Annotated in this window: 50 protein-coding genes (2 of these 50 only partly in view); 33 read left to right on the top strand and 17 right to left on the bottom strand. The window is 47.6% G+C overall.

Features of this window, described 5'->3' with window-relative positions; genetic code table 11:
• The 7 genes from B4V02_RS15860 to B4V02_RS15830 form a co-directional block, all read left to right on the top strand.
• Positions 1–433 carry the final stretch of an ABC transporter permease gene (locus B4V02_RS15860; RefSeq protein WP_094155530.1) on the top strand. It extends 470 nt beyond the left edge of the window, so only the last 433 of its 903 coding nucleotides appear in the window; the start codon falls outside the window, past its left edge; it ends in the stop codon at positions 431–433.
• 18 nt (positions 434–451) lie between these two features.
• Positions 452–1324, top strand: a complete 873-nt coding sequence (locus B4V02_RS15855) for a carbohydrate ABC transporter permease (RefSeq protein ID WP_094155529.1) — start codon at positions 452–454, stop codon at positions 1322–1324.
• A complete protein-coding gene (locus tag B4V02_RS15850; RefSeq protein WP_094155528.1) occupies positions 1321–2283 on the top strand; it encodes a sugar phosphate isomerase/epimerase family protein in 963 nt (320 codons plus the stop codon). Before B4V02_RS15855 ends, B4V02_RS15850 begins: the two co-directional genes overlap by 4 nt.
• Before the next feature lie 34 nt (positions 2284–2317).
• Positions 2318–4069 (top strand): hypothetical protein, encoded by a 1752-nt coding sequence (locus B4V02_RS15845; protein ID WP_094155527.1) that lies wholly within the window; start codon positions 2318–2320, stop codon positions 4067–4069.
• A 193-nt stretch (positions 4070–4262) separates the two neighbouring features.
• Positions 4263–5003, top strand: coding sequence for a DUF1361 domain-containing protein (locus B4V02_RS15840; RefSeq protein ID WP_094155526.1), 741 nt, complete (start codon positions 4263–4265; stop codon positions 5001–5003).
• 63 nt (positions 5004–5066) lie between these two features.
• Positions 5067–5270: a YwbE family protein gene (locus B4V02_RS15835; RefSeq protein WP_094155525.1), complete on the top strand. Its 204-nt coding sequence runs from the start codon at positions 5067–5069 to the stop codon at positions 5268–5270.
• Positions 5271–5296: 26 nt separating this feature from the next.
• Positions 5297–5929 (top strand): DUF2238 domain-containing protein, encoded by a 633-nt coding sequence (locus B4V02_RS15830; protein WP_094155524.1) that lies wholly within the window; start codon positions 5297–5299, stop codon positions 5927–5929.
• Between the two features lie 12 nt (positions 5930–5941).
• Here B4V02_RS15830 and B4V02_RS15825 read toward each other — a convergent pair whose 3' ends face one another.
• A complete protein-coding gene (locus tag B4V02_RS15825) occupies positions 5942–7111 on the bottom strand; it encodes a glycosyltransferase family 4 protein (protein WP_094155523.1) in 1170 nt (389 codons plus the stop codon).
• A 276-nt stretch (positions 7112–7387) separates the two neighbouring features.
• Between B4V02_RS15825 and B4V02_RS15820 the strand changes: the two genes are divergently transcribed.
• The 3 genes from B4V02_RS15820 (at position 7388) to B4V02_RS15810 (ending at position 13132) form a co-directional block, all read left to right on the top strand.
• Entirely contained in the window at positions 7388–8419 is a 1032-nt protein-coding gene (locus tag B4V02_RS15820) for an FUSC family protein (protein WP_208618684.1), read from the top strand.
• Between the two features lie 369 nt (positions 8420–8788).
• Positions 8789–11167 carry an RNA polymerase recycling motor HelD gene (helD, locus tag B4V02_RS15815; protein WP_094155521.1) on the top strand — a complete coding sequence of 793 codons (2379 nt, stop codon included), beginning with the start codon at positions 8789–8791 and terminating at the stop codon, positions 11165–11167.
• Positions 11168–11290: 123 nt separating this feature from the next.
• Entirely contained in the window at positions 11291–13132 is a 1842-nt protein-coding gene (locus tag B4V02_RS15810) for an adenine deaminase (protein WP_094155520.1), read from the top strand.
• Between the two features lie 399 nt (positions 13133–13531).
• Here the strand turns inward: B4V02_RS15810 and B4V02_RS15800 are convergent, their stop codons facing one another.
• Entirely contained in the window at positions 13532–14479 is a 948-nt protein-coding gene (locus B4V02_RS15800; protein WP_094155519.1) for an AraC family transcriptional regulator, read from the bottom strand.
• A gap of 206 nt (positions 14480–14685) precedes the next feature.
• Between B4V02_RS15800 and yicI the strand changes: the two genes are divergently transcribed.
• On the top strand, positions 14686–17010 hold the full coding sequence (gene yicI, locus B4V02_RS15795) for an alpha-xylosidase (protein ID WP_094155518.1): 2325 nt from the start codon (positions 14686–14688) through the stop codon (positions 17008–17010).
• A gap of 158 nt (positions 17011–17168) precedes the next feature.
• On the opposite strand, the gene B4V02_RS15790 is transcribed toward yicI, so the two are convergent.
• Complete coding sequence (locus tag B4V02_RS15790; RefSeq protein WP_094155517.1) at positions 17169–18134, bottom strand: serine hydrolase domain-containing protein; 966 nt, start codon at positions 18132–18134, stop codon at positions 17169–17171.
• A gap of 158 nt (positions 18135–18292) precedes the next feature.
• Here B4V02_RS15790 and B4V02_RS15785 point away from each other — a divergent pair, with 158 nt between their 5' ends.
• Both B4V02_RS15785 and B4V02_RS15780 read left to right on the top strand, forming a co-directional pair.
• Complete coding sequence (locus B4V02_RS15785; RefSeq protein WP_094155516.1) at positions 18293–20008, top strand: methyl-accepting chemotaxis protein; 1716 nt, start codon at positions 18293–18295, stop codon at positions 20006–20008.
• Positions 20009–20098: 90 nt separating this feature from the next.
• On the top strand, positions 20099–21409 hold the full coding sequence (locus B4V02_RS15780) for an MFS transporter (protein WP_094155515.1): 1311 nt from the start codon (positions 20099–20101) through the stop codon (positions 21407–21409).
• A 67-nt stretch (positions 21410–21476) separates the two neighbouring features.
• Here B4V02_RS15780 and B4V02_RS15775 read toward each other — a convergent pair whose 3' ends face one another.
• The 3 genes from B4V02_RS15775 to fsa all read right to left on the bottom strand — a co-directional run bounded on the left by B4V02_RS15775 (position 21477) and on the right by fsa (position 24000).
• On the bottom strand, positions 21477–22676 hold the full coding sequence (locus B4V02_RS15775; RefSeq protein WP_094155514.1) for an MFS transporter: 1200 nt from the start codon (positions 22674–22676) through the stop codon (positions 21477–21479).
• A gap of 1 nt (position 22677) precedes the next feature.
• On the bottom strand, positions 22678–23121 hold the full coding sequence (locus B4V02_RS15770; protein WP_094155513.1) for a MarR family winged helix-turn-helix transcriptional regulator: 444 nt from the start codon (positions 23119–23121) through the stop codon (positions 22678–22680).
• Between the two features lie 231 nt (positions 23122–23352).
• On the bottom strand, positions 23353–24000 hold the full coding sequence (fsa, locus tag B4V02_RS15765) for a fructose-6-phosphate aldolase (protein ID WP_068496533.1): 648 nt from the start codon (positions 23998–24000) through the stop codon (positions 23353–23355).
• A gap of 185 nt (positions 24001–24185) precedes the next feature.
• Here fsa and B4V02_RS15760 point away from each other — a divergent pair, with 185 nt between their 5' ends.
• Both B4V02_RS15760 and B4V02_RS15755 read left to right on the top strand, forming a co-directional pair.
• On the top strand, positions 24186–24896 hold the full coding sequence (locus B4V02_RS15760; protein WP_094155512.1) for a CBS domain-containing protein: 711 nt from the start codon (positions 24186–24188) through the stop codon (positions 24894–24896).
• A 19-nt stretch (positions 24897–24915) separates the two neighbouring features.
• A complete protein-coding gene (locus tag B4V02_RS15755; protein ID WP_094155511.1) occupies positions 24916–25536 on the top strand; it encodes a TraX family protein in 621 nt (206 codons plus the stop codon).
• 111 nt (positions 25537–25647) lie between these two features.
• Here B4V02_RS15755 and B4V02_RS15750 read toward each other — a convergent pair whose 3' ends face one another.
• The 3 genes from B4V02_RS15750 to B4V02_RS15740 form a co-directional block, all read right to left on the bottom strand.
• Entirely contained in the window at positions 25648–26646 is a 999-nt protein-coding gene (locus B4V02_RS15750; protein WP_007429933.1) for a polysaccharide deacetylase family protein, read from the bottom strand.
• A gap of 118 nt (positions 26647–26764) precedes the next feature.
• Entirely contained in the window at positions 26765–30460 is a 3696-nt protein-coding gene (locus B4V02_RS15745) for a non-ribosomal peptide synthetase family protein (RefSeq protein ID WP_094155510.1), read from the bottom strand.
• Between the two features lie 141 nt (positions 30461–30601).
• On the bottom strand, positions 30602–32371 hold the full coding sequence (locus B4V02_RS15740; protein WP_094155509.1) for a methyl-accepting chemotaxis protein: 1770 nt from the start codon (positions 32369–32371) through the stop codon (positions 30602–30604).
• 466 nt (positions 32372–32837) lie between these two features.
• On the opposite strand from B4V02_RS15740, the gene B4V02_RS15735 reads away from it, so the two are divergent.
• The 8 genes from B4V02_RS15735 (at position 32838) to B4V02_RS15700 (ending at position 38506) form a co-directional block, all read left to right on the top strand.
• On the top strand, positions 32838–33308 hold the full coding sequence (locus B4V02_RS15735) for a GNAT family N-acetyltransferase (RefSeq protein WP_094155508.1): 471 nt from the start codon (positions 32838–32840) through the stop codon (positions 33306–33308).
• A 61-nt stretch (positions 33309–33369) separates the two neighbouring features.
• Positions 33370–34038 (top strand): ribose-5-phosphate isomerase RpiA, encoded by a 669-nt coding sequence (rpiA, locus tag B4V02_RS15730; RefSeq protein WP_043890945.1) that lies wholly within the window; start codon positions 33370–33372, stop codon positions 34036–34038.
• Complete coding sequence (locus tag B4V02_RS15725) at positions 34038–34487, top strand: VanZ family protein (protein WP_094155507.1); 450 nt, start codon at positions 34038–34040, stop codon at positions 34485–34487. Before rpiA ends, B4V02_RS15725 begins: the two co-directional genes overlap by 1 nt.
• A gap of 158 nt (positions 34488–34645) precedes the next feature.
• Positions 34646–35095 (top strand): MarR family winged helix-turn-helix transcriptional regulator, encoded by a 450-nt coding sequence (locus B4V02_RS15720; RefSeq protein ID WP_007429939.1) that lies wholly within the window; start codon positions 34646–34648, stop codon positions 35093–35095.
• A gap of 364 nt (positions 35096–35459) precedes the next feature.
• Positions 35460–36713, top strand: coding sequence for an MDR family MFS transporter (locus B4V02_RS15715; RefSeq protein ID WP_094155506.1), 1254 nt, complete (start codon positions 35460–35462; stop codon positions 36711–36713).
• A gap of 20 nt (positions 36714–36733) precedes the next feature.
• The gene (locus B4V02_RS15710) at positions 36734–37288 is read left to right on the top strand and encodes a nucleotidyltransferase family protein (protein ID WP_094155505.1); all 555 of its coding nucleotides are present in this window, start codon (positions 36734–36736) and stop codon (positions 37286–37288) included.
• Positions 37289–37376: 88 nt separating this feature from the next.
• Entirely contained in the window at positions 37377–37799 is a 423-nt protein-coding gene (locus B4V02_RS15705) for a GNAT family N-acetyltransferase (RefSeq protein WP_094155504.1), read from the top strand.
• Between the two features lie 68 nt (positions 37800–37867).
• The gene (locus tag B4V02_RS15700; protein ID WP_094155503.1) at positions 37868–38506 is read left to right on the top strand and encodes a GDSL-type esterase/lipase family protein; all 639 of its coding nucleotides are present in this window, start codon (positions 37868–37870) and stop codon (positions 38504–38506) included.
• Positions 38507–38610: 104 nt separating this feature from the next.
• Here the strand turns inward: B4V02_RS15700 and B4V02_RS15695 are convergent, their stop codons facing one another.
• The 4 genes from B4V02_RS15695 to B4V02_RS15680 form a co-directional block, all read right to left on the bottom strand.
• Positions 38611–39492 carry a TetR/AcrR family transcriptional regulator gene (locus B4V02_RS15695; protein WP_094155502.1) on the bottom strand — a complete coding sequence of 294 codons (882 nt, stop codon included), beginning with the start codon at positions 39490–39492 and terminating at the stop codon, positions 38611–38613.
• The gene (locus B4V02_RS15690) at positions 39473–42568 is read right to left on the bottom strand and encodes an efflux RND transporter permease subunit (RefSeq protein WP_094155501.1); all 3096 of its coding nucleotides are present in this window, start codon (positions 42566–42568) and stop codon (positions 39473–39475) included. Before B4V02_RS15690 ends, B4V02_RS15695 begins: the two co-directional genes overlap by 20 nt.
• Positions 42565–43848, bottom strand: coding sequence for an efflux RND transporter periplasmic adaptor subunit (locus tag B4V02_RS15685; RefSeq protein WP_244188336.1), 1284 nt, complete (start codon positions 43846–43848; stop codon positions 42565–42567). The genes B4V02_RS15690 and B4V02_RS15685 overlap by 4 nt, the downstream gene beginning before the upstream one ends.
• Before the next feature lie 353 nt (positions 43849–44201).
• Positions 44202–44879: a tetratricopeptide repeat protein gene (locus tag B4V02_RS15680; protein ID WP_094155500.1), complete on the bottom strand. Its 678-nt coding sequence runs from the start codon at positions 44877–44879 to the stop codon at positions 44202–44204.
• A gap of 657 nt (positions 44880–45536) precedes the next feature.
• Here B4V02_RS15680 and B4V02_RS15670 point away from each other — a divergent pair.
• From B4V02_RS15670 to B4V02_RS15660, 3 genes are read left to right on the top strand one after another with little or no spacing between them, the layout of a single operon-like run.
• Complete coding sequence (locus B4V02_RS15670) at positions 45537–45881, top strand: ArsR/SmtB family transcription factor (protein WP_094155498.1); 345 nt, start codon at positions 45537–45539, stop codon at positions 45879–45881.
• A gap of 26 nt (positions 45882–45907) precedes the next feature.
• Positions 45908–46423 (top strand): SRPBCC domain-containing protein, encoded by a 516-nt coding sequence (locus B4V02_RS15665; protein ID WP_094155497.1) that lies wholly within the window; start codon positions 45908–45910, stop codon positions 46421–46423.
• Positions 46424–46451: 28 nt separating this feature from the next.
• Positions 46452–46826 (top strand): VOC family protein, encoded by a 375-nt coding sequence (locus B4V02_RS15660; RefSeq protein WP_094155496.1) that lies wholly within the window; start codon positions 46452–46454, stop codon positions 46824–46826.
• A 120-nt stretch (positions 46827–46946) separates the two neighbouring features.
• Here the strand turns inward: B4V02_RS15660 and B4V02_RS15655 are convergent, their stop codons facing one another.
• Positions 46947–47981, bottom strand: a complete 1035-nt coding sequence (locus B4V02_RS15655) for a C40 family peptidase (RefSeq protein ID WP_094155495.1) — start codon at positions 47979–47981, stop codon at positions 46947–46949.
• Between the two features lie 348 nt (positions 47982–48329).
• On the opposite strand from B4V02_RS15655, the gene B4V02_RS15650 reads away from it, so the two are divergent.
• The 7 genes from B4V02_RS15650 (at position 48330) to B4V02_RS15620 (ending at position 53599) form a co-directional block, all read left to right on the top strand.
• Positions 48330–49481, top strand: coding sequence for an iron-containing alcohol dehydrogenase (locus tag B4V02_RS15650; RefSeq protein ID WP_094155494.1), 1152 nt, complete (start codon positions 48330–48332; stop codon positions 49479–49481).
• A gap of 182 nt (positions 49482–49663) precedes the next feature.
• Positions 49664–50086 carry a MarR family winged helix-turn-helix transcriptional regulator gene (locus tag B4V02_RS15645; RefSeq protein WP_094157016.1) on the top strand — a complete coding sequence of 141 codons (423 nt, stop codon included), beginning with the start codon at positions 49664–49666 and terminating at the stop codon, positions 50084–50086.
• Positions 50087–50157: 71 nt separating this feature from the next.
• The gene (locus B4V02_RS15640) at positions 50158–50739 is read left to right on the top strand and encodes an NAD(P)H-dependent oxidoreductase (protein WP_094155493.1); all 582 of its coding nucleotides are present in this window, start codon (positions 50158–50160) and stop codon (positions 50737–50739) included.
• A 546-nt stretch (positions 50740–51285) separates the two neighbouring features.
• The gene (locus B4V02_RS15635) at positions 51286–51768 is read left to right on the top strand and encodes a DUF2975 domain-containing protein (protein WP_094155492.1); all 483 of its coding nucleotides are present in this window, start codon (positions 51286–51288) and stop codon (positions 51766–51768) included.
• Positions 51769–51778: 10 nt separating this feature from the next.
• Positions 51779–51997 carry a helix-turn-helix domain-containing protein gene (locus B4V02_RS15630; RefSeq protein WP_094155491.1) on the top strand — a complete coding sequence of 73 codons (219 nt, stop codon included), beginning with the start codon at positions 51779–51781 and terminating at the stop codon, positions 51995–51997.
• 310 nt (positions 51998–52307) lie between these two features.
• On the top strand, positions 52308–52745 hold the full coding sequence (locus tag B4V02_RS15625; RefSeq protein WP_094155490.1) for a MarR family winged helix-turn-helix transcriptional regulator: 438 nt from the start codon (positions 52308–52310) through the stop codon (positions 52743–52745).
• Positions 52746–52765: 20 nt separating this feature from the next.
• Positions 52766–53599 carry a DegV family protein gene (locus B4V02_RS15620; protein WP_094155489.1) on the top strand — a complete coding sequence of 278 codons (834 nt, stop codon included), beginning with the start codon at positions 52766–52768 and terminating at the stop codon, positions 53597–53599.
• A gap of 80 nt (positions 53600–53679) precedes the next feature.
• Here the strand turns inward: B4V02_RS15620 and B4V02_RS15615 are convergent, their stop codons facing one another.
• From B4V02_RS15615 to B4V02_RS15605, 3 genes are all read right to left on the bottom strand, one after another.
• Positions 53680–54312 carry a BclA C-terminal domain-containing protein gene (locus tag B4V02_RS15615; RefSeq protein WP_094155488.1) on the bottom strand — a complete coding sequence of 211 codons (633 nt, stop codon included), beginning with the start codon at positions 54310–54312 and terminating at the stop codon, positions 53680–53682.
• 210 nt (positions 54313–54522) lie between these two features.
• A complete protein-coding gene (locus B4V02_RS15610; RefSeq protein WP_094155487.1) occupies positions 54523–55740 on the bottom strand; it encodes an MFS transporter in 1218 nt (405 codons plus the stop codon).
• Between the two features lie 18 nt (positions 55741–55758).
• On the bottom strand, positions 55759–57671 hold the 3' portion of the coding sequence (locus B4V02_RS15605) for a beta-galactosidase (RefSeq protein WP_094155486.1). The gene runs 118 nt beyond the window's last position; the window shows 1913 of its 2031 coding nt (coding positions 119–2031); its start codon lies beyond the right edge, outside the window — the gene reads right to left on this strand; its stop codon occupies positions 55759–55761.

The raw sequence follows: 57671 nt of genomic DNA, 5'->3' as shown, positions 1-57671 counted from the left end.
AAATGACTGGGTGCTGACCTATCTGCTCACGGGTGTGTGGCAAAGCGCAGGCTGGGGAACGATTTTGTATCTAGCTGCTTTGACCGGCATTAACCGGGAATTGTTTGAAGCTGCCGAGGTAGATGGAGCAGGACGCTTGAAGAGAATTTGGTACATTACGATTCCAGGTATGAAAACGACCATTGCTACGCTGCTTATCATCAATCTGGGGAATATGATCACGATTGGCTTTGATCGTCCTTATGTCATCGGCAATGTGGCCGTTCGGGATTACTCCGATGTGCTCAGCACATTTGTGTATCGCATCGGGATGGAGTCCGGGCAATATACGCTGGCAACGGTGGTTGGCCTGTTTCAGGCCGTGGTTGGTCTGATCTTTGTGCTAGGCGCTAACTATGCATCCAAGAAGCTGACGGATGAAAGTATTATGTAAAGGAGCTGCTGACATCTGATGAGTGAACGTACTGCAAATCGCACCTTTGATATCGTCACGACTGTGCTGGTGGCTGTGGCTGTACTGCTGTGTCTGGCCCCGTTTATTCACATTTTGTCCATTTCCTTCAGCTCCAACCGGGCGATTACGTCCGGGGAGGTGACTCTGTTTCCGGTTGAGTTCAATTTGCAGGCATATGGAAAGGTCTTTGCCGATATGAGCATGATCCGTTCGCTCGGGTTTACAGTTCTGCTGACGGTGATTACGACAGTGCTGAGTATGCTGATGACGATCATAGCGGCATATCCGTTAACGAAGAAAAACCTGAAGGGCCGTAAAACCATGATGTTTATCATTGTGGTGACGATGTTTTTCAGCGGTGGCATCATTCCCGAATACATTTTGGTGCGTGATCTGCATTTGTTGAATAACATGTGGTCTCTTATTTTACCAGGTCTGATCAGCCCGTTTTATCTGATTATTCTCATTTCATTCTTTAATGGGATTCCGGAAAGCTTGGGAGAAGCGGCGGAGATTGATGGCACCAGTCAATTCGGCACCCTGATTCGGATTGTACTGCCGCTGTCCCTGCCTGTATTGGCGACGTTAAGTCTGTTTTACGGTGTGGGACGCTGGAATGGATTTCAGGATACGCTGATGTATATTCAAAACCCCGATTTATTTCCGTTACAGCTCAAGCTGTATCAAATGATTCAAAATAACATGGTATCCGAGCTGACCAGGCTGGAAGGAGCCAGTGGCGCGAGAATTACGCCTGAAGGGTTGAAGGCGGCGAGCGTCATTTTTGCTACGGTTCCGATTCTGCTCGTTTATCCGTGGCTGCAAAGGTATTTTGTTAGTGGAGTGATGGTCGGAGCGGTGAAAGGATGATGATAATGAAGGCGAAGGGGGAATACTCCTTTTCCACCTGTTGGAATATTAAAAAGCATACAGTTGGCCGAGAGCTTATTGAGGAAATACGCGAGCTGGGCTTTAGCCGGGTGGAGCTGAATTATAACATTACCCGGGAAATGCTGACGACGATTGAGCCTATGATTGAACGGGGAGAAATCGGCATATCGAGTGTGCATAATACGTTTCCTCATACACCAGACCCGGATTACGGCACGGATTCCGTGCTGCTCGGGTTTGATGATGAGGCGAAGCGAAAACGCGCGATAGAGCTCTTGGTGCAATCTGCGGAATATGCGCATCGCTACGGGGCGAAGGCCGTGGTTGTGCACCCTGGTGAGGTTCCATTTCCATATGATATCAGTGAGGAACTGGCTGGTATTTACCGTGAGCAGGGCAGGGATTCGGCTGCTTATCAAACGCTGTGGACACAAATGCTGGAGCGACGAAATTCACTGAGCGGACATTATGCGAAGCGTATTCGCGACAGTTTGGAGGAGGTGTGCGACCGCATTACTTCCAAGGGGTATGATGTAGCCATCGGCATTGAAACGCGTTCACGCTGCTATCAGATGCCCACCCTACAGGAGGCAAAGACGATTATAGATGGTTTGAAGGGGGCACCTGTCAACCTGTGGTATGACATTGGACATGGTATGATCATGGACCGTATGGGATTGTACGATAACGCCAAGGAAGCCAATGAAATGATCGATTATATCCTGGGTGTCCACATTCATGAAACCATAGGATTATCTGATCACTGGTGCCCTTATATTCATAGCGGTGATCTGGAATTTTTTGATCGTTTCGTGAATATCATCCGGCAGGCCCCGATTAAGGTCTATGAGCTGAAAGCAGCTTGTCAGCCGGAAGATATTGAACGCAGTCATGAGCTGCTGACAGGCAAGATAGCGAGGCTTGAGACGCAAGGCTAATGAATGATTATGCATATTACAGGGGTTGAGAGGAATGTACAGTAAAATTGTAGCGATCAACGATACCTGGGTGCAATCAGGTATGGACCGTCAGGTGCTGGATGCCGACAGCCGTTATTACGGCGGGGTGACCGATGATGAGAACGGGATCGCCTGGCCTAATCATTCGGTCGGTACCCCTGCCACGATGGCGATCTGGGCGGCCGCGCTCGTCAATCCGGATTCGGTCTACTACCGGAATGAGGATGTGCTTGTCCGGCTGGAGCTGGCAGCGCAGTACATGCTGCGTGTACAGCATGAGGACGGCTCTATTTCGCCAGGCTGGACCAATTTTCACTCGCCGCCGGATACAGCGTTCGTGGTCGTGGGCTACGCTCAGGTTTATCAGCTGCTGGTTGGGGACGACTGGCTGAAGCAGCGCGGGGTGACTGATGCGATGCGCTTGTTTCTGGAGCGGACGATCCCGGTCATGCTGACTGGAGGCTGCCACACGCCAAACCACCGTTGGGTACTGTGTGCTGCCTTGGGATTTCTGCACGAGCTGTTTGATCTGCCTGAGGTGCTTGTGCGGGCCGAAGCATGGCTGGCTGAAGGGCTGGACGGGACGCCGGATGGCGAATGGACGGAGCGCAGCAACGGGATTTACAATGCCGTCAGCGATATTATGCTGATTCATGCTGCCCGTTTATTGAAGCATCCGGAGCTGCTTGAGCCAGTGCGCCGCAATTTGCACATGATGGTATATCTTGTCCATCCCGATGGCGAAGTGGTCACGGAGTATTCAGGAAGACAGGATTTTGGTGTGAAGTTGAATCTATCCTCTTATCTTCTCCCGTATGCCATGCTGGCTACCGAGGATGAAGATGCCATATTCGAAGCGATGGCTGTCGCTGCTATTCAAGTCATGGATCATCCGGGCGGCGCTCCAATCAATGCGGCTGTACGCTTTTTGCTTGATCCGCGTTTGCAAGCTCGCGAGGTATCGCCAGCCTCATTACCAGTCAGCTATAACAAGCTGCTGAACGGAGACTTTCCAAGGGCTGACTATCTGAGCCGGATGGATAAGGCAGGGCATCACCGGCAAATCTATCATAGCCGTCTGCATACAGACTTTGGTGCTCCAGTCGTTCGCTATCGACAGGAGGACACCAGTGCCACGCTTATGAGCGAGGGTTCATCGTTCCTGTCACTGCGGCATGGAGATGCACGGCTGCTGGCAGTACAGGCTGCCTCCTATTTCTCGCCCGGTTTTGTACCGATGCAGGAGCTGACAGCTTACGAAACAGGCTGGACGCTGTCAGGTCAGCAGACCAAAGGCTACTATGGTCCTGTAGCTGCTGCAGATCTGCCGTCAACTTCGCATGAGGAAGTCAGCCCATGGTATTTGCTCCCGCATCACAAACGTCCGCTAACCCATGAACAGCGGCATGAAATACGGGTTGATGTGGATCGTCAGGAGGATGTATGGAGGTTGCGTTTTCGCTCAGAGGGTCCGGTGGACTGCATGACCCAGATCAGTTTTGTTTTTGGACGTGAAGGAAGATTTACTTGCGGAGAGTACAGGCAGGTGAATGAAAGGGTACAATGCTGGACTGGCGGCATAGCACGCTATGAATCGGGGATTGCATGGTTTGAACTGACGGGAACAGCCATGGACCATATGGCAACTTCGGTTCGGGGAGCTGCTCATCCTATGGATGCCTATACGTTGTTGGTCAACTGGATGGCGCCGTTTGATAAGACGATCAGCATTCGCATGTCGCCTTTGCCTGTGAGTGAAGCCTGAAGTACAGTTGAGCATCTATTTTCCGGGGATATGGCCAATTCCCGGAAAATAGATGCTTTTTTTGTATCTTCATTAAACATAGAGAGGAGCGCTTCCATTGAGCTTGAAGCCATTGTAGTGTACACTGTCCAGAACAGGTGTAAATTGGAACGTCAGGAAGGCTGGACGGTTGCAAAGGAGGGAAAAGACGTACATGTATGCCCGTTTAAGATCGTTAAATTATCCTGTAAAAGGGTATGTTTTTATGGTATTGGCCGTATGCTCAGTGATCAGCACTTTATGGATCATTAATGTGCAGTTGCCCTCAGGGGGACGCCCTTATTTTTTTATATGGTGGAATATGATGCTGGCCTGGATTCCCATGGCTCTGACATTGCTGCTGGATGTCATTTATTGTTCCTGGAGAAGGGGGATGAGGACGTTTTTACTGTGGGTGACAGGGGTGGGCTGGCTCGTGTTTTATCCCAATACGCCCTATTTAATTACAGATTTGTTGCATGTATTCGCCAAATATCCATTTCTTGAGGAGCAACGCTTCTGGGGAAATCCGTATTTCTGGAATCATGTACTGGGGATGCTGCTGGTAGCTGTCCTTGGCCTGACGATGGGTTTTGTATCGCTCGAATCGATACGACAGCTGGTACAACGTGCACGTGGCAGGCTTGTAAGCTGGCTGTTTGTAGTGGTAGTCCTGTTGTTGAGCAGCCTGGGTATATACATCGGCCGTTTCTTTCGCGGAAATACGTGGGATATTGTTTCTGCACCTTCCCAACTGTATGAACAGGTGTCTTCTATATGGGCGGACTCCCTGCAACGTACTCACTTTATAGAGTTTAGTGGGCTGGTATTCGTTATTTTGCTGGTCAGCCATATGTCCACGATGTGTATCATCTGGATGGGTAACAGCCGCCGGGACGAATGGCGCAGCTGGTAATTTGGATGCACCTGCATGTTGTATAGACGTCTTAAAATGTAAAGCAAAGGAGGAGTTGCTTCGATGAACGGACAAAACCGATCCGATATCCGTACTGGTCTTGAAGTGGATATTGTGCTTAAAAAAGATCAGCCCACCGGGAAGCTGACGCGAGGAACGGTGAAGGATATCCTGACCAATTCCCCGCGTCATCCGCATGGAATCAAAGTGCGTTTGACAGATGGGCAGGTTGGGCGGGTCAAACATATTGTAACGAATGATGGCTAGAGCTACAGGCAAAGGAGGGATGACGTATAAATCAGACAACGGTAAGCTATAAAAATGACCGTTACCCGCTTATTTTGCTTGTATTGCTGGGGCTTGCTCTCATGTGGTCCTTGATTCGTCCAGCAGATTATTTTACATGGCTGCTGGAAGTTCTCCCGGCAGGTGTAGGAGCTGTGCTGTTGATGGCTATTTACCGCCAATTCCGGTTTACAAACCTGGTGTACACCCTGATCTGGCTGCATGCACTGATCCTGATTGTCGGTGGACATTATACCTATGCTGAAATGCCGCTGTTCAACTGGATTCGGGACACATTTGGGCTGGAGCGCAACTATTATGATCGGCTTGGGCATTTTGCGCAAGGCTTTGTGCCTGCGCTCATTGTAAGGGAAGTGCTGCTGCGTAAAACGACCTTGGGAAGCGGAGGCTGGCTCACTTTCCTCATCGTCAGTGTGTGTCTTGCGATCAGTGCTGCGTACGAGCTGATCGAGTTTGTGGTAGCCAAGGCAACCGGAACGGCAGCAGAAGCTTTTTTGGGGACACAGGGAGATGTATGGGATACCCAATGGGATATGCTGTTCGCGTTGATCGGTGCCCTGACAGCTGTAATTTTGTTAAGCGGGGTACATAACAAGCATCTCAAACAGCTCAAGCATTAGTAGCGTTCTGGGCTATATTCGTGTTATGGGCTGGCTGCTGAGATGAAGCGTGGCTGCATCCATGTAGCTGTCCAGCAGCCGCTCAAAAATGCGGTCCCACGTCTGCTCCAGGCTGTAGGCTCTGCCTGCTATGGACATAGAGCGGCGAAGCGGGACATCCTCGTACAATAGATGTACAGCTTCAGCGAAAGCAGCCACATCCCCGGGAGGACACAATAGACCTGTTTTTCCGTGAATTAAATTATCTTTTACTCCGCCTTCATCGGCACCGACCACGGGAGTACCGCTTGCCATGGCCTCCAGTACGACGTTGCCAAAGGTTTCAGTGGTGGAGGGGAAGAGAAACACATCGGCTGCGGCGTATAATTCAGCCAATTCTCGCCCTTTGACAAAGCCCAGCCAGTAGACTGCATGCTCCGGCAGCCCCATATCTGCGGCCGTCTTTGCCTTGTGTAATGGACCATCTCCTGCAATGACCAACACCGAGTCTGCACGGACATCGTCGGGCAACTGGAGATAGGTATCCAGCAGCGTGTCTATTCCCTTTTCCGGTGCAAGCCTGCCGACATACAAAATAACAAATGCATCTGCACGAACGCCCCATTTGTCCCATACTGCATGACGATCCACCTTTGGCTGGAAGTGATCGGTATCAATTCCTCTGCTCCAGATTTCGAGTTGACTCATTCCCTTATTACGCAACAATTCCATGGTTGACCGGGAAGGGACATACACTCTTTCGCAATGTCTGTGAAACCAAAGCATGTATTTCCATAAGGCAGGTTCAAGCCAGCGAAGCTTGTAATATTCGAGGTATTTATCAAAATGGGTATGGTATGAGGCAACGAGTGGAATATGATGTTTGGCCGCGTAGCTTGTTCCGTAAAGGCCAAGGTTAAATGGAGTAGCGACATGAATCAGATGTGGTGAAAAGGCTGACAAACGCTCATTGATCTGCTTGGCGTTGGGGATCGCAAGTCTGCATTCCCGGTACAGCAAAAAGGGAATGCTCCGTAGCCGCTCCACGCCCGGCCCCGAGGGCAGATGGCTGTCTGCCTCGGGTGCGAAGACGAGTGTAGATACCCCATGTGTCTCCAGATAGTCAATCCATCGTTCCAGTGTCAGGGCAGCGCCATTGACGTCAGGCGCATACGTATCGGTAAATAATGCGACTCGAAGCATGCCTTGATTCCTCCTCCGCCATTCTCATTTATCCTATGACTTTTCAGGGGAGTCCGCTTGGAGGCTCCGGCTTTCATTATGTCATGATTTTGTTTGCGGGCTTGCAGGGTTTTGTAAAAGCTGGCCTGCGGACGGGCGTTTTTCTCGGAACATTCCATACATTTCATAAATATTCCTTGTTGTCGATTGTTTTGGGTAATAATAAGGCATAGACTTTATTTTGAAATTTCATTATAGTAATTCGGTATGAATAAATTTGAAGGGTAAGCAGGAGGGATGGCTTTGGCTTTTGGAGCACGGGTGTTAAAAACGGGAATCGCGGTGACGCTCGCCCTTTTTCTGAGCATGCTTTTGAACACCCATTCGCCTGTGGGGGCAGCGATAGCCGCTATTTTTGCCATGCAGCCGTCAATATACAGGTCGTGGCGTTATTTTCTGGATCAACTCCAAACAAGCACACTAGGTGCAATTATGGCGCTGCTGGGCGGAATGGTATTTTCGAATGAGCCGATTGCGGTCGGGTTGGTATGCGTGCTGGTCCTTATGATATGTCTAAAATTAAATATGGCGGATACGGTAGGACTCACACTGGTTACCGTTGTTTCGGTCATGGAAGCTTCGGACGACTGGAAATTTGCTGTAACCCGTTTTGTGCTTACTTTAATCGGGATTGTTTCTGCATTTGTCATTAATATTGCTGTGTTTCCACCGAAACCGAAAAGACAGTTTATCAATCAAATTCAAAGTGTATTTAACAGTATGTCCTTGCTGCTGCGGACTGCCATTTCCGATGAAATCAAAGAGTCTGTCTTTAGAGAGGAAAAAGGGAATCTGGAGGGGGCTATTAAATCGCTGTCGGATAAATATCATTTGTTCGAGGAAGAGCAGAAGAAGCTCAAACGCTCCCGATTCAGTCAGACGAGACAGATGGTAGTATACAAGCAAATGCTCGAAAGCTTGCACAAAGGGTACGAAGTGCTGGATGCGGTGGAAAGGCATTATTTTCAGTCTTTACGACCAGAGGGTACGGATGCGTTTTTTGATGGTCACCTGGAGCAGCTAATCCGGTTTCATGAGCATGCGCTGCTGAAATTTGAAAACAAGCTCAAACCGAACGAGGACGAGAGTGAGATGTTCCAGCAGGCGAACAGTGAATTTATGAAGCATGCGATTACGCGTTTTGACCATTGCCAGGAGGGTATGCTGCGTCTCTCCATTGTGGCTGCGGCCATGTACGACTATGGTCACCAGCTGGAGCGGTTAAGCAGACTGGCCGATCATATTCATCCTGTGGAAGAGAGCAGATAGTGATTCATCCAAAAGCAAAAGCGACCGTATGCATCGATCAGATGAACGGTCGCTTTTTATGTAATGAATTCAGGTATCGAAGAAGAGGTTACACGAACTTATAGATGTCTATAAAAAGAATACAAAAAAAGCCCGCTGGTTGCGAACAGGGACTGAACTTGCTACAATAGAGAATGCTATGTTTTAGGATGAAAACATAATTGTAAATTGATACTACACTTCTCATGGCAGTATAGCATACTTCAAAGTATTAGTCAATTTTCTCGGGTCAGAGGGATGCCGAATGTATGCCCGGGTCCATAATAGTGCATAGTTTGACGCAAGGGAGCCCTGCGTGGAGCAGGAGGAAACGGAACAGGAGTGACGCCAATGGCTACTGATCAGCAATGGAATGAGCAGCAATGGAATGAGGAGCAACGAAGAGTAGAAGATGTGACCGCAGTCATCAGCGGACGTATTCGGAAGCTGGAGACCGAGGTTGGCTCTGTGCGCGGAGATGTCGTAGATATGCGGAAGGATTTTTGGGATGAGGTAACGATCAATTTTAGTGAGGCGGATGATGTGGGCGAGACGTCCACCAGCTTGCGTCAGCAGTCTGAGATTTTGTCCGAACGGGAGCGCAGACACAAGCATTCCACTGAGGCGTTAGGCCGGTTGAAAAAGCTGCTTGAATCACCCTATTTTGCGCGTATTGATTTTGCTGAGCAAGGTCAGGCGGCGGAACGTGTTTATCTAGGGATTGCTTCTCTGCTGGATCATCAGGACGAGGAATTTCTGATCTATGACTGGCGTGCGCCCATTTCTAATCTCTATTACGATCATATGCCAGGTCCCGCTTCTTATAAGACTCCGGCAGGTGAGATGGAAGGAGAACTGACGCTCAAGCGCCAATTCTCGATCCGAGACGGACAGATTCGTTTTATGTTCGATACAGGTGTAACGATTGGAGACGAGCTCCTTCAGGCGGTGTTGAGCCGCAGCTCGGATGCCCAAATGAAGAGTATTGTTGCTACCATCCAAAAGGAGCAGAATCGCATCATCCGTAATGATCGAAGCCGAATGCTCATCGTACAGGGAGCAGCAGGAAGCGGTAAAACATCCGCTGCGCTTCAGAGAGTGGCGTATTTGCTGTATAAGTATCGTGATCATTTGCGAGCGGATCAGGTCGTGCTATTTTCACCTAACCCGATGTTTAACAGCTATGTTTCGACGGTATTGCCTGAACTGGGTGAGGAAAATATGCTGCAGGCTACTTTTCAGGAATACTTGGAGCGGCGTTTGGGTCGGGAGTTTCAGCTGGAAGATCCTTTTGTGCAGCTGGAATATGTGCTTTCAGCATCGTCACAGCCTGGGTACGAAGCGAGAATGGAAGGCATTCGCTTTAAGTCGTCCAAGACGTTTTTACGTGTGATCACGCGATACAAGGCATATTTGGAACAGGAAGGCATGCATTTTAAACCCGTTCGCTTCCAGGGGCGCGAGGTGATTTCAGTAGAGCAAATGGCCCGCAAGTTTTATGAGTTTGATCCTGCTGTACGGCTGGCGAACCGACTGGAGCTGCTAAGAGATTGGATGCTCAAGGAGTTGGCCCGCTTCGGTAAGGAGGAATGCTCCGCACCATGGGTGGACCAGCAGATGGATGTGATGGAGCCGGAGGATTATCAGCGTGCATATAATCGTATGCGCCGTAAATCGAAGAACAAGGGCGATACGTTCGACGATTTTACACGTGAGCGGGAAATATTGGCGCGCATGGTGGTTAGTGACCGCTTGAAGCCCTTGCGCAAATGGATCAAGGCGCTTCGCTTTGTGGACACCACCCGTTTATACGGTGAGCTGTTTGTGAATGAGTCGCTGCTCAGCCAATTGGCGGATCATGCGGAGCTGCCTGACAGCTGGAGTGAAATTAGTCGGCAAACGCTGGAGCGTATTCAGGCCGGGGAACTGGCGTATGAGGATGTAACGCCCTTTTTATACCTGCGCGAGCTGATGCTTGGTTTCCGTTCCAATAGCAACATCCGTCACGTGTTTATTGATGAGGCACAGGACTATTCCCCCTTCCAGCTGGCCTTTTTCAAACGTTTGTTTCCACAGGCGAAAATGACGGCACTGGGCGATTTTAATCAGGCGATCTATGCCCATGCCTCGGTGCTTCAGGATGCAGAGCCATTGTATGATCTGTATGGAGCAGAACAAACCGAGATGATTTCCCTGACACGCAGCTATCGCTCCACACAGGAAATTGTGGAGTTTACGCGGGGGATGGTAGCTGGGGGCGAGCATATCATACCGTTCAACCGCAAGGGGGAGAAGCCTCGTGTAACCGAGGTGTATTCGCGTGAACAATTGCATCAACGGATTGCCGGGAATATCACGCATTTGTTGGCGGAAGGCTATGAATCGATCGCAGTCATCTGTAAAAATGCCGATGAAAGCGCAGCAGCCCACGTAGCGCTGGAAGGACGATTGCCAGTGAAGCCCAAATTGATCAAGAAAACAACTCCTGCCTTTGAAAAGGGAATTCATATCATTCCGGCCTATCTGGCAAAAGGCGTGGAGTTTGATGCGGTTCTGATCTATGACGGATCGGCTGAGCAATATCGGCGTGAAAGTGAACGCAAGCTGTTCTACACCGCCTGTACACGAGCGATGCATTTGCTGCATGTCTATACACTGGGCGAGATTACACCCTTTGTCAGTTCGCAGGCATCGAATACGTATAGGTACACATTGGAAGAAGAGAAGTGAGCCCGCAAAATACCATGCAAAGATTGGATTCATCGGGGACCGACTGGCATAATTGTGTGTATTCCAGTAACATAAGCAAATAAGCAAAACAGGCAAGAAGTAAAAACGGAGGTTACAAACGTAATGGACATGAAGAGTATATTTCAACGCCCGCCGCTGGCGGACTGTGTACCGGAGCTGGTGGCTACAGCTAGAGGAGAGCGCAAGGCATCGCTGGTTATCCGCGGAGGAACGCTGGTGAATGTGGTATCGGGCGAGCTGCTGCCGGGCATGTCTATTGCTGTGCAAGGTTCTCGTATCGCATACGTCGGTCGGGACGTCAGTCATACGATCGGCGAGGACACCGTAATCATTGAAGCGGAAGGCCGCTATATGGCACCGGGATTGCTGGATGGACATTGTCACATCGAAAGCACGCAGCTCACCGTAACGGAGTTCGCGAAGGCTGTACTGCCGCTGGGTGTGACGGGCGGCTTTTTTGACCCGCATGAAATTTCCAATGTGCTTGGTCTAAAAGGGCTTCGTCTAATGCTGGACGAAGCCCGCACGACACCACTGGCTGCTTACATGCAGGTGGCTTCCTGCGTACCGTCCACAGGGCCGGAGCTGGAAACGACAGGTGCCTCCTTCGGCCCGGCGGAAGTCGCAGAGGCGTTAAGCTGGGGCCCGGATATGATCGGGCTCGGCGAAGTCATGAATTTCCCTGGCGTCGTCTATGGAGACGATGTGATGATCGGGGAAATTCAGGCCACGCTGCGCGCGGGCAAGGTAGCGGACGGCCATTTTACATGGGCCTCCGATGATTGGCGGCTGCCGGTGTATGCAGCCGCGGGAATTACGGGCGATCACGAATGTGTCACGCCCGAGGATGTGGCCGAGCGTATCCGGCTCGGCATGTATGCCAAAATGCGGCAGGGCTCCGCATGGCATGATGTGGCCGAGACGATTCGCGCCAGCACGGAAATGGGCCTCGATACGCGCCGCATGATGCTGGTGACGGATGATCGCAGCGCGGAATCCTTGCTCCATGAGGGGCAGATGGATTTTGTCGTGCGTCATGCCATTGCGCAGGGGGTCAAGCCCGTGACCGCGTTCCAGATGGCGACGCTGAATACGGCAGAACGCTTCGGCGTAGCCCGGGACATTGGCTCGATTATTCCGGGGGCGATTGCCGACATTATTTTGCTGGATGGCCGCCTGGCCGAGGTGAACGTGACGGCCACCATTGCAGCAGGGCAGTTGGTAGCCGAGTACGGCCAAATGGTCGCTGACTGGGAGAGCTTCGTGTATCCTGCAGAAGTGATGGACACGGTCAATCTGGGGCACGAGCTGAGTGTTGCGGATTTCCGCATTGCGGCTCCAGTACAGGAGGGGAATGTACCTGTACGGGTGATTCGTGTCACGGAAAATCACGTGGACACGAAGGAAGTACGGATGACCGTTCCGGTCCGCGGAGGCGAAGTCACGGCAGATCCCGCGCAGGATTTGTGCAAAATAGCCGTTTTCGAGCGGCATCACGCCAGTGGCAGCCACGCGGTGGCGCTCGTGACCGGCGTCGGCTTCACCGAGCCGGCCGCGATTGCCATGACCGTGGCGCATGACAGCCACAACCTGCTCGTCATTGGCAATGATGACGAGCTTATGACCCAGGCGGCAAAGCAGGCCGTCGCCATGCGTGGCGGCGTGGTGGTCGTATCGGCCTCGGGCGAGACACGCTTCCCGCTGCCTATCGCGGGGCTGATGTCTCCAGCCCCGTTTGCAGAGGTGGCTGCGCAGTCCGAGAGCATTAGCCGGGCACTTCAGCAAGCCGGCTGCATGCTGAACAACGCGCTGATGACACTGTCACTGCTCGCGCTGGTCGTTATCCCTGAAATCCGCTTGTCGGATCAGGGGCTTGTCGTGATTGGAGCGGATGGGATCCGCAAGGTGTCTCTTTTCGTGGAAGAGGACGCAGCGGAAGCCTGATAGAATATATTGCCTGGGGGTTGTCCCACAAGGTCTCGTGAAGACCCTGGGGATAGCCCCTGTTTTCTGTATCAGCCTTGATCTGTATACGTGTTCTGAGGGAGGGGCTATTCCGTTTGTTCTATACATGGGTCGACGGCAGAGCGTATAATGTCGGTTTTCCGCCAGAGGATGATTACGTAATGGGCTATGGTCAAGGGTGAAGTATCGACCTTTACAATTGAAAAATGAACACAAAAACGAAGTAGGCGGAATGGTGCTGTACAAGCGAAGCGGTCGCTTTTGTCCCCGGATTTCTCCCCTGATTATATGTTTAATTGAAGAAATCCGGGGGCGGTGGCGATGGGAAGCACCATCCGCCTGCGGAGTGGCACGAGAGGTGACTTTTAAATTCACCTTTTACCTTTTTGCGCTGGCTTCATTCATGTCTGTTACGTAGGGAGCTACCGTAAATGTCTGATCTGTTTCGTGCTGCTTGCGGTATTGCGAAGGAGTCAGACCGTTCCATTTTTTAAAGGTCGCAATAAAATAGCTCAGATTGTCGAAGCCTACGTCGAGTGCAATATCGACCACCTTGCGGTCACTTTGCTCCAGCAGCCTGCAAGCCTTTTGAACCCGATGATAATTGATATATTCAACCGGGCTTTTCTGCACCATTTGTTTGAAGAAACGGCAAAAATGTCCCTCACTCATCCCGATCTCATCAGCGATTTCCCGCAAACGAATGGGTTCATGGGCATGAGTGTTGATGTACGCCAGTGCTTTTTTGATCCGTTCAACCTTGCTGCGTTGACCTGCCATGATGACGTCCTCTCCGTTAGCAGGTCTCATATGTGGATACAGGCTGGCGATCATGCTGTACAGCTGTGCTTTGGTCGTCAGCTCACGGGCAGGTGTATTCTGCTCATGGCTGGTGATGATACGCCGCAACGCGGTCAGCACCTCCTGCTCCCAAGGCTTTACACCACGAATGTGGGCAGGAGGGACAAGCTTTTTGCTGATCAATGGATCAATGAACTGCGTCTGCACTGTATCCTGTGTACGGCTGTGCAGCAAGTTTGGGTGAAACACCACAGCAGAGAATACGCAGCGGGGACTTTTTTTCAAATATCCTGCATGAAGCTCGCCACTATTGACAAAAAGGGCCTCGCCTTCGCAAACCTCCGTATACATCATATCCGTCTGAAATACGGCACTGCCCTGTTCCACGAGAATAAACTCCATTTCCTCATGCCAATGGGACTCCAGCACGCTGTTTCCGTTCAACTGCTCTACGCTCGGATACACGCTGACTGGATACATGGGATTGCCGTGAATCCGGTTTTCCCGCAGCATTTCCCTTTTCAATTCAACCCCTCCTATGCTGTTCATTGATTTATAACGGAATCCGGATTTTTGTAAAATCCTCAAATATCAAAATATTGATACAAAACGTCAAAATAAAAGAAGTAAACCCTTACATAAATCAATATTATTATAGTAAGGATTTCGAAAAAATCCAACAGGCGATTGGAAGTCAACAATTTTAAAGATGAGGACGGAGGAACAAACAGATGAAATTTACAGATGGCTATTGGTTGGTTCGCAAGGGCTATGAAATACAAAATCCTGCTGAAATCCGTGATATTGTGACGGACGATGCTTCCATGACGGTATACGCGGCGACCCACCGGATCGAGCATAAAGGAGATACACTGAATGGAGCATTGCTGAAAGTAACCTACAGCTCGCCTATGCCGAATGTCATTCGGGTGCGTCTGAACCACCATAAAGGACGGGTCCATCATGGACCCGATTTTGAGATTCATACCTTGCCGACAGAAGTGGACATTGCGGTCGATGAGAACGCAGCAGTGCTGAAAAGCGGCGACTTGAGCGTGCGGGTCGGGCGTGGCAAGAGCTGGGACGTAGGCTTTTATGTGGGGGATCGCAAAATCACAGGCAGTGGACATCGAGGACCTGGCTATATTACAGACCCGCAGGAGCAGCCTTTTTTCCGGGAACAGCTGGAACTGGGAATCGGGGAGTATATATACGGCCTTGGGGAGCGGTTCACTCCGTTTGTGAAAAACGGACAAGTGGTCGATATATGGAATGAAGACGGCGGCACGAGCAGTGAGCAGGCGTACAAAAATATCCCATTTTATCTGTCCAACAAAGGGTATGGTGTGTTCGTCAACCACCCTGAAAAGGTATCGTATGAGATCGCATCGGAAAATGTTTCGAAGGTACAGTTTAGCGTCGCCGGCGAATCGTTGGAGTATTTTATTATTGGCGGAGCCAATCCTAAAGAGGTGCTGGATAATTACACCAAGCTGACGGGGAAACCCGCGTTGCCGCCAGCCTGGACCTTTGGTTTGTGGCTGACGACTTCGTTCACGACAGATTATGATGAAGCGACAGTGAATCATTTTGTAGACGGAATGGCTGAGCGGGATTTGCCGCTCTCGGTCTTCCATTTTGACTGCTTCTGGATGAAGGAATACCAATGGTGCGATTTTCAGTGGGATCAAGATATGTTCCCAGACCCGGAAGGCATGCTGCAACGATTGAAAGCGAAGGGCCTCAAAATTTGTGCATGGATCAACCCGTATATTGCAGAAAAATCCATTTTGTTCGATGAAGGCATGGAGAACGGCTATCTGGTCAAAACCGCTGATGGCAGCGTGTGGCAATGGGATATGTGGCAGGCGGGAATGGCGCTGGTTGACTTCACGAACCCGGCTGCAGTGGCCTGGTATCAGGATAAGCTGAAGGGGCTGCTGGATCAGGGCGTGGATTGCTTCAAAACCGACTTTGGCGAGCGTATTCCTACAGATGTGGTTTATTGTGATGGCTCCGATCCGATAAAAATGCATAACTATTATACACATTTGTACAACAAGGCTGTTTTTGATGTACTGGAGGAAAAACTGGGTAAAAATGAAGCGGCGTTATTTGCGCGTTCTGCTACAGCCGGGGGACAACAATTTCCGGTTCACTGGGGCGGCGACTGCTCGTCGACATATGAGTCGATGGCAGAATCACTGCGGGGCGGCCTATCGCTTGGCTTGAGCGGCTTTGGCTTCTGGAGCCATGACATTAGCGGCTTTGAGCTAACGGCTGCGCCGGACGTGTACAAACGGTGGGTACAGTTTGGACTTTTGTCCTCCCATAGCCGTCTGCACGGGAATGAGTCATACCGCGTGCCTTGGCTGTTCGATGAAGAATCGGTAGACGTAGTGCGTAGCTTTACCAAACTCAAATGCTCGCTGATGCCGTACCTGTACTCGTCGGCTGTGGAATCCTCGGTGAAGGGATTGCCGATGATGCGGGCTATGGTACTGGAGTTCCCGCAGGACCCAACCTGTGCAACGCTGGACCTGCAATACATGCTGGGAGATTCTATCCTGGTGGCCCCGATCTTTAATAAAGTAGGGGACGTACAGTATTACGTACCAGAGGGTCAGTGGACCAACTTATTGACAAATGAAAGCGTAACAGGTGGGCGCTGGGTCAACGAGCATCACGATTTTACAACCCTGCCTGTACTTGTAAAGCCGAATACGCTGCTCGCGATCGGTCATGAGGACAGCCGCCCGGATTATGATTACGCGGAGCAAGTGTCACTCCATTTGTTTGAGCTCGGTGAAGGCCAGCAGGCTCGGACCGTTATCGTAAATACGTCAGGTCAGGAAGAACTGACGGTCACTGCCAGCCGCAAGGGTTCGATCATTACGGCAAAGGCAGAGGGTGCTGTTAAGCCTTGGTCGTTAGTTCTACGTGGAATCCACGGGGCTGTTCAAGTGGAAGGCGGCAGCAGCCGAACGGGGGAGCAGGGGGTAATCATTACACCCGCCTCCAGCGGACAGCAGGAGCTTATTATTCACTTGGGCTAGGTAAAAGCGCTCGTTCGCCGGTAAAAATGGCATAGTATCATTTGCATAGTATGGCGAGTGAATCGCAGAAAAGGGTTTGCCTGATTAAACGGGCAGACCCTTTTTTGCACTTGGGTTGTCTATTAGGGGGATTTTCAACTTTGATTGTGATGTACCGTCTATGCTTGCTGGAGCAGCAGCGGTACAATATACTGCCGGAAAATATCCACAGGGGTTCGTTTCTTTTTGAATTTATCGGCAGTAACGACAACTACCATATCATATGACGGGACGACAACGATATATTGACCACCAAAGCCGAGTGCGTAATAATATTGCGTTTCAGTGCTTTTTGCTGTTTTGTCTAAACCTGTATCCTCCAAAAAGGAAGAGGTCCACCAGTGCCAGCCGTAAAATGCTTTTTGTGGTTTGACGGCCGGAAGGAACGGACGAGTGGAGTAACGGACCGTCTCCTTTTGGATGAGCTGGCGTCCGTCCCAGCCTCCTTCGTTCAGATAAAGCCGTCCGAATTTGAGCATGTCCATCGGCTTGAGATGTAGCCCGAAGCCTCCAGTATGAGTGCCTTGAGGGTCGGTTTCCCAATAATAGCTTTCGATACCGAGTGGTTGGAATAATTGCTGCTCGGCGAATTCAGCTACTGTTTGTCCGCAAGCATGACGCAGTATGGTGGCCAAAAGCTGGGAACAGCCAGAACTGTACTCCATTCGTGTACCCGGTAGATCTGATAATGGCTGCGAAAGTACAAATTGTACCCAATCAGACGTTTTGCTCATGGTCGGAAAAGAATTTTGTCCGCCAAATTCCGTCCAGTTAAAGCCTGCTGACATCGTTAGTAGATGCTCAATCGTAATTTCACGCTTTTGAGGGTCACTGTCTTCAGCCAGTCTCGGGAAAAATTCGAGGATCGGCGTATCCGATTGGGGTACGATTTGCTGGTCGATGGCGATACTGACTAATGCCGACAATACGCTTTTAGTACAGGAATTTATTTTATAGAGTTCGCTTGTGGTTGCAGGCTCACGATAGTATTCCAATATCATCTTCCCCTGTTGCTCAATCAGGCAACTACGGGTTTCCAGCTCGTGAAGCTCGTGAATAAGCGAAGTAAGCTCCAAACTTTTCATACAGGTCCTCCTTGAGGCTTATGGCATACAAAAACATAGTATATCATTTTAAACATTTAAATCCGACAAATAAAAGCAAGAAAACTTCAAAAATATGCTGAATTAAACGATATATAATAGGTTGACATTTTATTCAGACATAACTGGGGGATCGATTTATGAATTTAACAATTAAGGCCAAAATGATTCTTAGCGCGCTGCTAATTCCAGGTGTGATTGCGGCCATGCTGCTGACAAATTACATCTTAAGCGTACATAGCGAGAACGAGTACAAGGATATTTTGAACCGTGAGGAGACGATTGCGTATAACTCAAAGTCGCTTCAATTTTTGCTGAACGGGATATCCAATGATGAACGGGGATATTTACTGACTCGGGACGAGCAGTACGGGCGAGAGATCGACAACAAACAGAGTGAAATTGTAAAGCTGCTGCAGCAGACGGAAGCTTTGCTGGGTACAGGCAGTGAGGATATGAAGAAAAAGATGGCTGATCTCAAGACAGGGATCAATGGCTATATGAACCAGGTTCATAGCTTAATGAACACAGCGGGGTATCGGAGTACAAGAAGCACGTTCCCGCCGTTTTCCGATTTGCTGGGTGATTTTGAAAATGAACGGGTTCTGCGCAAGCAGCTTGATGTTAAGATGTTAGCCTTCGTCAAGGCTCAAGATGACATGGTGACCGTGAAAGTGCAACAGGCACATCAAACGATGACCAACACGACCTTGATCACGAGTATTGTAGGACTTCTTATTATTATTTACAGTATTGCTCAATCTATCATTTTGATTCGTTCCATTCGACCGTTGCACCATATGAACGAGCAGTTGCTGGAAATGTCAAAAGGCGGAGGAGATTTGCGCGGCCGACTTGATATTATGTCCAAAGACGAGATCGGTATGATTGCCAGCTCTTACAATAAGCTGATCGAGGGATTTCGCAATATTATAGTGGATGCCCAGGATACGGCGCGTACATTATCCGTCACCGCTGAGCGGGTTAGCGTAAATACCGGGGAAATGAACCAGGCCAATCGTCATACTTCCGGGATCATGGAAGAGCTTGCGTCTGGTATGGAGCATCAGGTCGATGATATTGCACGAACCACAGATACCGTGAAGGAGCTTGCCCATGAACTGGAGCATATTGCAGTGACAAGCCAGCAGGTGTACGAGCTGTCTGATACGGTTACTAAAGAAGCGGCAGCGGGGGAACAATCGATAGGTCAGGCCATGCGTCAAATGGTAAAAGTCAGCGAAAGTGTAGACAGCTCTGCACAAGCTGTACGTTTGCTCAGTGAACAGGCCGAGCAGATTGGAATGATCGGCTCCGTCATTACCGGAATTGCCAAGCAGACAGGAATGCTTGCGCTTAACGCGTCCATTGAAGCGGCAAGAGCGGGAGAGCAGGGCAAAGGCTTTGCTGTGGTTGCCTCAGAGGTAAGAAGATTGGCCGAGCAGGTAACGGTCTCGGCAGCGGAAATCACACATTTTGTGCAAAATATTCAGGATCATGTCGGGAATGTGTCATCAAGTATGGAGGCCGGGACAGTTGAAGTGCAGTCCGGTGTAAAGGTCATGCAATCCGCTGAAACAGCATTTCGTCAGATTGGAAGCTCCATTCACCAGGTCAGCGAACAGATTCACGGTGTAAATCGGTCAGTGGAGCAGATGTCGGGCAGCTCAGAACGGATGGTAGAAGCCGTAGAACGCATCCGCGAGGTTGCGGAGCGGTCGGCAGGGGGAACGCAGAGCGTCAGCGCAGCGGCTGAGGAGCAGCAGGCTTCCATGGAGGAAATTGCATCATCCATTCACACGCTGGCGGATATGTCGCAGCTCCTGAATGCAAGGGTCGGAGGATTTAAGGTATAGCCGCATAAATCTACACCTATGTAAACACAATAATACCTGTTCCAAGAATCTGTACAGCTGTGTTATTACTTGTACAAAGGTGGTAACGGGATGCAACAAAATAAAGGAATCCTGCTTGCATTAGGTTCCATCCCGCTGATGATGACGCTGGGTAATTCGATGCTGATTCCTGTATTACCGGAAATTGGACGTAAGCTGCATGTAAATTCTTTACGCATTAGCATGCTGATTACGGTATATGCGGTGGTGGCTATTTTGCTGATTCCGATTGCAGGCTATCTCTCCGACCGATATGGACGCAAAGCGGTGATCGTTCCCAGCTTGGTGCTGACGGTCATAGGAGGGGGGATTTCTGCAGCGGGAGCATGGCTGCCTCAAGATATGGCAGCGTATTGGACCATTATAGGAGGTCGCCTGCTTCAGGGAGCGGGAGCGGCAGGAGCTTTTCCAATCGTCATTCCGCTTGTGGGTGATCTGTACGAGGATGAGAATGAGGCCAGCAAGAACCTGGGTGTGGTCGAGACCTATAATACATTCGGAAAAGTGTTAAGTCCGATACTCGGTGCCGCATTGGGAGCAGTTCTGTGGTTTTTGCCACTGGCGGTGATTCCGGTCCTCTGTCTGATTTCGCTTATTTTAGTGCTTTGGCTGATCCATGTGCCCAAGCGTAAGAATCAACCGACTACGTTTCGGGAGTTTGCTGGAAAAGTAAAGCAGGTGCTTGCCGAAAAAGGACGCTGGCTATATGCTATTTTTGCTATGGGCGGTATTTGTATGTTCGTCATTTTTGGCGTCTTATTCTACCTATCCGACATACTGGAAAGCCGTTACCACCTTCATGGAGTCTGGAAGGGCTTTGTGCTGGCCATACCGCTGATTTCCCTTTGTCTGTGCTCTTATTTGGGAGGCAAGATCATTGGCAAGCATAAGAAGCGCATGAAATGGATTGGCTTGAGCGGTTTGGCGATATTGACGATCAGCTTTGGTATTCTCGGATTTTTTGAAAATATCTACGTGGTGATCGGATTGTTTACTCTAGGGGGCGGGGGAATTGGGCTGGCACTGCCTTGTTTGGATGCCTTAATTACAAAGGGGATTGAAAAAGAGGAGCGCGGAACCATTACTGCCTTGTACAGCAGCATGCGCTTTGTCGGGGTGTCGTTAGGTCCACCGGTTGTATCCTTACTGCAGGGTCGCAGTGGACATGGTCTGCTCTTTGGCGTAATGGCCGGAGTGGGAGGGGTGGCCGCTCTGTTAATGCTGTTTGCAGTCAAACCGGAGCAGGATGAAACGGCAGATGACGCATCCGTTAATCGTATGAAAACGACCGAAGGGTCAACAGGAGTGATGCGAGATAAGCCGCTTTCTTCCAAGCTAAGACGCAAAACTCCTGCTAAATAAAAGCATATATTTCTAAATGAAAAAGCATCCGAAACCATAAAGCATGGCAACGGATGCTTTTTTTAGATTACCCCTCAAGAGGCACTTGCGTTTCAGATTTGCGGCTTGCGATGATTTGCATGACATAGATCAGCAGGAACAGCACAATAAACAGCGAGGAAAGACGATACATCCACGCATAATCACTTGCTTTGGCGATAATGCCGAGGATAAGCGCTCCGGCAGCAATTCCGAAATCAAGGGAATTGAGAAACATACCGTTTGCCATGCCTCTCTGCTTGGGAGATACGACCTGAATCATCCAGGTTTGCAGGGTTGGTTGCATGATGCCGTAACCGATACCGTAGCAAAATGCAGACAGATACATGAGGGCGTCACTGTGTGCGTAGGAAAGCAGGATCAGACCGCCCATCAGAAACAATGATCCGGGAATGAGCAGTGATTTTGCCCCTTTTTTATCATAAATACGACCCGAGAAGGGACGCACAATCAGTACGGATATCGCATTAAACAGAAAAAAGTAGGCAGGGTGCGAAAGATGGGCTTCATCCCCGTAAAGCGCCATAAAGCTGATTAATCCGCCATAGGTGATCGACATCAGCATATTCAGCAAAGCGGGAATCCATAATTTGCGGTTCAATGCTGGTTTTCGTCCCTCTTCCAAAGGAACCATCGGCGGCTCGATATGCCCTTTGGGCAATGTACGAACCAGCCAGTAAGCCAGTGGAAAAATAACAACAATCACGGCTGATGTCGTAAATACAAGCAGGTTAAAGCTGCCGTTTTGCAGCATGGATATGCCTATGGTCGGTCCAATGGACATGGCTAAGCTGGTGGACAAACTGAAAAATCCCATCCCTTCACCAAGTCGTTTGGACGGGATCACTTCAGTGGCCATCGTTGGAAAGGCAGTGCTGCTCATGCCAAAGCCAATCCCAAACAGCATTCGCATGAGCAGCAGCACTGCAATCGTTGGTGAAACACTGTATCCCAGCGTTCCTATGAGAGCAAACAGCAGTCCGATGAAAATCAGGGCGCTGCGATGTCCTTTTTCCAGCATACGTGCAGAAAAAAGCCTTGCTACAATTGCGCTTAATGCGAACAACGTCGTCACAAGACTAACCTGAACGGAAGTGGCATGGAATGCATTTTTCACATAGGAAGGAATGGAAGATACGATCATCTGTAATTCCAGAAATAAAAATAGATTGGAGACCGTTAGAACGATAAATTCCTTGGTCCAAAGAGGTTGCTTGCCTTGTTGCATATTAATCGTTCTCTCCTTGTTGCTCTGATTCGCTTATGTTGGCGTGAATTTGTAAAAGCGTTTGGCGGAATTGCTGTAGCTCGTCAGAAGAAATACCCTTTACAAAATCGAGGTTGACATCACGTTCGACAGGAAGTGTCTTCTCAACCAGCTGGCGTCCCGCCTCAGTCAAATGAAGCAAATAGGCCCGACGGTCCTGGGGACTATTCACACGTCGCACCCAGCCCTTCTTGTCGAGCAAATCAATAATTCGAGTCGTGGTGGGCTGATCCTTTACCGCCTTGGCTGCAATTTCCTTCTGATTTAAACCCTCGGACTGGTAGATTTGGTACAGAACCAACCATTGCTCTGGGGAAATATCATAAGGTTTAAGGGAAAGTGAGAGCTGCTGACTCATTTTGCGATGGGTAATCCCCAGCAGCATGCCAATAGGTAAGTCATTCATAAGCTACCCCTTTCTATTTTTTCCCTAAATAAATTATTCCGAAATCAATTAATTGTTAAAACAATTATATGTAAAACAAATTGTTTTGTCAAAAAAATTTGTGTAAGGAGGGAAGTGATGAATGTTGCCAATGCAGCTACCTTGAGGGAGGGAGAGGGGGAATGAGCAAAAAACAGCCCGCAGTATACGGGCTGTTCGTGTAACGCAATATAGTTTGCCATCCATGGCGAATTAAGCCTTAGGTACCGTTTCCCAGTCCTTCAGGAAGCGTTCAATACCGCTGTCTGTCAGTGGGTGCTTCCACAGGGAAGGAAGCAAGGAGCCTGGAATGGTGGCGATATGCGCGCCAGCCAGAGCAGCATCTTCCACATGCTTGATGTTACGGATCGAAGCTGCGATGATTTCGGATTTCAGATCATGGAAATCCAAAATTTGTCTCAGATCACGAATCAGCTTCATACCGTCAACAGCAATATCGTCCAGACGGCCTACGAATGGGCTGATAAAAGTAGCGCCAGCTTTGGCAGCCATCAGACCTTGAGCTGCGGAGAAAATCAGTGTTACATTCGTTTTGATTCCGTTCTTGGTCAGCTCGTTACAAGCGTACAAGCCGTCTTCGGTCATAGGCAGCTTGATAACGACGTTAGGTGCCCATTTCGCAATGTCATAAGCTTCCTTGAGCATATCTTCAGCCTTCAGGCCAATAACCTCAGCACTTACAGGGCCTTCGACGATACTGCAAATCTCCTGAATGACTTCCTTGAACACTCGGCCTTCCTTGGCGATCAGCGAAGGGTTCGTTGTTACACCATCAACCAGACCCAAACGTTCAATACGTTTGATTTCTTCAATGTTACCAGTATCCAAGAAAAATTTCATTTGATTTCCTCCTCAGGGTTATATCATACATAATACATATCAAGCACGATGTGCATGAACATATTTAAATGTAGCTTATTGCACACGTTAAACTTATAATTAGTATGTATTACATGTTTAATTGTGACACATTTTAAATTTGAAAACAAGCGCTACATGATTAAAATTTGATGAATTGTCGGAAAATGCTGAAATTTGCCGATCTATGCTCATCTATAATGTATTCTACCCCATTCTATAAGGAGGTAATCATGATTCAACTGTCCGAAAGACAGCGTGAAATCGTTGATATTGTCCAGCGCCTGGCGCCTGTTACGGGGGATAAAATTGCCGAAGAGCTGGGGCTGACACGACCGACGCTCCGGTCTGATCTGGCTTTGCTCGTGATGCTTGGGCTGGTAGATGCCAAGCCCAAGGTAGGGTACTTGCCAGGGCGTTACCCCAAATATGATAGCCATGTCGGCAGCATGCTGAAAAAGCTGACTGTGGCTGATATACTTAGTGAACCGATCTTGATATCCGGCGATGCTACCGCCTATGATGCCGTGTTGATGCTATTTCAGCAAAATACAGGCACGCTAATGGTTACAGGGGAGGAGCAGGAGTTCATTGGCATTGTTACCCGCAAGGATTTGCTGAAGGTCATGCTGGGGCATACCGATCTTCACACTGTTCCCGTGACTATGGCTATGACGCGACGGGCACAGATGACAACGCTGCTTCCGGGGGATTCATTGCTGGACGCCATATCGAGGCTGGTGCGTCATCAGGTCAATTGCCTTCCGGTTCTGGACGAGCAATATGCCTACCCAACTCAAATTAAGGGCCTGGTGGGACGGGTTACAAAAACGGACATCATGAACGCCATTTTGAGCCTGACGGAGGAAAGGACATAAAACAATAAGGGGGCCTTATATGTACTGGTTGGCCATGCTGACGATGCTGATTGACCATGTCGGACTTGTGTTTTTCCCGGCAGATCCGGCTTGGAGAATTGCTGGCAGGCTTGCTTTTCCCATTTATGCGTACGCGCTGTATTTGGGGTATGCCCGGACAAGAGATATGCGAAGCTACATGCTCCGTCTACTTGGGCTCGCCCTGATTTCCCAATTACCCTATATGCTGGCATTTGATGTGTACAGGCCGAATGTAGTCTGGACGCTGTTGGCTTCATTGCTGGCGCTGGCTGCTGCGTCCCGCTTGAAGCATTGGGCTGCAATTACGTGCCTGTATGTCCTGACAGCTCTGATCATGGAGCTTAGCATGATGGATTACGGAGCCTATGGGCTGCTGCTTGTCCTTATATATCGGTATACACGTTCATCTATGATGGTTGCTGCCCATTTTGCTTTGAACGTGGTGTATGATCTGGTGCACCATGCGAATATCCAGCATTTTAGTCTGCTGTCCAGCATTCTGATTGCCTGTTTTGCAGCCGGAGAGAGCGGATTTTATAATCGGGTTCCGCGTTGGCTGTGGCGCAGCTTTTACCCGGTGCATTTGGCTGTTATTGCGGCGATTCGCATTTGGCCCTAAATTTTATCTCATCAACCCAAAAGAACCTTTAAACCAGAGCATAGGGACGGGAATGACCCCACACATGGTTTAAAGGTTCTTTTTGATCTTGAAATGAGCTAGACAACGGTTTTATGATACCTTGTTGGGACCTTGGGCAAATGGCAATGGCCGAAGGGGAGCACCCTCCTTCATATATTGCACCAAGACTTCCGGGATGTTGTGTATTCCGCCTGCATTGACGCGGTAGCCATTCGTCTGTCCCGGTGAATTAATGCCACGTTTCACCGTGAACGTGACGTCTATGCCCAGGGAACGGCAAATCTTTAGTGTTTCCTCAGTATATCCGCCATAAGGAAAAGCAAGTACCTTCTGATCATTGTGCAGATGCTTGAACAGCTTCTTATCAGCCGTATCCAGATCGGTGTAAACTCGCTGTTTAAACTCATCCTCGGTTTCCATCCGTCCCAGCTTTTTCGAATACATCGGACCCATTAAAAGCGGCTTCTGCTTGGTACGTGCTGTATTGGAGTATCCATACGCATGCTGGTCATTGGTATGATTATAAAAATCAATCCCTTCGGCATGCATTTGCTGAATTTGATCCCATGTCAGCTTTCGAATACCAATGTGCTTGGGATTGCTGATTGTGGATGTGATGAGAAAATTGGTTGCCGGTACGCGGTACGCTTTTAACACGGGAAAGGTGTCCGTATAAAAGGATTCATAGCCATCGTCGAATGTCATGAGTACCGCATTATCGGGAACCTTGGCTTTATGTAAAATAAAGTTCGTATATTCTTTCATCGTAATCCAGCGGAAGCCGTTCGCTTTCATTTCGTCCAATTGCTTCGTAAAATTACTGAGCTTCAGTGCACCGGGATCAGGCGGGGACTTGGTCACCTCATGATACATCAGGACAATGACTTTGTTCTGGTAATATACTTTATCCGGTGTAGGCGTCAGCGAGAATAGATGGCGTACCAGTCGATCCGCATTAGCCGTGCGTGTACGGTGAGTCCCTTTAACTGCAGGCGTATGATAAATGGCACGTGCTTCATACACCAAAATTCCTAAAACAGCGATTAAGCTCATAATCAGTAGTGCTCTTTTAAATATAGTGCGTTTCATTTGAATGACATCCCCCGCATGCAAAAAATTCTGAGTATTGAGGTTTAATACTAAAGATGAAACTAGCAAAATCTAGTCTATCATACCTAATACACGCGGGGGAAATATCACAACTTTGTTACCTCTGTGTTGCTTTTGCGGATACCGATGATGAAGCCGGGAAATAACCGATCTCGACGGCATGTTGGATCATGTTTCGAATAAAATTCAGATCGGTTACCGGGCATTGGACGCCAGCCTGCTCCAGCAGAGACGTGGTTACAGTGCATCCGTACCGATAAGCAGAATCCTTGGCTCCGTCGCCTTCAAGCTGCCCCATAGCGAGGTGGAGTGCATCCTCCTGAATACCGGAAGACGGATTCAGCAGCCAAGCACTGTAATCGTCAAAAGGCAGGGTTTCCACAGCATAGCCCAGCTTGTTTACCATAGCAATCAGCTCGTCATACGGAAGCGGGTTCGGATTGCAGATATGGAAAATGCGGTTCGAGCTTTTTTGGTGAACGGACAGCTCTACGATCGCGCGGCTGGCATAATCAATCGGCGTGAAGTCTGTATGCCAATCGGCCTGCGGCGCCTTGCCCAGCAGCAGCATCGCTTTGATCATACGATAGTAGGCGTTGCTGTCGATATTGCGCTGGAAGCGTCCGTTCGCCGAGTGGGCCGTCAAATTACCTGCACGATAGATGGAGACAGGCGTACCTGCTTGAGCCGCATGGAACAACAGCTTTTCTGCCGCCAGTTTACTGTTCGTGTACAGGTTGTCCACGCTCAGATCATCCGTGAAGGAAGACAGATCCAATACGGATTCCCATTTTCCCTCGTTTGCCAGATCCTCCGGTATGCCCATTGTTGAGACATGATGGAAGGATACTCCCGGCTTCGCTTGGGCGATTTTTAGCAGCTCCAGTGTCCCGGTCACATTTGTACGATCAAAGGTTGCTGAATCACCAAAATGGCGGACGTCAGCGGCGCTGTGAATGATGCCGTCGATTAGATGCTCCAGCATATGGCGGTCTACGGAAGAGAGGCCAAGGTCTGCCTGCTCCAGATCTCCATATACGGGTTGGACTCGTCCCTTGATCAAGTCAGAGATACCGGGTCCGAAATATCCTGTCATGACAGATTGAATACGCTCAATACCGCATGGACCGTCCTGGGAAGGGCGTACCATCGCGTATACTTGGGCTTCTGTCCGTTGAAGCAGGTCATACAAAATGTGTGAACCAAGATAGCCTGTAGCTCCGGTCAACAAAATAACACGCATGTCGCGCACTTCAGCGATATCCGAATTGCTGGACAGCTCAATCGGATGCTCATTCAGGTCTGTTTTTTCTTGAGGAACCGTCACTGCTTTGCGTAGTGGCGCTTGTTCTGTACCTAATTGCTCCACGTATTCTGCAAGCTCACGAATGGTTTTATAGCGGAAAAAATCTCCGATACGCAGTGCGCCATAACGCGGCTTCAAAATAGCCAGTACATGAATGACACGAAGCGAATCGCCCCCGATCAGGAAGAAATCATCGGTTGCGCCAATATTGTTTTTGCCAAGCACCTGTGCCCATGCTTCCGCAATGAGCGTTTCGGTCCCTTCCCGGACAGGCTCTCCGCCAAATGAAAGGTCAGGTACTTCGGGAAGTGGGAGCAGGGCCAGCTTTTTCCGGTCAATCTTGCCAGTCGGTGAAATCGGCATGGCTTCCAGATGCACGACATGGCTCGGTACAAAATAGGAGGGCAGCTTGCTCCCGATATAAGACTGAATCACGTCCTGCGGGATGGATTGTCCGTCTGAAGTGGTGAAATAGCCCACCAGCATATTTTGATCCGTATGATCCTTGACGGCTACGACCGCCACGTCCTGAACGCCCGGATGTTTGGAGAAGTGGTCCTCGATCTCCCCAATTTCGATCCGGTTTCCCCGAATTTTGAGCTGCGAATCCTTCCGGCTTACGTATTCAATCGTGCCGTCTGGCAGCAGCTTGGCGATATCACCCGAGCGGTACATTTTTTCACCCGGAGCAAAAGGGTTGTCCACGAACGATTGGGCTGTACGCTCCGGCTGATGGAGGTAGCCATGGGCCAACGCAGGAGTAGCAATGCACACTTCACCTGGAATATTGACAGGGCACAGCTTGTTATCCTCGTTGACGATGTAGACTTTGTAATTGTAGATAGGTTTGCCGATCGGAATGTTAACGACATGCTCAGGCACAGCACCACGAACACGGTGGGTCGTCGTCGCCACGGTGCACTCGGTCGGTCCATATACGTTGACAATGTCTGTATCTGTACCGAATTTGCGCTGGAACGCTCGAACCTGTGAGCCGTACAGCGCTTCGCCTGCCACGGTAACAATCCGTACTTTGGCGAGTTTGCGATAGCCTTCGTCTGATAAGTACGTAGACAGCTGATTAAAGAATACAGTTGGCAAAATGGTAATAATCGTCGTACCGGTACGTGCGATGGCTTCTGCGAATTCTTCAACAGATACACGTTCTTCGGAAGACAGCAGATACAGCTTTGCACCGTAGAACAAGGCTCCAATCGTATCCCAAACAGATGCATCAAAGCTATAGGTCGCGAATTGGGTCAATACATCCTGAGATGTGATATCGCAATCGCGTTGCACAACAGCCCCCAGGTTAACGACCCCGCGGTGAGCGATCAAGGCACCTTTCGGTTTGCCTGTCGAGCCGGATGTATAGATAACATATGCGAGATCATCCGGACCTACGTTAATGTTCGGATTGCTTGCTGCATAACCTGCCAGGGGTCCGTTAATGGCTAGAATTTCTTTTACTGTCTCAATGGAGCCGCACAGTTCAGTCGCTTGCTCCATCAGTGCAGAAGTCGTCAGGACAAAGGGAGAACGCGTATCCTCGACGATGTAGCTACTCCGGTCAGCGGGGTGGGCTGGATCGACAGGTACGTACACACCACCGGCTTTCAGGATACCGAGCAGGGAAATAACGGTCTCCAGGCTTCGTTCCATGAAGATGGTCACGAATTCGCCTTTGGCAAGACCCTTGGATAGCAACACACGTGCGACCTGATTAGCACGTTCGTTCAGCTCACGGTACGTATACTCTCCGGCGTGGGAAGCAATAGCCGGACGATCAGGATATTGTGAAGCCGCCTCCTCAAACATTCCGTGAATGGTTTGATGCTCAGGATACTTCACGACTGTGTTATTTAAAGCTTCATGAGCAGCCCGATCGGCATCAGACAATATGTCAATTGAATTCACAAGGGCAAGGCTGCTGGTTAGTGCGCCACGCAGAAGGGCTTCGAAATATTCCGCATACCGGACAATCGTTGTTTCCAGAAGGAGTGAATCATCATACCGTATCTGTATTTGATAAGAGCCGCTGTTTTCGCTGACAGCCCAGTCCATAATACGGGATTCTGCACCGCCGTCTGTAGGCAGATTTGCCGAGAATGACGTATCGGCTTGCGGTTCTGCCAGGTAAGCGTCGGACTTACGAAGCATTTCCTGAAACAAGCCTGTCAGTTCATGGAAAGTCGTTTCCTTTTCGATCGTCAGTGAGGCTGTAAGCAGACCCGATTGAGGCACAAAAGTAGAAAAAGAAACTTCTTCTTCTGCGGACAGACGGTATACCCATGCGGTATACGCTGATAATAGCAACGCGTGTTTGACTTCCGCTGCTGTTTGCTGGTTCAGCAGCTCAGAGATGGACGGTTCTAGCTCTACTCGATAAGTAGAGTATGTATGCTTGCGTTGTATACGTGCAAAATCCAAGGGAACCAGGAACGGGGACGGCGCTGTTTGTGAACTGTTTTGTAGTATTGAAACCATTACGCTTACCTCCTGAATGTTTGATATCTTCATATATGGATAAAGCCAGAAATGCCTCCCATCCCTTCAAATGCATGAACAGGAGGGAGGCATTACTGAGCGACTTGTTTATGAAAAACATTGGAGTCGATAGAATGATTGTTATGATTTGGTACGGTTGGTGTCCTTAATTTTAAAATAAGAAGTAATTTCTTGGAGCTCTTCAGACATAGACGACAATTTATAGGACGAATCTATGATGGAGTCCAGAGAAGCTTTTTGTTCATCAACCGTTTGTGCAATATGAATGCTGTTGTCAGCTGTTTTGCTTACGGTGGAGGAGAGGTCGTCTGCCGTTGCTGTCATTTCTTGTGTACCCGCAGAAATTTCCTCTGTTGCACTGGATACTTCCTGAATTTGCATTGCTACATTTTTAGTTGCTTGCAAAATGTCACTGAACAGCTCGCCGGCTTGTCCAGCTACAACGATCCCATTCTGAACTTCAATGTTACCTTTCTCCATGGAAATTACGGCTTGTCCGATTTCACTTTGGATTTCTTCTATTAGGGTTGTAATTTGTTTGGTTGCTTCCGCTGATTGTTCTGCTAACTTGCGAACCTCACTGGCAACGACGGCAAAGCCTTTGCCTTCTTCACCGACACGTGCTGCTTCAATAGAAGCATTCAAGGCAAGCAGATTCGTCTGGCTGGAAATGCCAGAAATCGTACCGATAATGTTACCAATTTCTTGCGAACGGTTATCAAGCAGCTTGATGATGCGGGATGTATTGGTAACAGAGTCTGTAATTAAATGCATTTGTGAAGAAACCTTGCCTATAATTTCGTTACCTTCGTTAGAGCGCTTCTCGACCGAATTTGCTTCTTCTGCAACAGTAGTAGAGCTGGCTGCGATATTTTGGATGACCGAAGCCATTTCAGACATGGCTCGTGCACTATCCCCCGTTGCTTTTTCTTGTGCGCGGATGTTATTCGTAATTTCATTGATATTCTGATTTATAATGTTTGAATTAACACCGTTTTGTTCGCAGATTGCGAGTAGTTCCTTCGCCGATTCATTGACTTCATCCGTTGTCTGCTTCACTTTGGTCATGATGCTGTTAATATGGCTTACCATGTCATTAAAGTTCTGATTCACGAGTCCCAAATCATCCTGGCCTGCATGAATTTGAACATCCAGGTTTCCTTGGCTTACTTCACTGATACCGTACATGAGTTGCTTGATCGGCGTCAACGTACGTCTTACAACCCAATATTGAAGTACCAGACAGATCAGCAGGAAAATGACCAAAATGGTAGCACCGCTAATGAGCAGCTTGGTCAATCCGGCAGGTACAGCACTGGCATCTGCATCGACAGCAAAATATGCAAAGATTTTGCCACTTGGATCTTTAATCGGAGTCATCAAAGTGGTCCATGTACCAAAAGAGTCATCGTAGAAGCTGGTGAAGGTTGGTTTGCCGCTGTCTAGCATATCGGCTACGCCTACCACCACAACGTTAGGCTGTTGGTACATAGCGCCAACACCCATTTTATCTTTTTCAAATGATTCTCTCAGATCGGTCGGCATCGCAACAATGGATGTCTGATCGCCGCCTTCCAGTTCCGTCCCGAAAATATAGGCATGAGCGATATTCGGATTCGTTGCCATAATATTATCCAGGTAGGCACGGAGTTTGGCTTGAACGGGTCCGTCATAATTTTTTTCTTGAACGGCTTGGGATACTTCATCCGCCTTAATGCCTTGGGCCCACTTCAATGTGATTTTCTCTACTTGCCCGTGCAGTTGGTCTATCAAAATCGTACGCTGGATCAGATAGCTGGACACGATGAGGACTAGCCCGATCAATACGATGTTGAAGAATGATAATAATAAGTTCTTGGTGAAGAATGATAAGCTACTCCACTTTTTCAAAATGCTCACTCCCTGGTTGTATTTTTGTATATGGTGTTGAACCGCTTATCTAATGAGATAATCAAGTTCCCCTTACAAACGGAATAATGGAGTTAATAGACCCTTGATTTTTATGTATTAGGTCTTTAGTCCTTCTAAATAACAAGTATGTATCCCTATATATATGTCGTACAAAAAGCCCATGAAATGAATACCTTATAACATAAAAAAAATAAATTTTAATAGGTAAACGCTGTGTGTGTTTCAGTATTTTCCAATTTATACTTCAACTTGAAAATCGAATTCATTTCAGTACATAAGTGACTATTCAACAGAAACTATCATACTTTATAATAGAGTTAATTGCACTGTCAATTTGGTACATTTTTCATAGCAGGCGTCCTAAATGCCCGATTTGTCGCGTTTTTTGTGAATTGTTTGCAATATGAGTCAATATAACTATGTATAGAGAAGAGGGAGGAGAAGAATGTCCAAGCTTACGATTGTAAAGGTTAAGAGTGACCATGCGGATCTGCATGAATTAATTCAAAAGCTGGATGAGGACTTGCTGAAAAGGTATCCTGCCGACGAAATTTATTTGGTTGATTTTTCCAATCCGAAAGTGAAGGAAATGATTTTCGCTGTTGTGTACATGGATGCAAAACCTGTTGCTTGTGGAGGACTTAGACCTATAGATGCAGAAGCGATGGAGCTTAAAAGATTTTATGTCGATCCCTCTTATCGCAGGCAAGGAATTGCTGTCAGTCTGTTATCCTTTTTGGAGGATGAGGCTCGAAAGCGGGGAACCTTAAGGATTAAGCTGGAGACCGGCGCGGCTCAACCTGAAGCGATTGCTCTTTATACGAAGCAGGGTTACGAGCCGATTGAACGATTCGGCGAGTATGAACACGATGTTAACAGTCTTTGTTATGGTAAAAAGCTGCATCTGTCTTTATAAAACGTTTTCATATACAATGAATAGTGAACCAATACTAGCCTATATAGCAGGAGAGATGAGCATGAATTTAAAGCAAAAAGCGGCTGAAAAAGCAGTAGAGGCGATTCAGGATGGCATGAAAGTAGGACTTGGTACAGGCTCGACAGCTTATTGGGCCATTCAAAAAATCGGTGAGCGTGTAGCGCAAGGATTACATATACAGGCTGTAGCTACATCCCAAGCCTCGGAGGATTTGGCCAGAGAACTGGGAATTCCCATCATTCCGTTTGATCAGATTGGAAGGCTCGACGTTACTATTGATGGAGCAGACGAAGTAAATGAGCAACTGGTGCTGGTGAAGGGCGGGGGCGGAGCTCTATTGAGAGAAAAAATTGTGGAAAGCAACAGCGACCGATTAATCATTATTGTGGATGAGTCCAAGGATGTAAAGGTGCTAGGTACATTTCCTCTGCCTGTTGAAGTCGTACCTTTTGCCAGTGAATGGACGTTGGAGGCTTTGCGGCAGACAGGCTGCCAAGCGGAATGGCGTATCCAGGACGGGGAGCGCTACCTGACGGATAACGGTAATTATATTGCCGATTGCCGCTATGGAACGATTGAGAACCCGCAAGAGCTGGAAATCCGCTTGAATCAAATCCCGGGGGTCGTCGAAAACGGGTTGTTCATTAATATGGCGGATCAGGTCATTATCGCACGAGCCAATGGACAGATCGACATCCGTAACAAGTAATGGCGGGTACCCGGCTGCTTCGTAATGTGGCATTTGTGCTATTCATTTTATATACAGCGCTTCTGCTATACTGGATGTTTCTCGGGTTTGGGCGTACCCTGCGACCGGGACCTCCGTATTCGTACAATATCGTTCCGTTTGATACAATTAGACAATATTGTCGGGCGATGCAGTCGTTCCCTTTTCGGGTATGGGGTGTTAATTTGCTTGGTAATATTGGCGTATTCATTCCCTTCGGCGTTCTTTTGCCGATTATTTGGGTGTCCATGCGCAGGATAGGCAGGCTGCTGTTAACGGTGGTGGCCGTGCTGGTCGTTCTTGAAGCGTCCCAAATGCTGCTTGGCGCAGGTACAATGGATGTGGACGATATCATCCTGAATGTTGTGGGTGTATGTTGTGGCCGCGCTGGCTATGTGCTTTTACGAAAAAGATTAGGGATCGTATCATAAAAGTCCTGCTCCGCGTACCAGTGCCACATGACTGGTGGGGAGTGGGCTTTTTTTACATAATAAATTGTAATGATCAGTAGAGATAAACGCTTAAACTTGACAAAAGTTTGCAATTAAGATATCTTTGAATAAAGATATGACTAACGGAGGCTGTTACTATGTCTGTAAAACCAGATGATCAGGATTTGGCGCTTAACTTGTTTGTTGTGCTGGCTCGTGCTTATAATTCGGTCACGTCCCGCACAAATCGCGATATTCATAGCCATGGATTGAATACAACAGAATTTGGTGTACTTGATCTGTTATATTATCGTGGACCGCAGCCCTTGCAAAAAATCGGAGAAAAGGTTCTCATCTCCAGTGGGAATATAACGTATGTCGTGGATAAACTCCAGAAAAAAAACTTGCTCACCCGGCGTGCATCACAAGATGATCGACGTGTAATTTATGCAGAATTGACCGATGAAGGACGCCATTTCTTTGAGCAAATATTTCCACAGCATCATCGTGTTATTATGGAGACGGTGGATGGTCTGTCTGTGGAAGAGAAGGAACAGGCCATTCATTTGCTAAAAAAGCTTGGACTAACCGCTGAGAGACAGAGATGAGGGACAAAGCTGAGAGAGAAAAGTAACGACTAATAACAAGCTGTACACGTTCAGACTCAGGTTAAGTATGCTATGCTTTTAGATAAAATACCGTATTTCCGGTATTTTATTTTTTTGTCGCATTTTGGGGAGGCAGGGTTAATGTAGAGACGCAAATCAGGTATAATTATGTAATAGTCACGCTCGGATGTATTCCCCAGCTCCTGCGCTTCAGTCTGTCTATCAGGCAACGTGTGTAGAACTGGAACGATTTATGGGCCAGAACTGAGATCATTCCCCCTTATTGGACTTGTACACAACGCTTCTATGTGGTGTGCAAGTTTTTTAAGGAGTCGGGACAGAGAAGGGGGCACAAGAGACATACATGAAAGAACAGCTACGTTCGATTCACCCACTGGCCTGGACGATTATAGCAGGTACTATTTTTGGTCGAATGGCGACATCGATGAGTATTCCGTTTTTGTCCATTTATTTGACCACTCGTCTGGGGGTATCTCCCTTTCATACGGGAGTGATCGTATCGGTCAGTTCGCTGGTCGGTATTTTTGCCAGCTTTTACGGTGGATATATTTCGGATCGCATCGGACGGCGTAAAGTCATGCTGGTGTCCATTGCCAGTTGGGCGCTTGTGTTCGTTGCTTTTGCGTTGGCTGAAGCGGCTTGGGCCTTTTTTGTCATTAATGCCCTAAACGGACTGTGCAGATCCTTGTTCGAGCCAACCTCGCGAGCACTGTTATCAGATGTGACCCCCAAGGAAAAAAGGCTGCTTATCTACAATATGAGGTATGCGGCCATTAATGTAGGTGTGGTGGCAGGACCGCTGCTCGGTTTGCTGCTGGGCTCTGCATCCACGGGGGCGCCATTTATGGTAGCTGCTGGTGTGTACGCCTTGTATGGGGTGTTGCTGTTGATTCAATTTGCCCGGTATGCCTCCGATCTACGTGTAGGGACCACGACCGGAGAAGCTCCGTTGCGGATGAGGGAGGCGTTCCGTACAGCCAGCCGTGATCCGATATTTATGCCGATTTTGCTAGGAACCGTATTTTGCGTGATGGGCTATGCTCATTCCAATTCCACGATGCCTCAATTTTTATCGTTATCCTTCGCGGAAGGAACCCGGTGGTTTACATACATGCTTACGGCCAACGCGATGTGCGTATTGGCTTTCCAGTATCCGCTGGTGCGGCTGGCTAGCCGTTTTTCCCCAGTGAATTCCTTGATTGCAGGAAATCTATGCATTGCGGTCAGCTTGTTGCTGTTCAGTATGCTAAACACAGGCTGGTTGTTTATACTGGATATGGTGCTGTTTACAATAGGTGAAGTGCTGTTGTTCACGATGCTGGATGTGCTGATAGATCAGATTGCAGATGCTCAATATAAAGGGACCTACTTTGGTACGATTGGCTTTAATAATCTGGGCAGTGTGCTGGCTCCTTTGTTTGGCGGCTGGTTGCTGGATAGCTATGGGCAAACGGCGCCGCTTGCCGTTTTTGTTCCGATTACACTGTCGGTCGTATTGGGCATTCCGTTTTTGCTGGTAGCCCGCCGCCGTCTGGCTCAGCGTACAGCCCGGATTGCGGCTGAGACTGGAGAGCCCGTACAGCAACTGTTATCTTAAATTAAGGAGCTGAGTGCAGGATGAAGCCGGAAGAAGATATACAGCGAATCATACACATGATGAATGATCCGCAGGTTCTTGAAGACTTGCACTACGTACGGGCACTGAGGCTGCCTCAAGGCTGTATTGCCGCAGGCTATGTACGCAATCGGGTGTGGGATAAACTGCATGGTTATACGACCGCTACACCTCTCAATGATATAGATGTCATTTATTTTGATCCGAAAAATACGCTGGAGGAACGAGATGAGCACTTGGAGCTGTCCTTGAATCGTAAGCAGGCTGGGCGTAACTGGTCTGTCAAAAATCAGGCGCGGATGCATATCCGCAACGGAGAAGCCCCATATTCCTCGATAGAGGATGCCATGAGCCACTGGCCGGAAACGGCGACGGCAGTAGCCATTAGACTGAATGACGAGGACCAAATGGAGGTCATTTGTCCGCATGGATTAAGCGATCTGCTGGAGATGCGGGTGCGTCAAAGTCCATTGTTCCGTCACACGACGGCTTTTCGCCAGCGTGTATTTGAGAAGCAATGGCTGGATAACTGGCCTTTGCTTATTGTGGAGAATTAATTACGAATACCAGCAGGATCGCTGGCCTGATACAAGAATTAGCCCAAATGCGGCAAGGATTTCAGGATAGAAGGGGAGATAACTCACGATGTTTAAAAATTTAAAAACAAGTCTGGATCGGGAGGAGATACTGGAGCTGCTGACCTATGCCGTGCTGGATCGTCCTGAGCAGGGGGAGGAAGCTTTGCGTTTCTACCAAACCTCGGATGAATGGAAGCTGTTCGGTGTGGAAGATGAAGGACTTATCGTAGGTGTTGTCGGGTTTGAAGAGCGGGAGGATGGAACGATCGTGCTCCATCACCTGGCTGTATTGCCTGAAAATCGTCATCGAGGCTATGGCAGAGGTATGCTGCTTACGCTTATTAAGGAGCGTAGCCCGAAACGACTCACGGTAGAAACAGATGCGGAAGGGGCGGATTTCTTTCGCAATGTGGGATTCGCCGTGTACGGATCGGAGGATTTGCCGGGTGGTGGGCAATTCCATTGTATATATGAAATAGACGAAGAATAAGCGAATCTCCGGGTCGCGTCTCCCTTTTTCCACATAAGATAGATTATGTCGGAGGGAGGTAGGTTTCATTGGCGTACCACTACACAGCAATTGGAGATTCTTTAACGACAGGTGCAGGCACACTGCTCAGCGGCGGATTTGTATCCATTTATCGACGAATGGCGGAAAGACATCTCTATTCGCCAGTCAGTTACGAGAATTTGGGAATCAACGGACTGACATCGCAGGAACTGCTGTCGTTGATCCGCAACAATCCGCTTTTTCGGTCGGCGCTCAGCCGAGCTGAACTCATAACGATAACGATCGGTGGAAATGATTTGCGACCATATATCAGCGCACTTGCTGGAGGCCGCGGTTCGTCGGGTTCTTCCATTCCGCAAGCCCTGAACCGCACCAAAGAGCATGTACGCCAAATCGTGCATGCCCTGTATCATATAAAGTCCGGTCAGCGTGAGCCATTTATCATACGAATGGTAGGATTGTATAATCCTTTTCCAGGAGTCAGGGAAGCGGGGGTATATGTGCGCCAGTACAACTCGTTCCTCCATACGTTGGGCGGACCGAATTACCGGGTGGCGAATATTTATCCTGCGTTTGAAGGTAATGAACGGGCGCTGCTGTCGCTGGATCGGATACATCCGAACAGCCGTGGTTATCACGTGATTGCAGAAGAGCTGAATCGGCTTGGGTATGCGCCATTACGGTGAGCGTGGAGGAAGCTTTTGATCGTACAATATGCATATTAAAAAAAGAGGTTCATGATGGCAGTAGATCTGACGATCATGAACCTCTTTTTATGCATTTTGGCGTGCTAAGCTTCCAATATAGCTTTTAGCTTGGTGCAGTCTTCCAGTAACTCGGGCAGTTGCCCCAAAAATAGAAGGAGGGCTTTCACGTGAGCTATTTCCACGTTTTGTTCCGAGAGTTCCCCCTGTAATCTGCTTAGGATTTGCACATATTCATTCCGGGTAGCTTCATTTAATTCAGTTTGTTTCAGAACCGTATCCATACGCTGCAACGCATAGAAGATTTGTTTTCCCTTGGTCCAGATTTGATCAGAATCTTCATGGAATACGGAATCGCGGCCCCACATGATTTGATGTTGAACATCAGGGCTCAACATTCCTTGTGCCAGCATATCCGTAATGCTAAGGAAAAATTCAGCCAGTGTTTGCTGCTCCGTCCAGGACAGCTCTGAATCGCTCATTCGGAGGGAATTGACAATCATGCTTTTGACGACAAACTCAATATCATACGCATAGTCTTTTATGAACTCTCCATAAGCATCAATTAAGAAATCAATCATCACGTCAGACAAATAATGTTCAACACGATCAATGGCTTGTGCGATTTTTTCTTCCTTAGAACCGATTAAAGGAACGGAGTATACCAGCAAATGAACTTTATTCTTATAAATCCGGCCCAGCGCAATCAAATACAGTTGTCTCAACTTTTCACGGGAAGGTAGCTGGTGCTTCAAATAAAGTTCTTTAATATCTGCATCAAGAAGTTTTTCAATCAGGACGATTGTCCCCAGCAGCAACGCTTCTTTACTTTGAAAGTATTTATAAAAGGAAGCCTTCACCATCCCGCTTTCACGTGCAATCTCATCGACCGAGGTGGCATCGTATCCCTTTTCTGAAAATAGGGAAAGGGCAGCATATATGATATCTTCACTTGTTATTTTTTTCATTATATCCCCCGTTTTTACTCTGTTTTTTTAATTTCCACCGGGCTATGACTATATACAGAGAGGGTACTACAAACATCGTAAGGATAGTTGAGTACATGAGTCCAAACATGATGGTGTATGCCAGCGGTCTAAACATGAGTTCCCCAATAAGAGCAATCGGAATCAGACCGACAATAGCTGTCAGCGAAGTAAGCAATATGGGGCGGAAACGCGCTTTGGTCGCTGCAACAACGGCCTCCTTCAGTTCGATCCCTTCACGTCTTGCATCCTCAATAAACTCAATCAGCACAATGCCGTTACGTACGACAATACCTGCCAAGGTCATTAAGCCCAACACGCCCATAAAAGTAATCGGCGTATTTAGAATGAGCAAGCCAAGAAATCCGCCTGCTGCTGCCATATACACGGTAGTCAATATGATGAGTGGAGTCGAGAAAGAATAAAATTGCAAAAAGATCAGCATGAAGATTAATAGGATGACGACAACATATAACCATCCTATTTCTGATAAAATGTCATCTTGTCCTGAAATCTCGCCGCCAATTTCCCAAGTGTAGCCTGGAGGAAATTTAATGTCCTGCAATTTAAGCTTGACATCCTTCATGACTTCGGAAGCAGTACGCCCGTGAACTTCAGCTTCAACAGTAATCGAACGCTTTAAATTATAATGGTTAATTTTTTGTGTTGCAAAGGATGGCTTCAACTCAGCCAATTGAGATAAAGGGATTTGAACACCATTGGCATTGGTCACATTCAATTGCTGAAACAAAATTTCAGGATTTTGATCGGTTTGGCTTAGCTTCAGCTTAATATTTATCAAATCTTTCCCCGTATCAAATCGGCTAAAACTCACGCCATTACCCATTAACAAGAGTGTACGTGTCAGATCATTATTGCTAATCTGATATTGATCCATCGCTTGTTTATTGATTTGGAAATCCAACGTATAGCCTTCATTTTCCATATTGTCTTGTATGTCCTGTGTTCCTCTGGTAGCCATAATGCCTTCTTTTAACTGCTGTGACAACGAACGCAACTGACCTACATCATTGCCTAAAATCCGAATGGAGATCGGCTTGCCGAGAGGCACACCCACTTTGGCTATTTTCAAGGAAATGGATTGACCCGGATAACGATCCTTTAAGATGGAGGACCATTTGTCTGCCATTTCATCGGGATCAAATGCACCTTCTTCCCCAACAATAGCAATCTGACCCACGGTTGTGCCTGTTTTGGCATCAGCGGTCATATCTTGAAACAACTGGGGAGCGTCGCCGCCAGCCGCATAACTGATCGTTTCTACATGAGGCTGCTGCTTCACCCATTTGGCAATATCCTCGGTGACCCGCTTGGTTTCTTCTATTGAAGTGCCTATGGGCATACGCACATTAATGCTTAATTGCGGATCGTCTGTTCTGGGGAACAGGTCGATCGGAATCAGAGCAAGTACACCGTACAGCGTGGTACTAATCAATAATCCTAATGAAGCATACAATGCAGGTCGCTTGATGACTTTGGGAATCAGCTCGCTGACATATACGTTACGAAGAGCATCAATTTGTTTTCCCAGCAGTCCCGGCGGCTTCATGGTGGAGTTGAGCGTTTTTTGACTTCGTTGTCCATACCATTCTCTAAAGATTGGGATGACGGTAAAGGACATGAGCATGGAAGCCAATAACGTAAAGATAACAGCAAACGGTAATGGTTTTATTAGGGAGCCTGCATCGCCTGATAAAAAGAACAGCGGGGCAAAGGAGGCTACAGTTGCCAGGGTTGCGGTCAAAATGGAAATGGAAACTTCTTTTGTTCCATTTAATGCTGCTATCTTGGGGCTCTCACCCAAGGTCATCATTCTGCGTTCAATATTATCATTAATCACCACAGCATCATCGACTAGAATCCCCATTACAATAATGAGGCCGATGACGGTAACTTGATTCAGCGTTACGCCGAGCATAGGAAGAATAATGAAGCCTATGGCAATCGAAATGGGAATAGCCAGTGCAACAAAGGAAGAGGTCACCAGATTCAATCCCAATGTACATACGATCACAACCGCCGCAATGGCAAACAGCAATTCACGGGTCAAGCCATGAAAAATATGATCAATCCGCTCGGTCTGTGAAAATAACGTATTCAGTTGGAACGTATTAGGCAGATCTGGTTTTAACAACTGCATTTCTTTATTTACTTTGCTATAAATCGTGTCTACGTCAGAGCCGGTATTACCGTTAATCGTCAGTGTAATAGCGGGTTTACCGTTAAAAAAGGCCATGTAACTGCTGGTATTTTGCGTAAGTAAAACGCTGCCCACATCACTGAGATACACAGGAGCGCCACTTTCAGTTTTGGAAATAATGACCTTACTCAAATCTTGAGCATTCTTGGACTGCGTCACGTTCATTCGGTATGTGCGTTCGTTGTAATCCAGATTGCCTATCGGATATTGCTCATTTTCCTTCTGCACTGCACTCATGAGCTGTTCCCAACTGATATGGTACTGCTGGAGCTTTTGAGCATCAATCTGAATCTGAACCTCTTGATCCGGTAATCCCTTGATCGTTACTTCCGATACACCGGGAATGGTTTTTAATTGATCCTTCCACGATTTCACCATATCATTTAGTTGATACAATTGCTCCACAGAGTCCCCCGTGATGGCGTAGGAATGGATAAATACCTTATTCAAATCATCGTTAACGACAGGCTTTTGAGCATCTGTGGGCAGAGAAGACTGGGCATCGTTCATTTTTTTGCGTAATGTATCCCAGGCTTCTGTGGCATTGGCGTTGCCTTCTGTCTCAATGATAATCGTCGAAAGTCCATTTTCGGATGTAGAAGAAATCTTTTTAATATGATTGATTTCTTTCATTTTTTGTTCCAGAGGCTTCGTGACCGTTTGTTCTACCTTTTGGGGTGTAGCTCCAGGATAGAGGGTCGTGACTACAGCGGTTTTCTTGATAATATCCGGCGTTTCCTGCCGAGGAAGTTGAGAGACACTATACAGCCCGGCAACAATCGCCATGATAAAAATAAAGAGGGTCAGTTTTTTCTTTTTGATAAAATATGCAATCATTTGCTCGTTCCTCCCGTAATCTGAACGGGCAGCCCATCGTAGATCAGGTTTACTCCGGTGGTAACGATACGATCCCCGACATTCAGCCCCTTGGTAATTTCGAGCTTATTGTTGGACATCTGACCGACATTCACGACCGTCTTGACCGCCTTGTTGTTTACCACTTTATAGACAAAAGTATCTGTACCGTTATTAATGACAGCCTTGGCTGGGAGCAAAATTTGCTCATTTTGGGTCAATTGGCGGCCTGCCTTTACGACTTGTCCCGGGGCCCAATTATGCTGGGTGTTAGGAACAATCACTTCCACGTTGATACTGCCCGTATTGGTGTTGGTGGCCGGATAAATTTTGCTGACCGTTCCTTCTCTGTTCTCATCGTACAGTTGAAGCTGGACTGTCTGACCTTGCTTCCAGTTCGTGATTTCATGATCGGGAACAGGGAGCAGCACCTTGAGCTTGTCGATTTGTCCGATACGATATACCGGCTGTCCAGGGCTCGCCAATTGTCCCACCGTTGCCTTTTTCTCCAGAATAACGCCGGAAATGGGGGCTTTTAAAGCTGTCTTGGAGAGGGAAAGTTCGGCTTGCTTTTTGGCAATGACCGCCTGTTGATATCCCGCAGTAGAGTTATCCTTGGAGGCTTCTGCCTGTTCTTTCGCGGCGATGGCAGATTCTTTCCCGGCTTGGGCTTGCTCCAAGCTGGATTCTGCCGATTGCCGGTCTTCTAATGTGGCTCCCTCCTGTATTAAGGAGAGGGCTTCTTGCGCATCCTCCAGATCCTTGGAGGCGTTGGTTAAAGCGAGCTGTGCATTTTCATAATCGTTTTTGGTCGCAGCTCCCTGATCATATAAAAGCTTGGTGCGTTCAGCGGTGGCCTGTGCTTTAGTCAAAGCGGACTGCGCTCTTTGCACTTTGGTACGGACCTGTGCCCTTTCCTGCTCACGGGCACCCTTATTCACTTTGTTGGCTCCAGCTTGAGCTGCTGCTTTTTGCGCATTAGCGGATTGAATGGAGGCTTCTGCGCTTGAAATGGCGGCTGTTGCATTTTTGATACCAGCCTGTGCTTCAAGAATAGCTGTATTAGCCTGCTCCAGTTGTAGCTGGTAGCTGGATGAATCAAGCATCGTCAAGATCTGTCCTTGGGATACAGAGTCTCCTACGTTCACAAGTGTGTCACGTATCAGACCGGATAACTCGAACGATACGGTGGTGTCTTCATAGGGCTGAAGTGTACCTGAAAGGTGAAAAGAAGTCGACAGCGGTTCTTTTTTTACAGTCATTGCTTCCACCTTTTGCTTTTGTTGTTCTGCTGCATCATTTTGACTCAATCCTGTAGATGAGCAAGCTGAGGTAAACAGAAGAATGAATATGGCAGATATGTAGAGACTGGGTTTCAACAAGATGATCGTCCTTTCCGATTTCATACTCTTGAGTTTATTTATAAACTCTAAGGTTTATAAGCGGATTATATGACCTGATTTGTGGCATGTCAATAACAGGTTACAAAATAAAACGCTGATCAGGAGGATCAGAACGATTCGATTCAGGTCGATGGAGGAGCTGTGTGGATGAAACGTAAAAACGACCTATCTCAAAAGAAGAGAAAGGTCGTTAAGGTAAAATATAGATCCGTCTAGCCGATTAATTTACGGAATAAGCTGCGTACAGCCCACTTACGCTCACTTCGTTTGCGGTATTTGGGCAGAGAACGATAGACGGCAATCGACTGGTTAAAGGCTGCCGCGGCCTCATCCTTGCGTTCCAGCATTCGGTACATCAAGCCTGTCAGATAATAGCCTTCGCTGGAAGAGGACTGAATTTCCTGAAATTGCTGCAGAAAGTGCAGAGACTTATTTACGTCGTGTTCTTTGAAAGCTGCGGCTAAATGCAAATAAGGCTCACCGTATTGTACCCGCGGGTTAATGTCCAGTGCTTTCAGTAAATGCAGTTCACCATCTTCCAGATGGCTCGTGTGTACTTCAGCCGTTCTCCGTGCATTCCAATAGTCGGCGGAATCTTCATAACGGGATTGAATTTCCAGTAGAAGCTCCAAAGCCTGATGATATTTCTTGCTTTCGATCCAGATACGAGCCAAATCGAACTTGGCAGCCACATCGTTAGTATTTAGCGCAATCTGCTGACGCAGCCGTGCCGCGTTGCGTCTTCTTTTCCAGGGCTTGCTGATGCTGGGCAGTACACCCACAAAGCTGCGATCCAATACGTAGATCACAATCAGCAGTACAAGCAGCGCGAGAAACGGGTTGCCAAGCAAACTCCATAGTAGAGAAAAAATGAGAAATTTCCCAATCATCCTGCTCCAATCCTCCTGTACATGTATCCATCCATACTTTCCACATTATAGCATAAGGCCACTTCAAGGGTCATTAGCCTGATGATATTTGGAGGGGGGAGTGGGTCGAGAAGAAGTGCTTTTATTTATGATGCTCAATGTACAGCTTTACTAAAAAAGCGACTTTGGCACGATGGGCTCTCTACCTCAGTGGGGGACTTGTACGTGCTTTTGAGAAATACGCCTATCGAAACGTAAAGGGAGGAACTGACCAAAGATTCTCCGTGGTAAACGGTCAGATTTTGCTTATCGCAAGTTTGTTCCAACATCTTAGAGCAGAAACAAAGGTTGAGGTACAATAAGTTTTGATGTTCACTTTCAATACTGCAAAATTCGGATTATAAAGGGAAAGGGAACAAATAATAAGGGAAATGTGGGAGCAAAGACCGCATTGTTCATTTCCCTTAATTGTTCAAGGAAACCGCCCCTAGGCAAAACGCCAGGGATTAAATCACCAAACCATCTGCAAACTTACTGTATAAATTTAAATGGGAGTTCATTTTAAATATTCCTTGACGGGAATATTCCTAATAAGGTATATTTAATTCAGCAGGAGAAAGTTACTCTGAATCAAGGAGATGATTAGACGAAAAATCATTAAATATAGAGGTGAGCATTATGTCTGGCAAAGGTCCGGGAATGGATATAACGGCTCTGAGTGCTTTAGCTGAACCGAATCGTATGAATATCGTTGAACTGTTGCGCGATGGTTCTCTGGCCGTGGGCGAAATCGCCGATCAGCTGGGGATTCGCCAACCACAAGCGTCAAAGCACTTGAAAGTGCTAAGCGACAGCGGGATTGTGGAAGTGCGAGTCGATGCGAACCGTCGTATCTACACGCTCCGGTCTGAACCCTTTCAAGAGTTGGATTCTTGGGTGCAGTCCTTCCGGCATCTTATGGAAGATAGGTTTGATAACTTGGACAATTACTTGCGTGAACTGCAGAACAAGGAAAAACCATAATATCATTTCATTGGAGGATCATAACAATGTCAAATAACGTAATTTCGCGCGTAGAGAACGATCGCGTCCTGGTGCTGGAGCGCATATTCGATGCGCCACACGATCTCGTATTCCGGATGTTTAAGGAGCCAGAGCATCTCAAGCGTTGGTGGGGACCGAAAGGCTGGGAAATCCCGGTCTGCAACATCGATTTCCGTCCAGGTGGCGTGTGGCACTACTGTATGAAGTGCGTTGATCAGAATCAAGGTCAGTTTTACGGCATGGAATCATGGGGGAAAGGCGTTTATAAAGAAATTGTCGAGCCGGAGAAGATCATCTACACCGATTATTTCTCAGACGCCGAAGGCAATATAAACGAGTCCATGCCAGCGTCCCTAATCACGATGGAGTTTATCGATCTAGGCGGCAAAACCAAATTGGTAAGCCGTTCTGAATATGCGACGGTAGAGGCCCTTAAAACCGTCATGGACATGGGCATGCTACAAGGAATCACCGAAACCTGGAATCGCTTGGGCGAGTTGTTGGAGTCACTTAACCCGTAAATTATTCCATACGAGGAGCGTTCAAATTATGATTAACAAAATTGGCCAAGTTATGTTGTATGTGAATAACCAAGACGAATCCAGAGATTTTTGGTCAGAAAAATTAGGATTCGAGGTCATTGCGGAAGAAACCAATGGTCCGATGAGATGGATCGAAGTCGCTCCTAAGGGTGCAGCAACTAGCATTGTTCTTCATAGTAAGGAGTTCGTTGCCAAGATGAACCCTGAAATGAATCTCGGAGCACCATCTATCATGTTTTACACGGAGAATTTCGACGCGTTGTACAGCGATCTGAAGAACAGAAACATTAAGGTTGGGGATATTGTGGAACTTCCCTCCGGCAGAGTCTTTAACTTCGCAGATAATGAAGAAAATTACTTTGCTGTATCGGAAAAGAAATAAGAGAGTTTAACAAGTTATGACAGCAGCTAATCAAAATGATCAGCTGCTTTTTTTAATGCGGTTCAGGTAAACTGGTACTTTAAATCGCAATCTCGAGTGCCTGTGGCTATCCGGTTTGTCCTAAAATAGCCTGCGCGCTGTTACGAAACGTTTCTGCCATTTATCGTCAAGCGTGTCAAAATGAACGCCACGCTCTTTGGAGAAAGTATGCAGCAATTTGTTGTTCCCTGCATAGATAGCCACATGGCCGATCTCCAGCCCGCGTGCGCTGAAGAACAGCAGGTCGCCTTTGCGCAGCTCGTTCAGCCCGACCTTACGGCCTTCTTTAGCCTGATCGTAAGAGACACGTGGGAGGTCGATGGAAAGCGTATGCCGGAACACTTCCCCCACAAAAGAAGAACAATCAAAGGTCGATGTCTGGCCGGTTGCTGCGCCGAATTCATAAGGGGTACCGAGGAATTTCTCCCCGTAGGCAATCAGTTCATCTCCCTGCCGTTCCGCAAGGGATGGGCTGGTATAATCGCTGTATTTTGGTTTTGCCGATATGTATCCGGTCAGGTTGTCTTTAGTGCGCACTTCCAGCCAGAGGGCATTGACCTCGCGGATAATATGAACCTTTTCGCCGGCTGGAATAAGCCGCAGGGAAGGGGAAGTCCCCGATGAATCCGGTTCGCTGCGCAGGTTGACCCTGGAAAGTACCGTTGTGAAAAAATCGTTCCTCGAGACAATCCGGATTGTCCGGGTCAGGGCATCCCATTTCACTGTGCTCCCAAGTGCTTCGCTCACAAAACGCAGTGGAATCATCGTGTTGCCCTTAACAATCTGTCCGGGAACATTCAGGGACAGCGCATTGCCGTTTAGGGTGGCAGCGAGTTCACCGATGCGGTAGGTCAGCACCGTGTCGTTTTTGGTTGCTGTTACGGTTTTGCTGGATTCGTCCCAGGAAAGCCTGGCTCCTTGCGCCTCAAACAACTGGCGCATGGGGACGAGTGTTGTCCCATCTAGCAGCAGCGGCTGGGCGACAAGCTGAAGCGGGCGGTCATCCACATAAACGGTCGTCGCCGGAGTTAACGGCACCGACTTCGCATAAGATGGGCTCGCTTGGAGCAGCGATACCGCCAGCAGAGCCAGCAATACTCCCTTGTTGATTGTCATGCTGTCATCACCTCGTTGTTAATGTGTTCATCTAAGTTGTACGAGGCTGCCTCCGATTAGTTGTGTACCAAATATTGGGACGATTCCGCAGGATACTCGTCAAAGGAACCGAATCGCCTGAGTCAGTCCAGGCTTATGAAGTAGCGCTTTGAAAAATGAAGGATAGTAGTTCATTTTTTTGCAAAAAACAAAATAAACAAAAATAAAACAATAAAATATCTGTGTTTTATTGTTGACATCAAAACAAAATAAAGATAAAATCATATACGTGAAATGTTTCACTTTTTTTAGGATGGTTCCGTATTTAACGAGGTATCAAGAAGCGAATCCTTTAGGAGGCCGATTTTTATGAGCGCACATGTATTTTTTGTACCGTCTATCAATCTGATGGGAAAAGGCTGTTTGCATGAAGCTGGACCGTATATAAAGGAACTGAATTTAAACAAAGCACTGGTCGTGACGGATAAGTTTTTGATGAAGAGCGGTATTGCAGGCAAGGTCACATCCATGCTGGATGATATTGGACTGAACTATGCAGTATATGATGAGGTCAAACCCAATCCAACCTGTAAAAATGTACATGATGGCGTTCAGTTTCTGCAAGAAAACGGCTGTGACTTTTTAATTTCCATTGGCGGAGGATCACCACAGGATACGGCTAAGGGAATCGGCATTATTGCTACCAACGGGGGACATATCACCGAGTATGAGGGCGTTCATAAATCCAAGCATAAATCGCTGCCTATTGTCGCTATTAATACTACGGCAGGAACATCCGCTGAAATCACGATCAATTATGTCATTACAGACGAAGAACGCAAGGTCAAAATGGTTATGGTTGACAAGAATAGTGTAGCTACGATTTCGGTCAACGACCCTGAACTGATGGTAGACAAACCCGCCGCGTTAACGGCAGCTACAGGACTAGATGCTTTGACCCATGCCATTGAAGCTTTGGTTACGCCAGGTTCCTATCCTGTAACGGATGCGACCGCGTTGGCAGCAGTAGAGATTATTTTTAATCATTTGGCTCGTGCGGTGAGTAACGGTCATGATATAGAAGCACGTGAGCAAATGGTATACGCTATCTTCCTGGGAGGGCTTGCATTTAATAATGCCGGATTGGGTTATGTTCATGCTATGGCGCATCAGCTTGGCGGCGTATACGATTTGCCTCATGGTGTTTGCAATGCCATGCTGCTGCCGATTGTGGAGGAAGAGAATGCCAAGCATGTACCAGAGAAGTTTCGTGCCATCGCCAAGGTCATCGGTTTTGAAGATAAGGGGAAAACGGATAAGGAATGCGCAGATTATGTTATCCAAAGAATCAAAGACCTGTCGAAGGAAGTCGGGATTCCTTCCAAGCTTTCTGAACTGGGTGTAAATGAAGTGGATTTGGATCTGCTTGCCGAGAACTCAATGAAGGATGCTTGCGCCCCGGGCAATCCGTTCATACCGACCAAAGAACAAGTCATCGAGATGTTTAAGAAAATTCTTTAAATAAAAGCTGCAATTATTTGTTATAGCTATAAGGGCTGTCCCAGGAATTATCGAAGAATACTGGGAACGGCCCTTTTTACGCCGCTAAGGAGCCATTATCTTCTTTGGCATCAGAACGATTCAATTGCTTATCCTGCAAAAAAGCACTTGATATATATAGATGTCTATGTAATAATGCAGGTATGTTAAAAAATAATGCAGCTGCCCTGATAGGAACGATCAGAGACTCGATCAACAAATTGATTGTGTCTGAGCTCGAATCCCATGGAGTTGAAGGGATTGTTCCTTCCCATGGTGGAATATTAATGTTCCTTTATCAAAAGGACGGGCTTTCCATCAAGGAATTAACACAAAAAATTTCTCGCCAGCAGCCCACAGTCACCGTTTTGGTCGACAAGTTGGTGAAGCTGGGATATGTCGAAAGAAAAAAAGAAGGGGAGGATAGCAGAGTAACCCTGATTTATCTTACCAATAAGGGGAAAGAGCTGGAGCCTGTATTTGAAGTGATCTCCAATAAATTAAAAGAAACCATATACGGTGGTCTCAAAGACGAAGAAAAAGAACAGCTGGAATATCTGCTGGAACATGTAAAAAACAGATTATAAATTTTTTTAAATAAATGTATAGATATCTATATGAAAGATAAAATAATTATAAAACATCGGAGGTAATTGAAATGAAACATCTTATCGTCTATGCTCACTCTAACGCTGAAAGCCTTAACCACGCTATTCTGGAAACGGTCGTAAATGCTTTGAAGGAAAAAGGCGATGAAGTCGTTGTACGCGATTTGTACGCGCTTGATTTTCAACCTGTATTAAAGCCTGAGGATACTGCCGCTATGAGAGCCGGACAAACTCCCGCCGATATTAAGGTAGAGCAGGAATACATTACACAATCCGATATGATTACATTTATTTCTCCTATTTGGTGGACAGGTCTTCCTGCGATCCTGAAAGGCTACGTTGATCGTGTATTTGCCTACGGCTTTGCATATACGTCTGGTCCAGAAGGGATCCATAAGCTTCTTACAGGTAAAAAAGGTTTTATAGTAAATACACATGGTACACCGAACGAAATTTACGATAAGATCGGGATGACCGCAGGTCTGAAGATTACTTCAGATACGGGTATTTTTGATTTCGTTGGAATTGAATCCGTCGGTCACTTGCTGCTGGGAAGTATCGGCTACCTTGATGAAGACGGCTATAAAGGACTATTGAAGCAAGTCCAAGATACTGTTAAATCGGTGCTATAAAGTTAGTTTTATTGTTCAGTAACGTAAGGCAGTTTTCAAATGAGAGGTCAACCAGTCTCTACTGGTTGGCCTTTTCTTCTATATAAGCTGACTCTGTATGCATTATGGAAGCGTAACCTGGTTAAATTGTTTCGCAGTACAATCGCCCGTTAATTAGTAATGGTTTCAACTGTCAGAAGAAAATAAAGTTCTAGACTGAAAAATAAAGTGTTTTCTTAGTGCTTAGACTAAGATAAGGCTCTTTTTAATGCATTACATGCTACCCGCGTATGTTCTTTAATTAATAATTGGAAAAGGAATATAATGAGGAGGACGTAGCCCAAGCAAAGGCGCGGGAGCGTCCTTTATTGTTGGACTAACGGGCAGTTTTGTTGAACAAGTTGTAAATTTAACATTTTAAAGTAAGAGCATTTCTTTTTTTTTGCTTAAAATAAAAAGGATATTCCATTAACAATAACAATATAATAAAAAACGATATTAATTTATTGTAAAACAATAAATTATGTGTTAAAGTCGTTTTATAATTAAATTAGCGAGGTGCTCTTAATGAAACGGAGAACAACACTCTTTTTGAAGATGGCTGTTATTCTTATTGGAATCCCAATTCTTGCTTTGTGCATATTTTTAGTGCCTAAGATCGGGAATTTTGCTGGAGAATTGTATCCAGATATCGCTTATATGAAATCTCTCGTTTTAATCGATATGTACGCGGCAGCGATACCTTTTTACTTTGCTCTGTATCAAGCTTTTAAACTTTTAAGCTATATTGATAAGAACCAAGCGTTCTCGGAATTATCCGTAAAGGCTTTAAAGAATATAAAATACTGTGCCATCACAATCAGTACCTTGTACCTGCTAGGTATGCCACTCTACTATCTCATGGCGAGGAGAGTTGACCCTCCAGTTATCACAGTTACCGGATTGGTCATTATTTTCGCTTCTATGGTGATCGCCGTTTTTGCTGCTGTTCTCCAAAGACTTTTACAGGAAGCTATAAATATAAAATCAGAAAATGATTTAACGATCTGAGGTGAATAACATGGCGATTATCATCAATATTGATGTGATGTTAGCAAAACGAAAAATGAGCGTAACGGAGCTTGCGGAGAGGGTTGGAATTACTATGGCGAATCTTTCCATTCTGAAAAATGGGAAAGCAAAAGCGGTTCGTTTTTCAACATTAGAAGCGATATGTGAGAATTTGGATTGTCAGCCAGGTGATATTTTGGAGTACAAAAGCGACGAAGACACTCAATAAAAACAGACAACAAATTTATTGAACTAACGCAGACGTTAGTTCAACATCGAAGGGGCAGCCGCGCGGCTGCCCTTCACTTAGCTAACGGGGAACGTTAGTTCAATGGAACAGCGACAGTCTAGGACTTTATTTTCTCGTCCTTAGCTGTCGCTGTTCCAATTTCTAAGGTCAGTCTAATACTTTATTTTCTGCTGACGCCAACGTCGGAATTTATTCACAAATAATTCATTGTTATTATCATTGGTATTTCATTATAGTACATAGTATTAATAGTTAACTGTATGTATTATTTGTTTTGCGGAGGTTCACTATGAAAGATTATGAACTAAGGGGCCAGTTGAGAGAATCCGTTAACCGGATTTATGACATGGAATTATTCAGCAGCCTGACGGAGCTAGTCCAGGGGGAAAACCATGTGCTTCAATATTTAGTTCAGCATCGAGAGGATGAAATCAATCCTTCCTTACTCAGCGATCATCTGCATGTATCCAGATCAAGAATAACGGCAGCGCTTACGGGCTTAAGAAAAAAAGGGTATGTCACTATGGAGATGTCGGAGCAGGACAGACGACGGATGTGTGTCAGGCTTACACCAGAAGGTGAATCCTTGATTAAACGAAAGCAAGAGAGAATAGAAGGCTATTTTGAAGCGCTTGTAGCCGGTTTGGGTGAGGACGATGTAAAGGAATTTATACGGTTGATTGAGCTTTCCATGAGCATTATGAATTCAGCTTCCGCTGGAAAATAACATAAGATGAGGGTGTACAGATGAGGTATAAAATAATAGCAGACAGCTGCTGCGACTTGACGACAGAACTTAAAGAGCATCTGCAGATTACTACGATTCCATTAAACATGACATTGGGAGAGAAATGCTTCATTGATGATGACACGCTGGACCTGCCTCAGTTCATGGAAGAAATGAAAGCCTGTACAACCAAGATTGGATCTGCATCACCTTCCCCCTTGCTTTACAAGGAAGCCTTTCAGGGCACTCATACTTCTTTTGCCATTACATTATCTAGCAATCTGTCCAGTTCGTATGCCAGTGCATTGATCGGAAAAGATATGGCGGAGGAAGAAAACGGGGCGGATGTCCATGTATTTGATTCGAAAAGCGCATCGGCTGGACAAGTTTTGTTGGCTCTAAAGCTTCGCAAGCTGATCGACGAGGGATATCATAAAAGCGAGATTATATCTTCCTTGGAAACCTTTATCACGAAGATGAAGACATACTTTGTGCTGGAAAACCTGGATAATTTGGTGAAGAACGGACGAATGAATAAAATTACGGGCAAGATACTTTCATTTTTGCATATCAGACCTATTTTGGGTTCCGACGGTGACGGGAATATCGCCTTATTTACACAAGCGCGCGGTCAGAATCAAATCATCGAAAAGCTGGCAGATACCATTGAAAAAAGTGGTCGGGATACCGAAGGGGAAAGCATCGTCATTACTCACTGCAATAATCCCGGTCTGGCGGAAAAATTGATGACTGCATTGAAGAATCGTTATCAATTCAAAGATATTCATATTGTGTCCACCAGAGGGATCAGTTCGATGTATGCCAATGATAAAGGTATTATTATGGCTTTTTGAGCTATTAAGGGTTTATCCTCGCTCGAACGAGTGTGGGATAAACCCATTTTTGCAGGCTGAGGCTGTGCATAAGTTCACGCCTATTTCAATTTTCTGATGATGATAGAAGCGTTTACGCTGGTTTGAGTTCCTCCAGCCAGTGTTTGGAGGGTAACTGGAGTTGCGGAGCTATGATTCCGCAGAGTAAGCACATTCCCACATGCCAGATCGAGGATGACTTGCCCTGTGTTCTGCTGCGTGCCGGCTCCTGAACCGTATAGGGTTCCTCCAGCCAGGATGCCATTAATATAGATGGCAAATTGGTTGGGCTCTACACCCGACACAGAAAAGTGAACCTCATAGGTCCCCGCGTCGGCAACAGTAATCTGTGTAGTCCCGGGAACATGAGCAATGCCAGGTGTAAGTATACCGTTCGTATCAAATATGACATCCCCTTCAATCGGAACGAGTTGAGGTCTTAGGTTGTAAATATAACCGAACTGTGCCACTCCATCTGTGGCAGAGCCCCCTCTTGTCTCTATAGCGTCAGGAGCAATATTCACATGGACAAGTTGTTTTTTGACGATAATATCCTTGCCCAAAGATTTTCGTTTTAAGCGGCCTTTCTTCTTTGGGGGCTTCTCATTGAACTTTTTTTCAAGTTTATCAAACCAGGAACGGATAAAAACATCTTTTTTGCGGCCTTTTTTTCGGTTTAATTCAGGACGACCCAATACAAACACCTCCATATGGTTTGTTGTATACTACTCCATTCATCTAGGGGAGGGCATGGATATCTGTCCTGTGTTTCATAGGCAATGATCTATCTTTGGTTAAAAATAGGCCTTTGTATGAGGTACATTCGTCTAGGAAGTAAAATGGCGCCTTCACTGTAGCCTTGGATTATTCCAAGAAACAGCTGAAGGCGCCGGAAAAGGCATGTGTCAGGATGAAGCGGTTTGAAGCCGCTTTTTGCGCACATGCAGGGCGTACAGAATGCCGCCAAGCAGGCACAGGATACAGGCAAAGCCTGCCAGCAACCATGCCGAAGCGACTGCTCCGCCACGATCCATGCTGTTTCCAAGCCATAAGGGCAGCAGAGCCCCTCCAACTCCGCCTGCACCGATAAGCAGGCTGGTGGTGGATTCTTCTGTACCTGGCATCATTTTGCTGGCAAAAACGAGTGCGATGGAAAATATGCCGGACATGCCGAGCCCCAGCAGCACAATAAGGGCAAAGGCGCCAGCAGTGCCTTGGATCAGCGGGAACACGCACAGCAGCAGGGTTGCTGCCAGTGAGCTCAGGGCGACAAAGACACCGTAGCCGTACCGATCGGCAATGTAGCCTGTGAATAGCCGCCCGAAGGCCATTGCCAGCCAAAAGCAGGTGACACTGAGTGCTGCTTCGGCTTGCGTGAGTCCCAGGCGCTCAATGAACATGGAGGGTAGGAAATTAGCCAGGCTCATCTCTGTCCCTACATAGATGAAGAAAAAGACAACGAACAGCGCCAGCAGCCTCCAATTCCCTATAGGGCTAGCTTTAGATGCCTTCACCTTTGGTGAATTAGAGGAGTGCGGATGGTTGTTCCCTCGGTGTTCCTGTTCGTCCAATACCGTGTCCAGCGTGCCAAAGGACCCCCGTAGCCAAGCTACGACCGCAATGGCTGCGAACATGGAGATGATGGGAAAAGCCAATCTCCACCAGCCAAGAGCAATGAACTGGCCGGCGATAGCGGGCATAGCCAGCGCGCCGATTCCAAAGAAGACTTCCAGTCGGCTCATGGCCGCGCCTGTTCCTTGGGGAATACCGCTAATAACAAGCGTGCCGATGAGCGCTTCTACCATGCCAAAGCCAAAACCAGCTGCTGCCCCGACGGCGTATAGCCACCCCCAAGGCGGCAGCAGTGAATACAGCACTTCCGCCGTACACAGCAGGAGTAGAGCAAATACCAGACTTCGGCGTTTGCCGAAATTCCGTCCAAGCCAAGGCGACAGCAGGACACCAGCCAGAAAGCCGGAAAATTGGGCGAAAATCAGGCTTCCGCCCTCCGTATAGTTCCTGCCGTAGTGATCCAGCAGCACAGGCAGCAGGGAACCTACAACCACATGTGCCAGACCGATCAAAAAATAAGACAAGCTGCCAATCCATAGCAGTCGTTTCATGTTGAACTCCTTTGATACCTAGAATGATAGCTCGAGCACTTGAAAGCCGTAGCCTTCAATGGAGATATCTCCTTCCATGAATTCGCCGCTAATCAGCTCTTTTCCTTTTTGATCATCCAGATGAACTTGTTGCGCCTGTGCATTATGATTCAGGATGAATAGATACGATTTTCCGTCCTTGGAGCGCACAGTAGCTTCTACACCCTCAGGAGCGCGCAGGAGGGATGAAATCCCTTTTTCCTCACAAATATAACCCAGCAGGCCATCCAGGAAAGATTCCTCAGGGTCTGAGGCGACATACCATGCCTCGCCTTGACCCCAACGATTGCGTGTCAGCACCGGCATACCTTGGTAGAAATCATCGCCATATTCGGCCAGCACCTCGGCACCTTCGCTGTGCAGCAGGTCACAGAGCATGCCGCATTGATATTCTCCCTGCAATGCACCCACCTTTTCTTTCATGATGATCCGATTGTGTGATTCCGGCAAAAGCGCGTCAATTTCCTCTACCCAAATCCCGAGCAGCTTACGCAGCTTGCCCGGATATCCTCCGGTTGTGACCAGATCGTTTTCATTGACGATGCCACTGAAAAAGGTGGTAACGAAGGTGCCGCCGCGCTCTGTAAATTGTTCCAGCTTCTCAGCAGTGCCCGGCTTGACCATGTAGAGTACAGGCGCGATAATGAGATCATATTTCTGGAAATCCGTTTCTACGGAAATCAGGTCTACCTGCACGTTACGCCGGAAAAGGGCCGCATAATACTTATGCACCTGATCGACGTAATTCAATGCGACAGAGGGCCCGCTTGATTTTTCCAATGCCCACCAATTATCCCAATCAAACAAAATAGCTGCTTTGGCATCGACGGTCGCGTCAAGAAACCTGTCTCCTAATGCTCCAAGCTCGCTGCCGAGTTGTGCCACCTCGCGGAATACACGTGTGTTTTCATGCCCGGCATGCTCAATCACAGCTCCGTGAAACTTCTCACAAGCGCCGATCGAGCGGCGAAGCTGGAAGAACATGACCGTGTCTGCGCCATGCCCTACCGCTTGGTAACTCCATAGCCGCATGATGCCGGGCCGCTTGAGCGAATTATATGCCTGCCAGTTTTGCTGGCTCGGTGTTTGCTCCATGAGCATAAAGGGCTGCCCATCCTTCAGACCGCGCATCAGATCGTGTGCCATCGCGGTATAGCTTACAGGGGTATTAGCCTGTGGATAGCTGTCCCAAGACACAATATCCATGTGCTTAGCCCATTTGAAATAGTCCAGTTGCTTGAAAAAGCCCATCAGATTGGTCGTTACCACAGCATGGGGAATATGCTTTTTAATCGCGTTATATTCCAGCAGATAGCAATCGAGCATACTATCCGAATTAAAGCGTGCATAATCAAGGGAAATTCCTTGAAAGGTAGAGTGATTTTCCCCCCAATGCTCGCTTAGATTATTGGGAGGCACAATTTCATCCCAATCATAAAAGGTGTGACCCCAGAAGGAGGTGTTCCATACCCGGTTTAGTTCTTCCAGCGTCCCGTATTTTTGCTTGAGCCACACCCGGAACGCGGCGGCGCAGTTGTCACAATAGCAATCACCGCCGTATTCATTGGACACGTGCCACACGAGGATGGCGGGATGGTTTTTGTAGCGTTCGGCCAATCGGTCAGCCATATGCTCCGCATATTTACGATAGGTTGGGCTGTTCGGACAGGAGTTGTGGCGGCCGCCGAATTTCCGCTTGCGTCCGTCAGCATCGACCCGAAGAATGTCCGGATAACGGTTAGCCATCCAGGCGGGGTGTGCTGCAGTGCTGGTAGCAAGACAAACGAAGATACCGCTTTCATGAAGACTGTCAATCAATTGATCCAGCCATTCAAAATGATATGTGATTTCGTCCGACTGAATTTTGGCCCATGAAAATACGTTGACTGTGG

The organism is Paenibacillus kribbensis (genome assembly GCF_002240415.1).
GTDB classification, from domain to species: domain Bacteria; phylum Bacillota; class Bacilli; order Paenibacillales; family Paenibacillaceae; genus Paenibacillus; species Paenibacillus kribbensis.
Note: the sequence above shows the minus strand (reverse complement) of the source record. Positions and strands in the feature narration are given on the sequence as shown.

What these genes read in the sequence shown, in the direction of transcription:
- B4V02_RS15820 (WP_208618684.1), top strand. Translation starts at nt 7,388, where the DNA reads ATGGCTTTGGCTTTTGGAGCACGGGTGTTAAAAACGGGAATCGCGGTG.
- B4V02_RS15645 (WP_094157016.1), top strand. Translation starts at nt 49,664, where the DNA reads ATGTTAAAAAATAATGCAGCTGCCCTGATAGGAACGATCAGAGACTCG.
- B4V02_RS15780 (WP_094155515.1), top strand. Translation starts at nt 20,099, where the DNA reads ATGCAACAAAATAAAGGAATCCTGCTTGCATTAGGTTCCATCCCGCTG.
- B4V02_RS15810 (WP_094155520.1), top strand. Translation starts at nt 11,291, where the DNA reads ATGGACATGAAGAGTATATTTCAACGCCCGCCGCTGGCGGACTGTGTA.
- B4V02_RS15695 (WP_094155502.1), bottom strand. Translation starts at nt 39,492, where the DNA reads ATGAAAAAAATAACAAGTGAAGATATCATATATGCTGCCCTTTCCCTA.
- B4V02_RS15785 (WP_094155516.1), top strand. Translation starts at nt 18,293, where the DNA reads ATGAATTTAACAATTAAGGCCAAAATGATTCTTAGCGCGCTGCTAATT.
- fsa (WP_068496533.1), bottom strand. Translation starts at nt 24,000, where the DNA reads ATGAAATTTTTCTTGGATACTGGTAACATTGAAGAAATCAAACGTATT.
- B4V02_RS15755 (WP_094155511.1), top strand. Translation starts at nt 24,916, where the DNA reads ATGTACTGGTTGGCCATGCTGACGATGCTGATTGACCATGTCGGACTT.
- rpiA (WP_043890945.1), top strand. Translation starts at nt 33,370, where the DNA reads ATGAATTTAAAGCAAAAAGCGGCTGAAAAAGCAGTAGAGGCGATTCAG.
- B4V02_RS15835 (WP_094155525.1), top strand. Translation starts at nt 5,067, where the DNA reads ATGAACGGACAAAACCGATCCGATATCCGTACTGGTCTTGAAGTGGAT.
- B4V02_RS15760 (WP_094155512.1), top strand. Translation starts at nt 24,186, where the DNA reads ATGCTGAAATTTGCCGATCTATGCTCATCTATAATGTATTCTACCCCA.
- helD (WP_094155521.1), top strand. Translation starts at nt 8,789, where the DNA reads ATGGCTACTGATCAGCAATGGAATGAGCAGCAATGGAATGAGGAGCAA.
- B4V02_RS15725 (WP_094155507.1), top strand. Translation starts at nt 34,038, where the DNA reads ATGGCGGGTACCCGGCTGCTTCGTAATGTGGCATTTGTGCTATTCATT.
- B4V02_RS15705 (WP_094155504.1), top strand. Translation starts at nt 37,377, where the DNA reads ATGTTTAAAAATTTAAAAACAAGTCTGGATCGGGAGGAGATACTGGAG.
- B4V02_RS15650 (WP_094155494.1), top strand. Translation starts at nt 48,330, where the DNA reads ATGAGCGCACATGTATTTTTTGTACCGTCTATCAATCTGATGGGAAAA.
- B4V02_RS15665 (WP_094155497.1), top strand. Translation starts at nt 45,908, where the DNA reads ATGTCAAATAACGTAATTTCGCGCGTAGAGAACGATCGCGTCCTGGTG.
- B4V02_RS15630 (WP_094155491.1), top strand. Translation starts at nt 51,779, where the DNA reads ATGGCGATTATCATCAATATTGATGTGATGTTAGCAAAACGAAAAATG.
- B4V02_RS15845 (WP_094155527.1), top strand. Translation starts at nt 2,318, where the DNA reads ATGTACAGTAAAATTGTAGCGATCAACGATACCTGGGTGCAATCAGGT.
- B4V02_RS15750 (WP_007429933.1), bottom strand. Translation starts at nt 26,646, where the DNA reads ATGAAACGCACTATATTTAAAAGAGCACTACTGATTATGAGCTTAATC.
- B4V02_RS15715 (WP_094155506.1), top strand. Translation starts at nt 35,460, where the DNA reads ATGAAAGAACAGCTACGTTCGATTCACCCACTGGCCTGGACGATTATA.
- B4V02_RS15840 (WP_094155526.1), top strand. Translation starts at nt 4,263, where the DNA reads ATGTATGCCCGTTTAAGATCGTTAAATTATCCTGTAAAAGGGTATGTT.
- B4V02_RS15720 (WP_007429939.1), top strand. Translation starts at nt 34,646, where the DNA reads ATGTCTGTAAAACCAGATGATCAGGATTTGGCGCTTAACTTGTTTGTT.
- B4V02_RS15790 (WP_094155517.1), bottom strand. Translation starts at nt 18,134, where the DNA reads ATGAAAAGTTTGGAGCTTACTTCGCTTATTCACGAGCTTCACGAGCTG.
- B4V02_RS15685 (WP_244188336.1), bottom strand. Translation starts at nt 43,848, where the DNA reads ATGACTGTAAAAAAAGAACCGCTGTCGACTTCTTTTCACCTTTCAGGT.
- B4V02_RS15620 (WP_094155489.1), top strand. Translation starts at nt 52,766, where the DNA reads ATGAGGTATAAAATAATAGCAGACAGCTGCTGCGACTTGACGACAGAA.
- B4V02_RS15670 (WP_094155498.1), top strand. Translation starts at nt 45,537, where the DNA reads ATGTCTGGCAAAGGTCCGGGAATGGATATAACGGCTCTGAGTGCTTTA.
- B4V02_RS15735 (WP_094155508.1), top strand. Translation starts at nt 32,838, where the DNA reads ATGTCCAAGCTTACGATTGTAAAGGTTAAGAGTGACCATGCGGATCTG.
- B4V02_RS15710 (WP_094155505.1), top strand. Translation starts at nt 36,734, where the DNA reads ATGAAGCCGGAAGAAGATATACAGCGAATCATACACATGATGAATGAT.
- yicI (WP_094155518.1), top strand. Translation starts at nt 14,686, where the DNA reads ATGAAATTTACAGATGGCTATTGGTTGGTTCGCAAGGGCTATGAAATA.
- B4V02_RS15690 (WP_094155501.1), bottom strand. Translation starts at nt 42,568, where the DNA reads ATGATTGCATATTTTATCAAAAAGAAAAAACTGACCCTCTTTATTTTT.
- B4V02_RS15660 (WP_094155496.1), top strand. Translation starts at nt 46,452, where the DNA reads ATGATTAACAAAATTGGCCAAGTTATGTTGTATGTGAATAACCAAGAC.
- B4V02_RS15775 (WP_094155514.1), bottom strand. Translation starts at nt 22,676, where the DNA reads ATGCAACAAGGCAAGCAACCTCTTTGGACCAAGGAATTTATCGTTCTA.
- B4V02_RS15610 (WP_094155487.1), bottom strand. Translation starts at nt 55,740, where the DNA reads ATGAAACGACTGCTATGGATTGGCAGCTTGTCTTATTTTTTGATCGGT.
- B4V02_RS15640 (WP_094155493.1), top strand. Translation starts at nt 50,158, where the DNA reads ATGAAACATCTTATCGTCTATGCTCACTCTAACGCTGAAAGCCTTAAC.
- B4V02_RS15625 (WP_094155490.1), top strand. Translation starts at nt 52,308, where the DNA reads ATGAAAGATTATGAACTAAGGGGCCAGTTGAGAGAATCCGTTAACCGG.
- B4V02_RS15770 (WP_094155513.1), bottom strand. Translation starts at nt 23,121, where the DNA reads ATGAATGACTTACCTATTGGCATGCTGCTGGGGATTACCCATCGCAAA.
- B4V02_RS15635 (WP_094155492.1), top strand. Translation starts at nt 51,286, where the DNA reads ATGAAACGGAGAACAACACTCTTTTTGAAGATGGCTGTTATTCTTATT.
- B4V02_RS15655 (WP_094155495.1), bottom strand. Translation starts at nt 47,981, where the DNA reads ATGACAATCAACAAGGGAGTATTGCTGGCTCTGCTGGCGGTATCGCTG.
- B4V02_RS15855 (WP_094155529.1), top strand. Translation starts at nt 452, where the DNA reads ATGAGTGAACGTACTGCAAATCGCACCTTTGATATCGTCACGACTGTG.
- B4V02_RS15850 (WP_094155528.1), top strand. Translation starts at nt 1,321, where the DNA reads ATGATGATAATGAAGGCGAAGGGGGAATACTCCTTTTCCACCTGTTGG.
- B4V02_RS15825 (WP_094155523.1), bottom strand. Translation starts at nt 7,111, where the DNA reads ATGCTTCGAGTCGCATTATTTACCGATACGTATGCGCCTGACGTCAAT.
- B4V02_RS15745 (WP_094155510.1), bottom strand. Translation starts at nt 30,460, where the DNA reads ATGGTTTCAATACTACAAAACAGTTCACAAACAGCGCCGTCCCCGTTC.
- B4V02_RS15680 (WP_094155500.1), bottom strand. Translation starts at nt 44,879, where the DNA reads ATGATTGGGAAATTTCTCATTTTTTCTCTACTATGGAGTTTGCTTGGC.